Source organism: Microtetraspora sp. NBRC 16547 (genome assembly GCF_030268965.1).
Lineage (GTDB): Bacteria > Actinomycetota > Actinomycetes > Streptosporangiales > Streptosporangiaceae > Microtetraspora.
Genome location: NZ_BSSE01000004.1, coordinates 115344 through 173014, shown reverse-complemented (window position 1 = coordinate 173014; position 57671 = coordinate 115344). Strand labels below are relative to the sequence as shown.

The following is a 57671-nucleotide window of genomic DNA, read 5'->3' as shown; positions in this document are numbered from 1 at the left end:
CCTCCTCCGACAGCACGCTGTCGTCCGGCCGGAACCGCCTGAGCGCCTCCATCAACTGGTCATGCGACCCGCGGTCTCCCGCGTCCTTCAACGCCTTCGGATCGGCGAAACCGCGCTCGGCGCGGAGCCGCAGCAGCAGCTCGCCCGCCTCCGTCGCCAGCTCGCCCGCCAGGGTGTGGTCGTCCCGCATCGCCATTCAGTAAGCTCCCGCCCCGCGTATCACGGCCGACCACGTCTTCCACAGGATCTGCAGATCCAGCATGAGAGACCAGCTCTCGACGTAACGCAGGTCAAGCCGCACCGATTCCTCCCACGACAGGTCCGATCGCCCGTTCACCTGCCACAGGCCTGTCATGCCCGGGCGGACCACGAGCCGCCTGCGGACGTCGTCACGGTACCGCGCGACCTCCTCCGGCAACGGCGGACGCGGCCCCACGAGCGACATGTGCCCCTTCACAACGTTGATCAATTGGGGCAGCTCGTCAAGGGAGCGGCGGCGCAGCCAGCTTCCCATCGGCGTGACCCGCGGATCCTGGCGGATCTTGAACAGCACCCCTCCCGCGTCGCTGACGAGATCGACCTTCCGCGCCTCCGCGTCCTGCCACATCGTGCGGAACTTGAGGATGGTGAACTCCGCGCCGTCCTTGCCGACCCGCGTCTGCCGGAACAGCGCCGGCCCCGGGCTCGACACGCGTACGGCCACCGCCAGGACGGCGAGCAGCGGGGACAGCGCGATGAGCGCCACCCCCGCCACCACCCGGTCGAAGACGTTCTTGATGAGCTGGCGGATACCGGCCAGCTCCGGATGTTCCACGTGAAGCAACGGCAGCCCCGCCACCGGCCGGATCGTGGTCCGCGGCCCGGCCACCTCCATCAACGCGGGCGCGACGACCAGGTCCGTCCGGCTCCGCTCGAGCCGCCACGCCAGCCGCCGCAGCGCCGTGCCGTCCAGCTCGGGACACGCCAGCACCGCCACCGTGTCCGCCCCCGCCTGCTCGACCACCAGAGGGACATCGGTGAAGTCGCCGAGCACCGGCACGCCCTCCACCTCTCCCGACGCGTCGTACGGCAGGCAGGCGGCGACGATCTCCATGCCGTGGTAGCGCTCGCGCCGGAACCTCCGCGTCAGGTCCGTGATCGCGGCCCGGTGGCCGACCGCGACGACCCTGCGCATGCAGCCGCCCCGCGCCCAGCGCCGGTGCAGCCTGCGGCGCAGGCCGTACCTGCCGCAGAGGGTGAGCACCGTCATCACCGGGAGGGCGAGCACCACGTAACCGCGGGCCACATCGGTCTTCGTCACGTAGGCGGCGATCGCGACGGCGGCGGTCAGCGTGAAGCCGGACTGCGCGATCCGCCGGAACTCCTCCGAGCCCACCCCGATCAGGCGCGGCTCGTACGCCCGGTTGATCCCCACCGAGCACACCCACAGGAGCGGCAGCGTCGCGCTCAGCACGACATAGGGGGCGACGTACGGAGTAACCTCACCGAACCGGGCCGCGACCGCGGCGGTCCCAGCGAGGAGAGCGCAGGCGATGTCGACGACGGCCGCGTGGAACCGGTACCGCGAGGCCCATCTCGGCGGCCGGGCGACGGGTGACGCGGACACTCCCCCCGGCACGCCCACGGCCGCCGCCGCCAGCTCGCCCTCCTGCACGTCCCGCCTCCCCGCCTATGCCGATTTGTCATCGAACGCATACCGACAGTGACGGAATGCTAGCGGCCGTATGGCCACGCTTGAGGAGAATCCGTGAAAGCCGAAACGTACATATCCGTCGACATCGAAGCAGACGGGCCCATTCCCGGCCCTTATTCCATGGTGAGTTTCGGCATGGCGGTCGCCGGGCGGATGGAGGGGAGGACGTTCGAGAAACGCGATCCGGCGTCGGCGACCTTCTACGCCGAGCTGCGCCCGATCAGTGACGACTACGTGCCCGCCGCCCTCGCGGTCAGCGGCCTCGACCGCGACGTGCTACTCAGGGAGGGGCGGCACCCGGCCGAGGCCATGCGCGCCGCCGCGGCCTGGGTTGGCGAGGTCTGCGGGGAAACGCTGCCCGTCCTGGCCGCTTTCCCGCTTTCCTACGACTGGATGTGGATTTACTGGTATTTCATGAACTTCACCGGACAATCTCCGTTCGGACATTCCCGGTGCATCGATATAAAAACGCTCTACGCGGCGAAGGCCGGCGTCCCCGTGGCCTGGTCCACGAAACGGCAGATGCCACGCGAGGTGAAATCCACCCGCCGGCACACCCACCACGCCCTCGACGACGCCATCGAGCAGGCCGAGCTCTTCCAGAACCTCATGCTCTGGCGGAGCGGCGACCACCCCGCCATCGCGGAGACCGTCAACGAGGAGGCTTGACGGGGCTCAGATCGGCCGCGTGAAACGCGTTCTGCGTGGCCTCCAGCCCCGCCCTGATCAGCGACTCCACCATGTCCGCCGCCCGGTCCACCAGGAACGGCAGGTCCTTGCGCTCCACGGTGGCGAAGTCCTTCAGCACGAAGGCCGCCGCGTCCATCCGGCCGGGCGGCCGGCCGATCCCGAACCTGATCCGCAGGTAATCCCGCGTCGCCAGGGACTTCGTGATCGACTTCAGGCCGTTGTGCCCGTTGTCGCCGCCGCCCAGCTTCGCCCGCAGGGCGCCGTACGGGATGTCCAGCTCGTCATGGATCACGACGACGTTCGCCGGGGCCACCTTGTAGAAGTCCGCGAGCGCCTTCACCGGGCCGCCGGACAGGTTCATGAACGACAGCGGCTTCGCCAACACCGCCGGAGCGCCGGCCAGCCGCCCCTCGACGATCTCCGCCCGCGACCTGTGCACCTTGAACCGGCCGCCGACCCGCGCCGCCAGCTCATCCAGCACCATGAAACCCGCGTTGTGCCGGTTCCCGGCGTACTCCGGCCCGGGGTTGCCCAGACCGACCACCAGCCAGCGCTGATCCTCCATCACCGTCTCCTCATATGGAGAAGTCCTCCACAGGACATCCTGTGGAGGACCCTCTCTCGCGAAACGTTTCCTACTCGGCGGCCTCGGCGGGAGCCTCGCCCTCGGCGGCCTCCTCGCCCTCGGCCGGCAGCTCCGCCGCCTGGACCGGGACGACGTGCAGCACCAGCGCGTCCGAGGCGTCCACGAGGGTCGCGCCGGCCGGCAGCTCCAGGTCACCCGCGTTCACGACGAAACCGACGTCCTTGCCGTCGACGTCGACCTCGACGCCGGACGGGATGTTGGTCGCCTCGGCCTCCACAGCGAGCGTGACGAGCTGCTGGTCGACGAGGGCCCCGCCGATCACCTCGCCGGTGACCGTGATCGGGATCTCGACGGTGACCTTCTCGCCGCGCTTGACCAGCAGCAGGTCGACGTGCTCGACGAAGCCCCTGATCGGGTCACGCTGGACGCCCTTGGGCAGCGCCAGCTCGTCGACGCCGTCGCCCTGCACGTGGATCAGCACGTTGGCCGTGCGCAGCGCCAGCAGGAGCGCGTGGCCCGGCAGCGTCAGGTGGCGCGGGTCGGTGCCGTGGCCGTACAGGACGGCGGGAACCTTGTTGGCGCGGCGGATCTTGCGAGCGGCGCCCTTGCCGAACTCCGAACGGAGCTCAGCGGCGATGCGAACCTCAGACACGGCACATCTCCTAGGGATGATCGTCGATGGATGGCGCGCTCCCCCTCACCCGCCCTAGCGGAAGGCGTTACGAGCGCAACTTGAGCAGCCTACCCGAACCAGGGCCCCCGACACTCCACGTGGCGAGGGCCCGCAGGTCCCTAGCGATCAGCTTTCGCCCTCGAAGAGGCTGGTCACCGAACCGTCGGTGAAGACCTGCTCGATGGCCCGGGCGATCAGCGGCGCGATCGACAGCACGGTCAGGCTGTCGAACCGCTTGTCCTCCGCCAGCGGCAGCGTGTTCGTGACGACCACCTCGGAGATCCGCGAGTTCTTCAGCCGGTCCACCGCCGGGTCGGAGAACACCGCGTGCGTCGCCGCGACGATCACGTCGGTCGCGCCGTGCTCGTACAGCGCGTCGGCCGCCTTGCAGATCGAGCCGCCCGTGTCGATCATGTCGTCGATGAGCACGCAGGTGCGACCCTTGACCCGGCCGACCACCTCGTGCACCTTGACCTGGTTCGCCACGTCCAGGTCCCGCCGCTTGTGGATGAACGCCACCTGGGTGCCCAGCGCGTCCGACCACCGCTCGGCCAGGCGTACCCGGCCGGTGTCGGGCGAGACGATCGTCGTGGTCGCCGGGTCGAGCTTGTCCCGGAGGTAGTCGATCAGCACCGGCGACGCGAACAGGTGGTCCACCGGACCGTCAAAGAAGCCCTGGATCTGCGAGGTGTGCAGATCGATCGACATCAGCCGGTCGGCGCCCGCCTGCTTGAACAGGTCGGCCATCAGCCGGGCCGTGATCGGCTCGCGGCCGCGGCCCTTCTTGTCCTGCCGGGCGTACCCGAAGAACGGCATGATCACGGTGATCCGCTTGGCCGAGGCCCGCTTGAGGGCGTCGACCATGATCAGCTGCTCCATGATCCACTTGTTGATCGGGGCGGTGTGGCACTGCATCACGAACGCGTCGCAGCCCCGGACGGACTCCAGGTAGCGCACGTAGATCTCGCCGTTCGCGAAGTCACGCAGAGTCGTCGGAGTGATCTCCACGCCGAGATTCGACGCCACCTCCTCGGCCAGCTCGGGGAACGCCCGACCCGAGAAGAACATCAGGTTCCGCTCGCCCGCCGCCTTGATTCCACTCACGACGCACTCCTCGCCGAACACGCGGCCCTCATCCGGCAACTCGTCATCCCTACCCGCGGCACCTCGCTGTGCCCCCTTGCTCGCTCGCTGTGCACGCCCACGGCGGCTGTTTCCCCTCGGGAAGTTACGCGGTCTCCCGCGCCTCGATCTCTCCTTGCTGACTGCGTACGGCCTCGCGCCGCTGTATGTGGTCGCTATTCCTGGGCGGCCTCTTCCTGAGCCGCCAGAGCGAGCCGGGCGGCCTCGGCCGAGGAGGTCCCGGCACGACGGCGCGTGACCCACCCTTCAATGTTGCGCTGCCTGCCCCGGGCCACCGCCATCGCCCCTGGCGGAACATCATTGGTGATCACCGAGCCGGCCGCCGTGTATGCGCCGTCACCCACCCGCACCGGAGCGACCAGCATGTTGTCGCTGCCGATCTTGACGTGGTCGCCCACGACCGTGTGGTGCTTGTCGACGCCGTCGTAGTTCGCGAAGACGCAGGCCGCGCCGATGTTGGAGCCGATCCCGATGGTCGCGTCCCCGACATAGGTCAGATGCGGCACCTTGGAACCCTCGCCGATCGAGGCGTTCTTGGTCTCGACGTACGCCCCGATCCTCCCCTTGCGACCGAGACGGGTGCCGGAGCGCAGGTAGGCGTACGGGCCGACGGACGCCTCCGCGCAGATCTCGGCTCCTTCGCAGACCGCGTTGCGCACCACGGCGTCTTCGCCCACCACGGTGTCGGTCAGCGTGGACGCAGGGCCGACGCTCGCGCCGCTCGCCACCTTCGTCGCGCCGTGAAGCTGCGTGCCCGGGTGGATCACGACGTCGGGTTCCAGGACCACCCCGGCGTCGATCCACGTGCTGGACGGGTCGATGATCGTGACGCCGGCCCGCATGTGGGCCTTGAGAATGCGGTCGTTGAGCACCTGCCGGGCGAAGGCGAGCTGAACCCGGTCGTTGACGCCTTCGACCTCGACGTAGTCGGCCGCGACGTGCGCGCCCACGCGGTGACCGTCCTCGCGCAGGATGGACAGCACGTCGGTGAGGTACTCCTCGCCCTGGGCGTTGGCCGCCCCCACCCGCTTGACCGCGTCCGCGAGCAACAGCCCGTCGAACGCGTAGACGCCCGAGTTCATCTCGGCGATCGCCCGCTGCTCGGGCGTGGCGTCCTTCTCCTCGACGATCTCCAGGACGGCTCCGCCGTCGTCCCGGATGATCCGGCCGTACCCCGTCGGGTCGGGCACCACCGCGGTCAGCACGGTCACGGCGTTGCCGTCCTCGGCGTGCCGCTCCACCAAGGCGCGCAACGTCTCAGCGCGCAGCAGCGGCGTGTCGCCGTACGTGACGAGGACCGTGCCGTTGATCGTGCCGACCGCCTCGAGGGCGGTGCGCACGGCATGGCCGGTACCGCTCTGCCGGGTCTGGACGACGATCCGCGCGTCCGGCGCGCTCTCGGCCAGATGGGCCTCGAGCTGCTCGCGGGCGTGGCCGATCACGACGATCAGCCGCTCGGGCTCCAGCCCGCGCGCCGCGCCGAGCATGTGATCGACCAGGGCGCGACCGCAGAGCTCATGAAGGACTTTGGGGGTTCTCGACTTCATCCGGGTGCCCTCGCCTGCGGCGAGGACGATGACGGCGGCAGGGCGCGGCACACTCACTTGCGGGGGCTCCCTCGGATCCGCGATTGAAACGGTTCAGCTTGAGGATCACGTACGGCTACCGCCAAGGCGTCGCACGGTCACCCACTCGACAAGGTGAGCTTACCTGCCGCCCCCGAGGCGGAATCCAGCCCCCACCTGGAACGCCACCCTCACCAGGAGGTCACGCAATGTGACCGTGGCGCACCATCTTCCGCGGCCCGGAAGGCCGCGCGGCTCCACACGAACCCGCCATCTGGTGCACTCCGGAAGATGAGCCGCGCGGGGTGCTTGATCGGTCGAAGAAGCCGGCGGAAATCCGCGGGCGGGCGACGCACGGTCGACGACCGCCGCCAGGTCACACCCCAGCCCGCCACGGCACGACACCGCTGATAGGGGCCGTACAACGGCGAAGCCCGGCCGGTCTCACCACCCGACCAGGCTTCGAACCCGAACAGTTCCGGCGCCTGGACTCGAACCAGGACATACGGCATCCAAAGTGCCGGGGGCTGCCAATTACCCTACGCCGGAAAGACTGGCTCAAATCGGACAAATCAGGGATCTGCCGACACCAGTCGTCCTCTACCTTACCGGCGAAGGCGGTCGTGCGCCGATCGAGAAACCAGGCACGTCTCCCGATCATGTGAAGCCCCGCGCATCGCCTCCTCGACCATGCCTTTCATCCACCCCTCGATCTGCCGGTAGAGCGGGGCCGATTTCCGCACGTCTACGCGGAGGCAGCCGTGATAGTCGTCGCCCACATTGTGGCGAACCGTCTTGGGGTTGTGCCGCTTCAGCGTCGGCTTCCCGAACAACCGCGTATCAGCGCCGGAGACCTCCCTCCAGAACTCGTGAGCGGCCTCGACATCGGCGGTCTCGTGGATCATCACGCGGAAGATGAGATCTTCCTGTCTCACCCCCGCGACCTGCAGGAATCGCAGATAAAACTTGATCAGGCCAGGGTCGCTGTTGATGAAGGCGACGCGGTCGTAGCGATAGTGCGGCTTGTTCTTGGAGCCCTCGCACCAGTAGGCCATCGCCCCCAGCATCAGGATCTCCCGGTTGCTCAGCGCTTCGATCTCGCGAGCTGCCGCATCGATCTCGGCCTGCCGCCGAGCCTCTCGAATGGGCCGCTCACGCTCCCAGTAGCGGCGCCTGCCTTCGTCGTTCCTCTTCCGCGATTCTTCATAACTCAGCCTGCCCTCACGAGGAAGATCTCGGACCCACAGCGACACCGACGACTTGGACACGCCCAACTTCTGGGCGATCTCCAGATAGGTATGGCCTTGAGCCCGCAGTTCCCGAGCCTGCCGACGGACACCGTCCTTGGCGTTGGGCCGGTACAACGCGGCCGACGGAACCGTCCCTTGAAGCACCTCACTCAACAAGGCGTTGCTGCCGATGCCGAGGAGGTCCTTGATTTGGGAGCGGGACTTGCCGGCGGCGCGGAGGGCGACAGCCTCGGTGCGGAGCGCCTCAAAACGGGCGAGTTGCTGAGGAGTTCTCGTCATACATGGAACACTAGTTTGAATAACTTAGCGTAGCAATCAAATTACTCAATGCGCACAAGGCCAGCCCGTCGCCGGGAAGGGGAGACCGCCAGGGGGTGGCCAACGCGCGACAAAGGTTGTCCCGGCACCCTGGTTTCGCGGCCACCGAGAGACCAGGCTTTTAGCAGATCGAGTGACACTTCCACAAGGCATGGATGCGCCACGAGATGGGGTCGGAATGAGTCAGCTTCCCTACATTCGCCGCTTTGGAATTCCTAACTTACGATGGCGTAGGTTACGGTTCCGTAGCCGGACAATCTTCCCCACATCTTCGCGAGGTAGCCCATGACTGTCCTCACCGAACGTCCTGCACGGCAGCCCAAGCCGGAGTTCGAGCCGGAGCCGAAATCCAGAGGCGAACTGATCACCTTCGGCATCGTCGTCGGAGCTCCCATCCTCGCCGTAATCGCCGCCGTGCCGTTCGCCTGGGGATGGGGTCTGGGCTGGAGCGATGTCGTGATCTTCGCGCTCTTCTACATCGTGTCCGGCCTCGGGGTCACGGTGGGCTACCACCGCTACTTCACGCACGGCTCGTTCAAGGCCACGCGGCCGATGAAGCTCATCCTGGGGATCGCCGGCAGCCTCTCCCTCGAAATGTCCGTGCTCGACTGGGTCGCCACCCACCGCAAGCACCACAAGTTCTCCGACAAGGAGGGCGACCCGCACTCGCCGTGGCGGTTCGGCCCCGGCTTCAAGTCCATGTCCAAGGGACTGCTCTACGCGCACATGGGCTGGCTGTTCGAATCCGAGCGCACCAACCGCGAGAAGTACGCTCCGGACCTGACCAAGGACCCGGACATCATGAAGCTGCACCGCTGGTTCCCCGCGCTCGCCGCCGCGTCGATGCTGCTGCCGCCGCTGCTCGGCGGGCTGGTCACCTGGTCCTGGCAGGGGGCGGTCACCGCGTTCTTCTGGGGCACCGTGATCCGCATCGGCCTGCTCCACCACGTCACCTGGTCGATCAACTCGATCTGCCACGTCTTCGGCGACGAGGCCTTCGAGGTCCGCGACAAGTCGCGCAACGTGTGGTGGCTGGCGATCCCGTCGTTCGGCGAGTCGTGGCACAACCTGCACCACTCCGACCCGACCTGCGCCAGGCACGGGGTGCTCAAGGGCCAGATCGACCTCAGCGCGGGCCTGATCCGCTGGTTCGAGAAGGCAGGCTGGGCCCATGACGTGCGCTGGCCCAACGCCGAACGACTGGCGGCGAAGCGACTTGGGTGATCCCGCCGATACCTCTTCTCGGCGCCGACCGGCTGTCGTCGTGCCCCTCTCTTCCACGGGGGCACCGGCGACAGCCGTGCACACGCGTCTGGACCCGCCGAACGATCAGACGGCGGCGGCGCCGCAATCCGCCGACGCACCCAAACAGGCCATCATGGGACGTGTGAACGACTCCTCCCGATCACGACGACGTATGACGGGCGCGGAGCGACGCGAGCAGTTGATTCAGATCGGTCGCGCGCTCTTCGCCGAGAAGGGCTTCGACGGCACCTCTGTCGAGGAGATCGCGGCGAGCGCCAAGGTCTCCAAGCCTGTCGTCTACGAGCACTTCGGCGGCAAGGAGGGCATCTACGCGGTCGTCATCGACCGGGAGATGCAGCGGCTGCTGACCCTGGTCACGCAGGCGTTGTCGGCATCGCACGCGCTGGCGAAGCTGGAGCGCGCGGCTCTGGCCCTCCTCCAGTACATCGAGGAGAGCAGCGAGGGCTTCCGCATCCTGGTGCGTGACTCGCACGCCGCGTCCGGGACGGGCACGTTCGCGAGCCTGATCAGCGACATCGCCAGCCAGGTCGAGGACGTGCTGGCCGACGAGTTCAAGGAACGCGGCTACGACCCGAAGCTCGCGCCGATGTACGCGCAGATGCTGGTCGGGATGACGGCGCTGACCGGCCAGTGGTGGCTGGATGTGCGCAAGCCGCGGCGCGAGGAGGTGGCCGCGCATCTGGTCAACCTCTCGTGGAACGGCCTGACCGGTCTGGATCCGAACCCGCAGCTCACGGCGGCCACCCGCGGTCTGGTGCTGGCCCCGCCCGCGGACGCCCGTACGGCACGGCCGACGGAGCGTGAGCTCAAGGAGCACGAGAAGGCGCGGGAACGCGAACTCAAGGAGCACGAGAAGGCCCAGCGCGAACAGCAGAGGGCCCAGCGGGACCAGGAGAAAGCCCGCGATCGCGAGGTGAAAGAACAGGAAAAAGCACGCGAACGCGAACTCAAGGAACAGGAGAAGCTCCAGCGCGAACAGCAGAGGGCCCAGCGGGACCAGGAGAAAGCCCGCGAACGCGAGGTGAAAGAACAGGAAAAAACACGCGAACGCGAACTCAAGGAACAGGAGAAGGCCCAGCGCGAACAGCAGAAGGCGCTGGAGCGGCAGGCCCGCCGGGCGAGCAAGGCCGGTGCCGAGATGGACAAGACGAGCCCGTCCTGATTCTCGCGCAGCGCCCGCTTTCTCGCCGGCCCCTTGAACGGCCTGCCTCCGCACAACGTACTTATGCCTAGCACTCGCCGCTGTGCGAGCCGTCGCTACTGTGCGACATCCTTCTGCTTCCGCGCGACGACGAAGATCCGCCGGAACGGGAAAGCCGTGCCGTACGGGCGGCGCGGGTAGGCCTCGCCGAGCAGCCGCGCGCAGTCGGCCAGGAAGGCGGCCTGGCGGTCCGGGCCGAGCCGGGTGAGCATGGGCCGCAGTGCGGTGCCCCTGACCCAGTCGAGCACCGCGTCATCTCCGGGAAGCACGTGGATGTACGTGGTCTCCCAGGCGTCCACGACGCAGCCGAGGCCCGCGAGCAGGTCCAGATAGTCGACGGGCTCGCCGACCGGCGCGTCCCGCACCAGATCGCCCAGTTCGTCACGCCAGGTCGTACGGCACAGCCGGCGGATCAGAGCATGGCTGGGCGCGTCGAAGTTGCCGGGCACCTGGAACGCCAGCCAGCCGCCGCAGGACAGGTCCTCCACCCAGCGGGCGAGCAGCTCACGGTGCTCCGGCACCCACTGGAGCACCGCGTTGGACACGATGACGTCAACGGGCCGTCGCGGACGCCAGTCTCGTATGTCGGCGACCTCGAAGCCGAGACGCTCTCCGCGAGGAGCCTTCTCGATCATCGCCGCGGACGAGTCGACGCCGTGGACGGTCGCGGCCGGCCAGCGCCTGGCGAGTTCGGCGGTCAGCTCGCCGGTGCCGCAGCCGAGATCGACGACGTACTCGGGGTTGTCGGCGGTCACGCGGCTGATCAGGTCGAAGAAGGGCCGGGCTCGCTCGTCGGTGTACGTCCGGTAGACCGTAGGATCCCAGATGTCGGGAGCCATGAAGATCCTCCAATTAACCTTGATATCGAGATAGTCCACGACCTAGGTCTCTCGATGTCAAGAGAGCTAAAATCGGCACCATGTCGCATTCCAGGGCCACCGAAGACGAGGTGGATCGCCTCGTCGCGGCCTGGCAGCAGGAGCGCCCGGACCTGGACGTCACTCCCCTCGAAGTGCTCAGCCGAGTGTCACGGCTCAGCCGCCACCTGGATCGCGCGCGACGTGCGGCCTTCGCCGAACACGATCTCGAATCATGGGAGTTCGACGTGCTCACCGCGCTGCGGCGCTCCGGTCGGCCGTACGAGCTGAGCCCGGGCGCGCTGCTGCGCGCGACCCTCGTCACGTCGGGAACGATGACGAACCGCATCGACCGGCTGGCCGCCTCCGGACTGGTCACCCGGCACCCCGACCCGGAGGACCGGCGCGGCGTCCTCGTCCGCCTGACCGCCCAGGGAGTCGAGCGGGTGGACGCCGCCTTCGCCGGGCTCCTGCGCCGCGAGCGGGAACTACTCGCCGGCCTGGGCGAACGGGAGCAGCGGACGCTCGCCGCACTGCTCCACACCCTGCTCGCCCCGTTCGACGCCTCAAATGGCGGATCTCACTAGATTTGCGCGTCTTTTAAATCGTCATTTATTAGGACAAAGTGGACGAATCGCCCATTTGTCATGCGGTAAATGATGTCGATTTGTCCCGATGAAAATGTGATTTAGCTCACACGGCAGACGGGTCGGCCAGCCCTCGCCCGGGCATCGGAGACCGGAGAAACGACAAGTTGATCAGCGGAAATACCGCTCCTTTCACCTCTGACGGACCCAGCCGCCCATCCGGTTCCACCGTTTCGCGGGTTTTCTTACGACTTCCCCCACAGCAACCCCTTCGGTAATGTCCTCGTCATCCCTTTACTGACGGATGGGACGCAAATTGACGTCTCACGACAGACCAAGGAGTTCCCCCATGAAGCGCACTCTGGCTTTTGGTGGCCTCGTCGCCACCGCCGGCCTCCTGGCCGCTGGTCTGGCCGCTCCGGCCCAGGCCGCCCCTGACGTCGCCGCCGACCCGCTGGCCAAGAGCAACATGGCCGCTCAGCAGATCGCCAAGTTCTGGTACGGCGAGCGCGCCGCCAACCTGATCGGCGCCACGCCGTACGCCGTGGAGACCAAGCCGGTCACCGCCAAGCTCGTCTCCAAGGGCGGCCCGGCTCCGGACAGCAAGCCCGGCGTCGTTCCCGCGATCGGCGACGAGAAGAAGACGACCGGCAAGTCGAAGAACGTCAACCTGCCCAAGACCACGGGCAAGGTGTTCTTCATCGGCGCCGACGACAAGCCGCACTGGTGCTCCGCCACCTCCGTGCAGTCGGGCTACCGCAACCTGGTCGCCACGGCCGGCCACTGCGTGTACGACACCGGCAAGAACGCCCACACCCTCGACAAGTGGGTCTTCATCCCCGGCTACTACAAGGCCAAGGCCCCGTGGGGCATCTACGTGGGTAAGCAGGCCTTCACCCACTACGACTTCGACGTCTACGAGGACGCCGACCGCGACTACGCGTTCGTGACCGTCTACAACGGCGTCCTGCCCACGGTCGAGGGCACCTCGGCCAAGAAGGACTACGAGGAGACCTTCAAGACCAAGGCCGAGGCCGAGGCCAAGCTGAAGGACAAGACCACCGGTTACTACCGCGACGCCAAGATCGAGCGGGTCGTCACCGGCAAGATCGGCGCCGACCCGGTCGGCTCCGAGGTCGAGAAGACCGCCGTCAACCGCGCCACGATCATCGCCAACAGCGGTGTCGCGGACGCCAAGCTCGGCGACGCGAAGCCGACGGACTTCAAGGCCGACACCGGCTTCGACTCGGTGGACATCGACAGGGCCGCCTTCTACGTCGGCTACGACGCCAGCTCCGACAAGGACCCGAGCGTCGCCGAGAACGGCTGGGCGTGGGACGCCGACCAGAAGACCCTCTTCCTGAAGCGCGGCAAGGTCTACACCAAGCGCACCTTCTGGATCAACTACGACGTTGACTACAAGGTGACCGCCAAGGTCATGGTCTCCATCGGCCTCAAGGACGTCGGTCGCCTCGGTGACAACGTCGGTGGTCAGGGTCTGGCCTACAACCAGAAGGTCGGCAAGCCGGTCTTCGTGTTCGGTTACCCGAGCGGGTCGCACCCCGACGGCAACTACGCCTTCACCGGCCACACGCTCAAGTGGACCTACGGCAAGACCTTCGCGGTCCAGGCCCCGGCCATCAAGGGCGAGGAGCTCGTCGGCACCAAGTCGTCGTTCACCGGTGAGGGCGCCCTCGGCTCCTCCTGGCTGGTGAACTACAACAACAACCGTCGTCTGGGCTACCTGAACGGTGTGACCATCGGCGTCTCCGACACCGACGGCAACAACCGTTACGACACCAGCTACTCGCCGTACTTCGACGGTGAGCTGTTCGGCGTCTACTCCGCGGCCAAGGGCCTCTGGTCCGGCAAGATCGTCTGATCACCGATCAGCGATCTGAGCTGAGGTAACACTCAGCCCATCCGCGACGGAGAAGGGATCCGGCATCCAGCCGGGTCCCTTCTTCGCGTTTCCACCCGTTAGGTCGTGTCTGGCACTCCCTAGCGCGACGCGACCGGCCACGCGACCGAGGCCCTCGCTTAACCAGCGCCCGCAAAATGGGGCGCTATAGCCGTAATGGTGGCTTCTCTATAGAAACGCGGTTATTGGTGGGCAATGTGCCGATTAGACCGAAATTCCATGGGAACAGCCGACGCGAGGCGGAAACCGGAGCAGTCCGGTGCGAGCAGGGCCGCAGTGACGCACCCCACGCGATATATAGAGATATCGCGCCGGCGGACGAACCCTGAATTGGAGCGGGCGTCAGCAAGAGCCGTGGAAGAGCACGGAGCGGACAAAACCCGGCCAAAGCGCGGATCTCACATCGAAGGCCCCGCGCCATATACATAGACGCAGATGCCCGGGATGGCGGGCGTGAAGCGCGAGAGCGAACGCCCAGCGGGGATCGTGCGGCGTACGGCCCGAGGTGCCCACCCTGCGGCGCACGGCGCCAACTGGACCGTACGGCCAGGCGCTCAGCGGGCAGAACCGCAGTGCAAACCGACCCTGCGCGGCATTCTGGCCAACTTTCCATCGGATTTCATCGCATATCCGATTAAAACCGACGAATCGCTCATGCGAGATGATCTCGGACCCAGGGCATCTCGTTCAAACTGTGATTCATCTCACATCGAACCGTTGGACCGGTCCGCCACGTGGGCATACCGGCCGGCCGGCGACTCATGTCTTGATCAGGAAAAACAAGGCCGAATGACACGTCGGATATCTAGGACGTCACAACCGCCGCTATCGGTTCCATTGACTCGCGCCCTTTCATTCAGCTTCCCTCACAGCAACCCCTTAGGTAGCGTCATTACCAAGCCTTTACTGACGTATGGGATGCAGAAGACGTCCCACGACAGACCAAGGAGTATCCCTTGAAGCGAATTCTTGCGGTTGGTGGCGCCGCTGCGGGCCTGCTGGCCTCCGCCGTTGTCACCGCCCCGGCCAACGCCGCCCCCCGGGACTCCGTCCCCTCCGTCAACATGGCCAACACCGACCTGGCCGCCCAGGAGGTGGCCGCGTTCTGGTACGGCGAGGCCAAGGCCTACTTCCTCAACGCGACGCCGTACGGCGTGGAGACCAAGGTCGTCGCCAAGCACGTGTCGACCGGCGGTCCGGCGACTGACACGAAGCCCGGCCTCGTTCCCGCCATCGGCGACGAGAAGAAGTCGACCGCCAGGTCCAAGAACGTCAACCTGCCCAAGACCACGGGCAAGGTGTTCTTCATCGGCGCCGACAACGAGCCGCACTGGTGCACCGCCACCTCCGTGCAGTCGGGCTACCGCAACCTGGTCGCCACGGCCGGTCACTGCGTCTACGACACCGGGTCGAACAAGACCACCCTCGACAAGTGGGTCTTCGTCCCCGGCTACTACAAGGGCAGGACCCCGTGGGGCATCTACGTGGGTAAGCAGGCCTTCACCCACTACGACTACGACGTCTACGAGGACGGCGACCGCGACTACGCCTTCGTCACCGTCTACAACGGCGTGCTGCCCGCGCCTGTGACGTCCGACCGCACCTACGAGTCGAAGGTCTACGAGACCCGCAGGGAGGCCGAGTGGGCCAAGCGGAAGCTCGAGCGCAACACGGACTGGTCGGACCTCAAGATCATCGAGGTTAAGCGGCCGGTCGAGGAAGGCACCCCCGGCGCGCAGACCGGTGCCATCACGGTGTCCGAGTTCGAGAGCCTGAACAAGGGCAAGAACCTCACCGGCAACGGCCCCTGGGCCAAGGGCACCAGCGCCAGCGACCCGGTGGCGATCGACAAGGGCGACTACAAGCTCGACAAGGACGCCTACGTCAGCCTGGACGGGAAGACCCTGTACTGGCGCAAGCCGAAGCCCGCCAGCGACACGCCGACCGAGAGCACGCCGTCCGAGCCGGCCGGCACCACGCCGACGGACAGCACGTCGTCCGACCCGGCCGGCACCACGCCGACGGGCAGCACGCCCGGCAGCACCACGCCGACCGACAGCAAGCCCTCCAAGGACGACAAGGGTGGCAAGGACGGCAAGGAGCACGGCGGCGGCTACGGCGGCGGCCACCACGGCGGCGGCCACCACGGTGAGGGCAGGGAGTACACGTACTACAAGCGCACCTTCTCCGCGACCTACATCCGTGGGTACCAGGTCGTCGGCAAGCGTGTGTCGGTCGGACTGAAGGACGTCGGTCGCCTCGGCGACAACGTCGGCGGGCAGGGCCTGGCCTACAACCAGAAGATCGGCAAGCCGGTCTTCGTGTTCGGCTACCCGAGCGGCTCGCACCCCGACGGCAACTACGCCTTCACCGGCCACACGCTCAAGTGGAGCTACGGCAAGACCTTCGCCGCCTCCGCCAAGGAGATCAAGGCCGAGGAGCTCGTGGGCGTCAAGTCCCCCTTCACCGGTGAGGGCTCGATCGGCTCCTCCTGGCTGCTCAACTACCAGAGCAACCGTCGTATCGGCTACCTGAACGGTGTCACCATCGGCCTGGCCGACGTCGACAAGAACGGCCGCATCGACACCAGCGTCTCCCCGTACTTCGACGGTGAGCTGTACGGCGTCTACAAGGCCGCGGCCGGCCTCTGGTCCGGCAAGATCGTCTGATCACCGATCAGCGATCTGAGCTGAGGTAACACTCAGCCCCATCCGCGACGGAGAAGGGGCCCGGCATCCAGCCGGGTCCCTTTTTCGCGTCCCCGGAGCCGCGGCACGTGCACAACGGACGATCCGCGGCCTTCGTGGTTTGGGCGAGTGAGCGGAGCTGCCCTCACCTTGGGCTGCGCCCCTGTCAATCCCGGGCTGCATCCTGTCAGGCGTCGAGGCGGGCGGCGAGGTCGAGCCATTCGACCTCGATCGACTCCTTCTGTGCGGTGACCTCGCGGAGCTCGGCGTCCAGCGTGCCGAGACGTTCGAAGTCACTGGCGGCGTCGGCCATCTGCGCGTGCAGCTTCGCCTCGCGCTCCCCCAGCCGGTCGAGCTGCCGCTCCAGCCGGCTCAGCTCCTTCTGCAGCTCCCGCTGCTCCTTGGCCGACAGGCCGCTCGGTGCGCCCTGCCCCGCCTCCGTCCCCGTCTCAGGCCGTCCCGGTTGCGTGGCCTGCCCGTTCGAGCCGCTCTGCCCGGACGGTACGGCCCGGCCGTCGGCGGCGGAGGCCGCACCGGCGGATGCGGCCCGGGCGGACAGGGCGCCACCGGCCGCGCGGCGCGACAGGTACTCGTCGACGCCGCCGGGCAGCATGGAGAGCCTGCCGTCACCGAGGAGAGCGACGCAGCGGTCGGACACCCTTTCCAGGAAGTAGCGGTCGTGGCTGACCACGACCAGCGTGCCCGGCCACCCGTCGAGCAGATCCTCCAGCTCGGTGAGCGTCTCGATGTCGAGGTCGTTGGTCGGCTCGTCGAGGAGCAGCACGTTTGGCTCGTCCATGATCAGCCGCAGCAGCTGGAGCCGGCGGCGCTCGCCACCGGACAGATCGCCGATGACCTTCCACTGGGCCTCGCCCTTGAAGCCGAGACGCTCCAGGAGCTGGGAGGCCGACCACTCCTTCTTGCCGACCTGGATGTACTTGCGGACCTCTTCGATCGTCTCCAGCACCCGCCGGGACGGGTCGAGCTCGGCCAGCTCCTGGGAGAGGTGCGCGAGCCGTACCGTCCTGCCGCGCACCACACGACCGGAGTCGGGCGCGACGGTGCCGGACAGCAGGCGGAGCACCGACGACTTGCCCGAGCCGTTGACGCCGATCAGGCCGATCCGGTCGCCGGGACCGAACTGGAAGGTGGCGTGGTCGAGCACGACCGGGCCGGCGCCGGGTCCTCCGGCGTGCAGGGTCACGTCCTCCAGGTCGTAGACCGTCTTCCCGAGCCGCGCGGAGGCGAACTTCAGCAGCTCCACGGTCTCCCGGGCCGGCGGCTCGTTGGCGATCAGCGCCTCGGCGGCGTTGATGCGGAACTTGGGCTTGGAGGTCCGGGCGGGTGGCCCGCGCCGCAGCCAGGCGATCTCCTTGCGCATGAGGTTCTGCCGGCGTTCCTCGGCGACCTGGGCGATGCGCGCCCGCTCGGCCTTGGCCAGGACGTACGCGGCGTACCCGCCTTCGTAGCGCTCGACGGAGGAGTCCACGACCTCCCACGTCCGGGTGGAGACCGCGTCGAGGAACCACCGGTCGTGGGTGACCACGAGCAGGGCGGTCTTGCGCTGCGCGAGGTGCTCGGCGAGCCAGGCGATGGCCTCGATGTCCAGGTGGTTCGTCGGCTCGTCGAGGATGATCAGGTCGTGCTCGTCGATGAGCAGCCTGGCGAGCGCGGTGCGCCGCCGCTCGCCACCGGACAGCGCGCCCGCCTGGGCGGACAGGTCGATGTCGCCGATCAGGTTGGCGAGGATCTCCCTGATCGTCGCGTCGCCGGCCCACTCGTGCTCGGCCCGGCCCGACAGCACCAGGTCGCGTACGGCGGTCGCGGGGTCGAAGTCGTCTCGCTGGGACAGGAGGCCGACCCGCAGGCCGCGGTTGTGTGTGACGCGCCCGCTGTCGGGTTTCAGCTCTCCGGCGATGATCGAGATCAGCGTGGACTTGCCGCCGCCGTTGCGCCCGACGACGCCGATCCGGTCGCCCTGCTCGACCCCGAGGGAGACGCCGGTAAGCAACGGCTTGGGCCCGAAGGCGTGGGACACGGATTCAAGGTTGACCAGATTCATCGCCTGCCCAGCCTACCGACACCTGTAAAGGGTGGAGTACGCCTGAGCGGAGCGGGCGGGAGCGAGGACGCGTCGCCGATATTGAGCTCGCTATTCCTCATACTGGACGATCTCGGCGCCGGGGACGGGGCCCTGGGCCGTGACGGCGGTACGGCAGACGCCCGTAGCGGCCAGCGCGGCGGACAGCTCGCGGGCATGGTCGGCGGACGCGGCCAGGAAGGCGCACGTGGGGCCGGAGCCGGAGACGATCGCGCCGAGGGCCCCGGCGTCCCGGCCCGCGTCGAGCGTCCGCGCCAGCGAGGGGCGCAGCGCGAGCGCGGCGGGTTGCAGATCGTTGGCGAGGGCGGCGCCGAGCGCCGGGGCGTCGCCGTCGCGTAGGGCGGCCATCAGGGGCTCGCTCGCGGACGGCCAGGCGACCTCCTCGCCCGCGTCGGCGCGCAGGCGGTCGCACTCGCCGTACACCTGGGGGGTGGACAGGCCGCCGTCGGCGAGGGCGAACACCCAGTGGAAGGCGCCGGTGGCCGGGACCGGGGTCAGCCGCTCACCGCGGCCGGTGCCGACGGCTGTGCCGCCGAGGAGGGCGAACGGCACGTCGCTGCCGATGCCGGCGCCGATCTCCATGAGGTCCGCGCGGGACAGCCCGAGGCCCCAGAGCGCGTCGCAGGCGACGAGGGCAGCCGCCGCGTCGGCGCTGCCGCCGGCCATGCCGCCCGCGACCGGGATCGCCTTGCGGATCAGCAGATCCGCGCCGTACGGGTGTCCGGCCGGGCCGGTCTGCCCGGCGTGCTTGGCGAGGGCCTCGGCGGCGCGGACGGCGAGGTTGGTGCCGTCGGCGGGCACGTGATCGGCGGACTCGCCCTCGATCCGGACGGTGAACGTTCCGGGCGTGCCGGGCTCGGTCGCGGTGACCTCGTCGAAGAGGGAGACGGCGTGGAACACGTTCACCAGGTCGTGGTAACCGTCGTCGCGCAGCGGTCCGACGGCCAGTTGCAGGTTGACCTTTGCCGGGACGCGCACGGTCACGCGCCCGGAAACCTTTGGGGATGCGCTCACGACCCCCGAGCCTAATGCCCTTCCCGTCGGCCTTCACCGCTCACGGCACGTGCCCCTCCCGTCGACCTTGCCAGGCGATAAATGGCGAGAAAGCGGCTTAAGCGATGAATACCGGGAGATGTGGCAGCACTTTGTCGGCTGCGTCCACGATGGCGGCTGCCGCAGAGAGATCGTCCCGTACGGTGTCCTCATCGATCCAAGTCGTCGGAGTCGGATATTCGCCCTCGTGACGAGTCGTGCGGATCCGGTCAACCGGCCGGAGGATGGATCCCATGGTCGCGCCGAACTGCGCGCGCGCAGCATGCTGGACTGCCAGATGTCCGCCGGTCGTCGTCGCCCGCAGGCCCTGGACCTGGAGAAGCGCCGCCAGCGCCTTTCGAACCGCGTCATGTAAAGCCGCATAAGCGAGATACGGGTCCGTTCCGGCGAGCGTCTCGGCGCTGACCAGATGCTGCCGAGCAGTGGAGATCAACCGTCCGGCGAGCTCGGGATCCGCCACCACCTGGGTGAGTTCGCGACGCTGAAGCATGCCGACGATCTCGTCCCGCCCACGTGCCCAGCTCGTCACCCGACATCCCCACCATGAATCGGTACCGCAACCTGTGGGCGGGCGCGAAGCTCCCGGATGAATCCGTCCTCGTCCGCCTCCCACCGTAAGGGAGCGATTACCACGGTGTTGACCTCACGCCCCAGCCGCGAACCGGCACGTGCCGCGGCCTCATGGAGGTCGTCACGATCCGGACGGCCGATGACGAGAAGGTCGATGTCAATCGGCGCGGGGCCGGTCTCTCCGAGCATGCGTGCCGCCCAAGAGCCGAATACAGCGGCTTCCTCGACTCCCGCGAGATCGGCCAACTCTTCGGCGAGTACCTGGACAGGCCCGAGGGTGATCGTGATGAGATCGCGCAGCGGACCGTGAAAGGGGGCTCTGTCGTTGGCTCGAACCAACTTGGTACGCCCCACATTGCGACTGGCCAGGACCCCCGCCTGCTCCAGCCGAGCGACTTCACGGGCCATGGTGCCGCTGTCGGTACCGGCTGCCGTGGCAAGATCACCTACAGAGTACTCCCCGTTACCCACGTACGTCCGGGTCAAGACCGCGCACATGATCCGCGATCGGAAGACGGGGAAAATCGGGGGCGGCGGTTGCTGCATGCCGGAATCCTTCAACAGGGGCATGCGTGACATCGTGATCACGCTGCGTACACTACTGGCAAACGGCCAGATTATTCTGGCCGTTTGCCAGATTACCTCGCTCCCGGCGCAGCGGCTTGTCCACGTCCACGACCGGGCGGATCTGGCGGGACTTCGGCCGCAAACCCCGGCCGTTCGTGTGAAACAGGAGATCCTCGAACCCTCGCCCGATATTGCCGACGAATTCAGGCGCAGGACACTACCGGCCGGGGCGGTTCTCGGCGATGCGGGCGAAGTCGACGACGCCGAGTTGCTCACCCCTCGCGGACGGCTGGACGCCGGCCCGGAGCAGGGCCTCTTCGGCGGCGGCGGCCGTACCGGCCCAAGAGGCCAGGGCGGCGCGCAGGGTCTTGCGGCGCTGCGCGAAGGCGGCGTCCACGACCGCGAAGACCTCCTCGCGGGTCGCCGACGTCTCCGGGGGGTCGCGGCGGACGAGGGAGACCAAGCCGGAGTCGACGTTGGGCGCGGGCCAGAAGACGTTGCGGCCGACCGGTCCGGCGCGGCGCACGTCGGCATACCAGGCGGCCTTGACCGAGGGGATGCCGTAGATCCGCGATCCGGGGGTCGCGGCGAGCCGGTCGGCGACCTCGGACTGGACCATGACGAGCCCCCGGCGCAGGGACGGGAGGGTTTCCAGCAGGTGCAGCACCACGGGCACGGAGACGTTGTAGGGCAGGTTGGCCACGAGCGCGGTGGGCAGCGCGGGCAGGTCGTCCGCGCCCACCTTGAGCGCGTCGGCGTGGACGACGGACAGCCGGTCCGCGTGCTCGGGGTCCATGTCCGCGACGGTGGCGGGGAGTTGGTCCGCGAGCACTGGGTCGATCTCGACCGCCACGACCCGGGCGACCTCGGGGAGGAGGGCGAGGGTGAGCGATCCGAGCCCCGGCCCGATCTCGATGGCCACGTCGTCCGGGGTCACCTCGGCGACCCTGACGATGCGGCGGACGGTGCCGCCGTCGATCACGAAGTTCTGCCCGAGCTTCTTGGTCGGCCGGATGCCCAGCTTCTCCGCCAGCGCGCGTACTTCGACAGGCCCGAGCAAACTCATGGCATCCAGTGTCCGGCATCGGAGCATGTCCTCTTGCCGTCCGGCTCGCCCGCGCACGGGCTCATGGGATGGCGGAGCGGGCTCACCACGCGCCGAAGGCGGTCTCACCGTTGGTCATGATGGTCCCGGCGAGGTCGGCGACGTCCGTACCTCTGACCTCGGCCAGGCAGCGCAGGGTCAGCGGGATCAGGTAGGGCGCGTTCGGCTTGCCCCGGTGCGGGGTCGGCGGGAGGTAGGGCGCGTCGGTCTCCACGAGGATGAGCTCGGCGGGAGCCACCCGTGCCGCCTCGCGGAGATATCCGGCGTTCTTGTACGTCACCGGACCGGAAAAAGACATGAAATATCCGGCGTCGGAGCACTTCTTGGCCATCTCGCCGTCGCCGGAGAAGCTGTGGAAGACCACGATGTCCGGCGCCCCCTGGTCAGCGAGGACGCCGAGCACGTCGTCGTGGGCGTCACGGTCGTGGATGACCAGCGCCTTGCCGGTCCGCTTGGCGATCTCGATGTGCGCCCGGAAGCTCGCGTGCTGGTCGTCGCGGGAGGCCCAGTCGCGGAAGTAGTCGAGCCCGGTCTCCCCCACGGCCCGCACGTGCGGCAGCCGCGCCAGCTCCTCGATCTCGGCCAGCGCCTCCGGCGTGGCGGCGTGGGCCTCGTTGGGGTGGATGGCCACGCCCGCGTAGACGCCGTCGTGCTCCCGGGCGACCTCGGCGCCCCAGCGGGACGAGCGCAGGTCGTATCCGATCGTCACCAGTCGGGTCACGCCGACCTGGCGGGCGTCCGCCAGGATGGCCTCGACCGACGCGCCCGCGGCCTGCGCGGCGAGCGCGACCGGATCGCCGGAGGACGCCGTGCGGTCGCCCACCATGATGTCGAGGTGACAGTGGCTGTCGAACACCTCCGCGGCCAGCGGCTCGGGCATCGCGGGCGCTTCCCGGGACATCGGGCGTGGATCTCCTACCTGATCAGTCGCCAAGCCGGGCGAGCTCTTCATCGACGATCTTGGGGTCGAGCTTGGCGAACAACGGGGTCGGGGGCGCGAGCGGGACACCCGCCTGGATCGGCCTGTGCTCCCAGCGCGCGGCGCCCTCGTCGTACGCACCGGTGATCACGGGGTAGTCGGGGCCGCCGTCCTCGTTGACCTCGCGGATCTCCGGCATGCCGGTCCAGACGCCCTCGCCGCCGAGCATCTGGAAGATCTTGTTGGACGAGGTGGGCAGGAACGGCGTGAGCATCGTCTTGGCGTCGTCCACGACCTGGAGCGCGACGTGCAGGATCGATTTCTGCCGCTCCGGGTCGTCCTTGATCTTCCAGGGCTCCTGCTCAGCGAGGTACTTGTTGGCCTCGCGGACCACGTCGAACGCCTCGGTCACGGCGTTCTTGAACCGGGACCGGCCGAGCTCGGCGCCGACCTTGGGGAAGGCGTTCCTGGACAGCTCCAGCATGGCGCGGTCGGCGTCGGTGAGGTCGCCCGCCTCCGGGATCGCACCGAAGTTCTTCGCCGCCATCGAGATCGACCGGTTGACCAGGTTGCCCCAGGCCGCCACCAACTCGCCGTTGTTGCGGTTGACGAACTCGGACCAGGTGAAGTCGGTGTCCTGGTTCTCCGGGCCGGCGACCGCGATGTAGTAGCGCAGCGCGTCGGCGGAGTATCGGGCCAGGAAGTCGCGGACGTAGATCACGATCTGGCGGGAGGAGGAGAACTTGCGGCCCTCCATCGTCAGGAACTCGCTCGACACCACCTCGGACGGCAGGGAGAGCTTGCCGAGGGAGCCGACCGCGCCGCCCCGCGCGCCCTCGCCGTTGTAGCCGAGGAGCATCGCCGGCCAGATCTCGGAGTGGAAGACGATGTTGTCCTTGCCCATGAAGTAGTAACCGCGGGCGTCGGGGTTCTGCCACCACTGACGCCAGGCGTCCGGGTCGCCGCTGCGCTTGGCCCACTCGATGGAGGCGGAGAGATAGCCGATGACGGCGTCGAACCAGACGTAGAGCCGCTTGTCGCCCCGGTCGCGCCAGCCGTCCAGCGGGATCGGCACGCCCCAGTCGAGGTCGCGGCTGATCGCGCGCGGCTGGAGGTCGCCGAGGAGGTTGAGCGAGAACTTCAGCACGTTGGGCCGCCACTCGCCCTGCTTGGACTGCAGCCAGGTGCCGAGCGCCTCGGAGAACGCGGGCAGGTCGAGCATGAAGTGCTCGGTCTCGACGAACGCCGGGGACTCGCCGTTGATGCGGGACTTCGGGTTGATCAGGTCGATCGGGTCGAGCTGGTTGCCGCAGTTGTCACACTGGTCACCGCGTGCCCCGTCGTATCCGCAGATCGGGCAGGTGCCCTCGATATAGCGGTCGGGGAGGGTGCGCCCGGTGGACGGGGAGATGGCACCCATCGTGGTCTTGGGGAAGATGTAGCCGTTTTTGTACAGCCCGAGAAAGATCTCCTGCGCCACGGCGTAGTGATTGCCGGTGGTGGTCCGGGTGAACAGGTCGTACGAAAGGCCGAGGCCGGTCAGGTCCTCGGCGATCACCCGGTTGTAGCGGTCGGCGAGCTGGCGGGCGGTCAGCCCCTCCTTGTCGGCCTGGACCTGGATGGGCGTGCCGTGCTCGTCCGTCCCGGAGACCATCAGCACCTTGTTGCCCGCCATCCGCTGGTAGCGGCTGAAGACGTCGGACGGCACGCCGAACCCTGAGACGTGCCCGATGTGGCGAGGGCCGTTGGCGTAGGGCCACGCGACGGCGGTCAAGATGTGCTGGGACATGGCTCCAAGACTAGAGCCCTCGGCGCAGCGTCTCGAACCGATTACAGGGCCGCCGATCGCGGGCCCGGCCGATCCTGATCGGCCGGGCGGGGGGCGCGGTGGCTAGGCGCCGGGCCGGGCGGACTCGCGGGTGTCGATCTCGGCGGAGCCAGCGGCCTGCTCCGCGGCGGACGCGCGGGTGACGGCCTCGGCCGCCTCCTCGGCGGCGGAGGCGGCGATGTCGGCCGGGGTCTCCTTCGAACGGCGGATGCCGAGGATGCTGATGAACAGCGACGCGAAGATGGTCTGGAAGCTCATGACGAACGCGGTCGCCGACGGCACGACGAGGCGCAGCGACTCGGCCGGGATCAGCTCGCCGAAGCCCCTGCCTCCCCAGTGGGCCAGCGACGCGACCAGGCCGACGAGACCGCCGAGGGCGAGCAGGCCGCCCGCGACGAGGCCCTTCTCCAGGCTGACGATGTCCACCAGCTTGCGTACGCGTCTGTCCTCGGGGAGGAAGCCCTCCTCGGCGGCGTACACCTTGGTGAACAGGGCGAACAGCACCGCCTGGAAGCCGATCACCACCATGGCGGACGCCCCGACCAGGGTGTCGACGTCGAAGGCGAGCTTGCCGATGTAGACGGGGCCGAAAGTCAGCGCCGCGCCCATGATCAGGCCGATGGCCATGAGCGCCATGCCGGGGATGAAGAACAGCCACCGCGGGCTGTACAGCATGAGGAAGCGCAGGTGGCGCCAGCCGTCCCGCCAGGAGCGCAGGTGCGGCGGGCGGGAGCGGCCGTCGGGCGAGAGCGTCGTGGGCACCTCGCGGACGTCGAGCCCCTGCAGGGTGGCCTTGACCACCATCTCGGAGGCGAACTCCATGCCACCGGTCTGCAGGCCGAGCCGGAGGATCGAGTCCCGGCGGAAGCCGCGCAGCCCGCAGTGGAAGTCGCCGATGGCGCTGGGGAAGAACAGCCGGCCGATGAACGACAGGACCGGGTTGCCGAGGTAGCGGTGCAGCGGGGGCATCGCGCCGGGGGCGATCCCACCCCTGAACCGGTTGCCCATGACCAGCTCACCGCCGGCCCGCAACTCCTCAACAAACGGCATTAAATTGGTGAAATCGTACGAGTCGTCCGCGTCGCCCATGATCACGTACTTGCCGCGGGCGGCCCGGATGCCGCCTATGAGGGCGTTGCCGTACCCCTTGGCGTCGATGTGGACCACGCGCGCGCCCGCGTCGCGGGCGAGCTGCTGCGACCCGTCGGTGCTTCCGTTGTCGGCGATCACGACTTCACCGTCGATGCCGTTCTCACGCATGCAGGCAAGTGCTTTGCGGACACATGTCTCGACGGTCTCGGCCTCATTGAGGCAGGGCATGACTACGGTCAGTTCCATGTCGCAACCCTTCGTCTACATTTGTGATCGCCCTAAGTAGTCAACCATGATGCCCTCTGTCCGGAGGTGCCCGGGGCAAGTCACCGAAACGGCTGGCATTCTGTAACCATGGTCGCGGTTGCGGAGCCTTCGGCATTAGACGCCCCCCCTGCTGGCAGGTGGAAGCGCCTTCTGGCGGTGCTCGCCCGCCACCGGGTGTTCGCGGTGGCCTTGGGACTCGGGGCACTCCTGCGGGTCGTCACCATGCTCGGTTTCGGCCCCGCCATGTGGTTCAACGACTCCTACGACTACGTCTCCGTGGCGTTGCACCCGCGGCCGCATCCGATCCGCCCGGACGGCTACGGCTTCTGGCTCCTGCTGCTCAAGCCGGTGCACAGCTTCGCGTTCGTCGTGTTCACCCAGCACCTGATGGGCCTGGCCGCGGGCGTGCTGATCTACGTGTTGCTGACCAGGAAATTCGGTCTGCCCGGCTGGGGGGCGACCCTCGCGGCCGCGCCGGTGCTGTTCGACGCGTACCAGATCCAGCTCGAACAGCTCATCATGTCGGACTCGATGTTCACCCTGCTGGTCGTGGCCGTCATCACGCTCGTCCTGTGGCACAGGACGATGTCCTGGCGGATGGGAGCCGTCATCGGGGCGCTGCTCGCGCTGACGGCGCTGACGCGCAGCATCGGCCTGCCGATCCTCGCCCTGGTCGTGGTCTACCTGCTGGTCAAGCGGGCCGGGTGGAAGCCGATCTTCGCGATGATCGCAGCCTGTGCGCTGCCCGTCCTGGCGTACATGGGGTGGTTCAAGGCGGTCAACGGGCAGTTCGCGATGACCAACAGCGACGGCGTGATCCTCTACATGCGGACCGCGCTCTTCGCCGACTGCCACAAGATGAACCTCGACAAGCGCGAGGAGCTGGAGCTCGCCCTCCTGTGCATCAACACGCCGCCGGCCGAGCGGGGCCGTACGGCACAGGCGTACCTGTGGTGGGACGACCAGAACCAGCTCCACGTGTTCGGCTCGGGCATGAAGTTCACCCCGGAGATCAACGCCAACGCGAGCGCGTTCGCGAAGAAGGCGATCCTCTCGCAGCCCGGGGACTACCTCGCCGCCGTGGCCAAGGACTTCTTCCGCGCCTTCGGCTGGGGGCGCCCGCTGTTCCCGGACGCCAAGACGTACCTGCAGTACCAGTTCGGCAACTACTACACGCAGAAGCTGCCTTCCTGGACGTCCTATCTCGGCCAGACGGACCGGGACGCCGAGCGGTACGAGAACGGCCCGGCCGCCACGCGCGAGGTGAAGCCGTGGTCCGACATCATGATCGGTTACCAGAAGGTCGTGCGGCTGCCGGGCACCGTGCTCGGCCTGCTCCTGCTGGCCGGCCTCTACGGCGTGGCGGTCCGCTGGCGCAAGCTGGGCGGCCCGGTGCTGCTGCCCTGGCTCGGCGCGGTGGGACTCATCCTGGCCCCGGCGGCGACGGCGGAGTTCGACTACCGCTACCTGCTCCCCGCCGTCCCCCTCGCCTGCATCGCCGCCGCCATCTCCCTCAGGCACGTACGACTGCCGCGCGGGAAGTCCACGCCCGCCGCGTAGCCGGCGGGCGGAGGCCCGGCGATCAGGCGCCGTGGATGTGGTTGTAGAGGTCGCGCTTGGAGATCCCGGCGGATTTCGCGACGTCGACGATGGCCTGCTTGCGGGGAACGCCCGTGGCCTCGCGCCGGGCGACCTCGTCGGCGAGGTCGTCGAGGTCCGGCTCGACGGCTTCGGGGGCGTGTCCGGCGACGACGAGGGTGATCTCTCCCCTGACCTCGCCCGCGGCCCATTCGGTCAGCTCGGCCAGGGTGCCGCGCCGTACCTCCTCGTAGGTCTTGGTGAGCTCGCGGCAGACGGCGGCCTGGCGGTCGGCGCCGAACGCCTCGGCCATGGCGGACAGGCAGGAGTGCAGGCGGTGCGGCGCCTCGAAGAACACCATGGTGCGCTCCTCGCGGGCCAGGCCGGCCAGCCGCCGGGACCGCTCGCCGGGCTTGCGCGGCGGGAAGCCCTCGAAGCAGAACCGGTCGCTGGGCAGGCCCGAGATCGCCAGAGCGGTGGTGACGGCGGACGGGCCGGGCAGCGCGGTGACGCGGACGCCCGCGTCCACGGCGAGCCGGGTAAGCCGGTATCCCGGGTCGGAGACCCCCGGCATCCCGGCGTCGGTGATCACGAGCACGGTCTCACCCTGGAGCAGCTCCTCCAGGAGTTCCTTGGAGCGCGCGGCCTCGTTGGCGTCGTAGTAGGAGACCACCCGTCCGGTCACGGTCACGCCGAGATCGGAGGCGAGGCGTCTGAGCCGCCGCGTGTCCTCCGCCGCGATCACACCGGCCGTCTCCAACGCCTCCCGCAGTCGCGGAGAGGCGTCCCCCACCTGGCCGATCGGAGCTCCCGCCAGAATTAGCACGTATCCCACCATATGAAACGTTCATCATTGAAGACTTGGATGCCGCTAATCGACCTGAACTTCATGGTCGCGACAGAGACTCGACAGTAGTCTGTCCAGGTGGCCGTGACAGACTTCTCCCAGCAGGCGTTCGAGCATGCCGACGGGGCGCATGACGACGCTTCGCGGATGTCCTTGCGTGAACGGCTGGTGCCTCCGATGCCCGGCAGCGTCCTGTGGGGCTGGCTCGGCCCGCTGATCGTGACAGTGTTCGGCGCGTTCCTGCGCTTTTATCACCTGGCCACTCCCAAGGCGGTCGTCTTCGACGAGACGTACTACGCCAAGGACGCCTTCGCGACCATCAAGTACGGCGCGGAGCGGCAGTTCGTCGAGAACGCCGACAAGCTGATGATCTCCGGCAGCACCGACATCTTCAAGACATGTGAGCAGGTCAGCGATTGCGCCGCGTACGTGGTGCACCCGCCGCTCGGCAAGTGGATGATCGGGATCGGCGAGTCGCTCTTCGGGCTGAACCCCTTCGGCTGGCGGTTCGCCGCCGCGGTGATCGGGTCGCTGTCGATCCTCATCCTCGCCCGGGTGGCCCGCAGGATGACCCGCTCCACCCTGCTCGGCTGTCTCGCCGGCCTCCTTCTCTCCCTGGACGCGCTGCACTTCGTGCTGTCCCGATCGGCGCTGCTGGACATCTTCCTGATGTTCTGGGTCCTGGCCGGCTTCGCCTGCCTGGTCGTCGACCGGGACCGGACGCGGCAGGCCCTGGTCGAGTGGCGCGAGTCCGCCGCCTCGCTCGACGCCGGCCCCCGGCTCGGGTGGCGTCCGTGGCGGCTCGCGGCCGGGCTGTGCCTGGGCGCGGGCCTGGCGACCAAGTGGACGGCGATCTTCTTCATCGCCGCCTTCGCGATCATGTCGCTGGTCTGGGACGCGGGCGCCCGGCGTGCCACGGGCCTGCGCCGGCCGTACCGCGAGACCTTCCGGCTGGAGCTGCCGCTGGCGGCGGTGTGGATGGGCCTGGTGCCGCTCGTGACCTACGTGGTCTCGTTCGGCGGCTGGTTCTTCACCGACAAGGGGTGGGACCGGCACTGGGACCAGGCCACCTCGCAGGGGCCGGTCTTCTTCATCGTGGACTCGATGCGCTCCTGGGTGGGCTACCAGCTGCAGATGCTGGGCTCCCACACCAACCTGTCGACCCCGCACAACTACCAGTCGGAACCGTGGAGTTGGCCCCTGCTGCTGCGGCCGGTGGCGTTCTTCTACGAGACGCCCACGAGCTGCGGCGCCGCCAGCTGCTCGCAGGCGATTCTCGGCACCGGCACTCCGGTGATCTGGTACGGCGCCCTGGCCGCGCTGATCGGCATGATCGCGTGGTACGTGGCGACCCGTGACTGGCGAGCCGGCGCGGTGCTGCTGGCGTACGCCGCGGGCTGGCTGCCGTGGTTCTACTACGCGATCGTCGACAACCGGACGATGTTCCTGTACTACGCGATCCCGCTGCTGCCGTTCATGATCCTCGCGATCGTGCTGGCCTGCGGCCTGATCTTGGGGCCCGCGGACGCGCCGCAACGGCGGCGGCTGGCCGGGGCGGTGGGCGTCGGCGTCTTCGCGCTGCTCGCGCTGGCGAACTTCGCCTGGCTCTACCCCGTCATCGCCGCCGAAGTCATCCCGTACCCGGACTGGCTCGCCCGCATGCTCTTCGGCGGCGCGAAGGGCTGGATCTAGGCCCTCGTATGGTTGGTCCCAGGGGGTGGTGGCGCGTGACCATGGGTCGTCGCGGACGATGGGCGCAATACGGCAGACTGCGAGTCATGCCCGCACCTGACGTGGCCGCGCTTCTCGCCGAGCTGGAGCGCTCCGAGCCGCAGGCCGCAGAACCGGCCCGTGTCGCCGTCGAGTGGCTGACGGGCGGTGAGGCGCTGGAGACGATCAGCCAGCTCGACGTGTGCGAGTTCCTGTGGTACACGCTGCCGGTCAAGGTGACGGGCGACCGCCAGGTGATCGCGCGGGCGCTCGGGCAGTTGCTCCGGCTGGGCGGCATGGACCGCTACGCCGCGCTGTGCGACTCGCAGACGACCGCCCAGATCCTGCGGGCGTACGCCCGGGACGGCGAGGAGGCCGGGTCCGCGGCCTACCAGCAGGCGCTGGAGGCCACCGGCGTGCTGCCGCCGGACATCGCCGAGCTCGCCTGGAGCTCGATCATGGGGCCGGAGGAGCTGGGGGCGCACGTCGCGTGCGCCGCCGCGCTGGAGCTGGCGATCATGTCCGGCGAGCCGGGCGACCGTGAGGCGCTGACCCGGCGCTGGCTCACCTCTCCCCGGCCCGAGCTCGGCGGCGACTGCTGGCTGAACCGCGTCCACGGGGAGCGGCTGAACCGCTGGGTCCTCGGCCGCGGCAACGCCCGCCGGGAGCTGGCCCAGCCGTTCGAGGTGCGGCTGCACGCGCCCATCCCCGCCCCGGCGGAGCCGCACCTGGAGCCGCTGTGGTGGCTGCTCGGCATGGCCGTCGAGGGTGTGAAGCTGACCGAGAAGTTCAACGTCTCCCGCGCCATGGTGACGGAGTCCGTCGACCGGTTCGGGTGGGACGCCATGACGACCGGTTCCATCCGCGGCGAGGCCGACGTGCCCACGCTGACCACGCTCAGGGAGATCGCCGTCCACGATCTGCGGGCGCTGCGCCGTACGGGCCGGAAGCTGGTGCTGACCCCGGCCGGGCGCGGCCTGGCCCGGCAGCCGGAGAGCCTGTGGACGGCGGCGACGAACGCGCTGCTCGCGCCGGCCAAGGGCGAGCACGATTTCGAGATCTCCGTGCGCGAGGCGGCGCTGATGCTGCTCGCCGACGGCGCCGCCCTGCCGTACGAGGAGCTGCGGGACCGGATCCTGGAGGTCGTCAACGGCGAGGGCTGGCGGTCGGCGGCGGGGGCGCGGGTGGTGCCGCTCGACCTGTCCGCCCCGCTGGGCGAGCTCCAGCGCCGCCTGGACGCCCTCGACCTGCGCACCGGCTGCTCGTGGCGCTCACCGTGGCAGCTCACCGCCGTGGGGCGGGCCGCCGCGCTGGCCGCGCTGCGCGCCCAGGCGCTGCGGCCTCGCCAGTACGCCGGGATGGGCTGACAGCGGGACGCGGGTCCGGGCTGACCGCGTTTCCGACGAGTTTCACGGCGGCGGTATCTCTATGTACCGCCCGGCGCGTCCCGTTTAGTAGCACGTTGTCGGCTTCTCGGTCATCCGGTAGAGCCACTCGGGGCGTCCCACCCCTCCGTACTGCGGGACGCGCCGGACGATCCCGGTCTCGGTGAGATGCTCCAGATAGCGTCGGGCGGTCACCCTGGACACGCCGATCGCCTCGCCGACGGCGTTCGCCGACAGCCCCGCGCGCGCCTTCCTGAGCTCGCCCGCGACGGCCTCCAGGGTCGCGTGGGACATCCCCTTGGGGAGCGCGGATCGTGCGGTGCCCCGCAGCGTGGCCAGCGCCCGGTCGACCTCGCTCTGCGCGCTCACCTCGCCGCCTCCCTCGACGGACGAACGGAACAGCGCGTACTGCTGGAGCTTCTCGCGCAGCAGGGCGAACGTGAACGGCTTCAGGAGGTACTGCACCACGCCGATCGAGACGGCCGACCTGACCACGGACAGGTCCCTGGCCGAGGTCACGGCGATGACGTCACAGGAGACCCCGGCCGCGCGGAGCAGCCGGCAGACCTCCAGACCGTGCATGTCGGGCAGATGCAGATCGAGCAGCAGCAGGTCCACGCGCTCGCGGCGGAGGAACCGCAGCGCGTCCCCTCCCGAGCGGGCCACGCCCGCGACCCGGAACCCGGGCACCCGTTCCACGTAGAGGCGGTTCGCCTCCGCGGCGACCTCCTCGTCCTCGACGACCAGCACCGAGATCACGCTCCGCCCCCTTCCGGCAGCGGGATCCGTACGGTGAAGACGGCTCCGCCCTCGTGGGCGACGTCGATCGTGCCGCCGAGGCGGTGGACGGCCTGGCCCACCATGGCGAGGCCGAGGCCGAGGCCGCGCCCGTTCCCTTTGGTGGTCCATCCGCGCCGGAACGCGGCCGCCGCGTCCTCGGCTCCGAGGCCGGGACCGCTGTCGGCGACGCGCAGCACGCAGTCGCCGTCGTCCATGGTCAGGCTCACCCGTACGCGGGCGGGCGGGGCGCCGGTCATCGCGGCCTCCACCGCGTTGTCCATGAGGTTGCCGAGGATCGTCACCAGGTCGCGGCCGTCCAGGTCGACGTCGTCCAGCTCGCTGTCCGGGCTGATGGACAGCTCGACGCCGCGTTCGGCCGCCTCCGCGGTCTTGCCGAGGAGGAGTGCCGCGAGCACGGGCTCCCGTACGGACCCGACCACGCGGTCGGCGAGCTGCTGGGCGGCGCGCAGCTCCGCGGTGGCGAACTCGACGGCCTGCTCGGCCCGGCCCAGCTCGACGAGCGTGACCACGGTGTGCAGCCGGTTGGCCGACTCGTGCGCCGCCGAGCGCAGCGACTCGGCGAAGCCGCGGACGGCGTCGAGCTGGCCGCTGAGCGCCTGGAGCTCCGTGTGGTCCCGCAGGGTGACGACCATGCCGAGCGACTTCCGGCCGGACCGCACCGGCGCCGCGTTCACCACGAGCACCCGGTCCCGGGTCAGGTGGATCTCGTCGGTGCGGCGCTCCCCCGCCCGCAGCATCGCGGTGAAGGCCGGGTCGAGGCCGAGTTCGGTCACCTCGCGGCCCTCGGCATCGGCGGGAAGGTCGAGGAGCGTCCGCGCGCCGTCGTTGCAGAGGGTCAGCGTGCGGTCGTCGTCGACCAGCAGCAGGCCCTCGCGTACGGCGTGCAGGATCGCGGTGTGGTGCTCGTAGATGCGGCTCAGCTCGTCCGAGGCCAGTCCCCGGGTCTGCCTGCGCAGCCGGGCGCCCACCAGGGCCGTGCCCGCCCCTCCGACGGACATGCCGAGGAGGACGGTCAGTCCCGCCACGGTGACCTGGTCGCGGAACCGGTCGCTGATCTTGTCGAGCGTGATCCCGGCGCTGACCAGCGCCCGGACCTCGCCGTCGGCGTCCCGTACCGGCGTGACGGCGCGGACCGAGGGGCCGAGCGTGCCTGTGTAGGTCTCGGTGAAAGTCCGGCCGGCCAGCGCGGGGCCGATGGTGCCGAGGAAGGTGCCACCGATCCGGCTCGGGTTGGGGTGGGTGTACCGGCGGCCGGAGGTGTCCATGATCGTGATGAAGTCGACGCCGGCCTCCTGCCTGACCTGCTCGGCGTACGGCTGGAGCGCGCCGGAGGGATCCTGACCGCCGACGGCGGACAGGACTGACGGCGAGTCGGCGACGCTGATCGCGACCGAGCGGGCGACCCGCGTCGCCTCGTCGGTGAGCAGGTCGCGGGTGTGGGCGAAGACGAAGGCGGTGCCCGCCGCCACCGTGACGCCGACGACCACGGTCTGGAGCAGCAGCATCTGCCGGGCGAGGCTCCATCGTTTGCGGGGCGATGTCCTCGTCATCGGTCTCGTCTCACTCCTGCGAGGTCGTTTCGGTAATGAACGAAATGTACGCAATAGTGACCGACGTCACACCCCCGGCGCATAGTCACGCCACCGAAAGTCTTTTCTGGACCTCTTCCCGCACAAAGGGGGTCGCGTGGCCGCATCCACGCCGCAGGTGAGCCGGGACCGCACCCGGTACCTGTATGTCGCCGTCATCGTCGCCGTGCTGGCCGGGATCGCCGTAGGCCTTCTCGCGCCCGAGCTGGGCAAGGAGCTGAAACCGCTCGGCACGGCCTTCGTGGGCCTGATCAAGATGATGATCAGCCCCATCATCTTCTGCACGATCGTGCTCGGGGTCGGCTCCGTCACCCAGGCGGCCCGGGTCGGCAAGGTCGGCGGGCTCGCCGTCGGCTACTTCCTGGTGATGTCCACGGTCGCGTTGGCCATCGGCCTGCTCGTCGGCAACGTGCTGCATCCGGGTGAGGGCCTCGCGCTGACCGACGACCTGCGCAAGGCCGCCGAGACCGAGGCGGCCAAGGGCGGCGAGAGCGATACCACGTCGTTCCTCCTGGGGATCATCCCGACCACGCTCGTGTCGGCGTTCACCGAGGGGCAGGTGCTGCAGACGCTGCTCGTCGCGCTGCTCGCGGGCTTCGCGCTGCAGGCCATGGGCGGGCGGGCCGCGCCGATCCTGGCCGGGATCACGCACATCCAGCGGCTGGTCTTCCGCATCCTCGCCATGATCATGTGGGCCGCGCCGGTGGGCGCCTTCGGCGCGATGGCGGCGGTGGTCGGGGCGACCGGCGTGGACGCGCTGACGAGCCTCGCCGTCATCATGACCGGGTTCTACGCGACCTGCGTGCTGTTCGTCTTCATCGTGCTGGGGCCGCTGCTCTGGGTGGTCGCGCGGGTCAACGTCGTCGCGCTGCTGCGGTATCTCGGGCGGGAGTTCCTGCTCATCCTCTCGACGTCCTCCTCGGAGTCGGCCCTGCCCCGGCTGATCGCGAAGATGGAGCATCTGGGGGTGAGCCGCCCGGTGGTCGGCATCACCGTGCCCACGGGGTACTCGTTCAACCTCGACGGGACCGCCATCTACCTGACCATGGCCACGCTGTTCGTGGCCAGCGCCACCGGGGCGCCGCTGTCGCTGGGCGAGCAGATCTCGCTGCTGGTGTTCATGATCATCGCGTCGAAGGGCGCCGCGGGCGTCACCGGCGCGGGCCTGGCCACGCTGGCCGGCGGCCTCCAGTCGCACCGGCCCGACCTGGTGGACGGCGTCGGCCTGATCGTCGGCATCGACCGCTTCATGTCCGAGGCGCGCGCGCTGACGAACTTCGCGGGCAACGCGGTGGCCACCGTGCTGATCGGGACCTGGACCGGCGAGTTCGACCGCGAGCGGGCCGCGCGGGTCCTGGCCGGCCAGGTGCCGTTCGACGAGACGACCCTGCTGGACGAGGAGACCGGCACGGGCCCGGACCGCGACGGTGACGACGGCGGCGGCGGAGGGGACGGCGGCGACGCCCCGACCGGGACCCAGCCCTCAGGAGCGCTGACCCCCGCCTGAACATCCACCCGAACATCCACCTGAACACCCGCCCGACGGGTCACTCCCCGGCGACCGCTCCCGGGGAGATCGGGAAGTGACAGGCCACCTGGCGGCCCGCGACGGAGCGCAGAGCCGGACGTTCGGTACGGCAGCGCGCCTGGGCCGCCGGGCACCTCGGGTGGAACGAGCAGCCGTTCGGCCGATCGATGGGGCTCGGGACGTCCCCGGTGAGCACGACGCGCTCACGGCGGGGCGCTCCCGAGCCGTCGTCGATCTCCGGTACGGCCGACAGCAGGGCGTTCGTGTAGGGGTGGGCGGGCGCCGCGTAGAGCTCCTCCGCCTCGGCCACCTCCACGACCTCGCCCAGGTACATCACCGCGATCCGGTCGGACACGTGCCGGACCACGCCGAGGTCGTGCGCGATGAAGACGTAGGTGAGGCCCAGCTCCTCCTGAAGGTCGGCGAAGAGGTTGAGCACCTGCGCCTGCACCGAGACGTCCAGCGCGGAGACGGGCTCGTCGGCCACGACCAGTTTCGGGTTGAGCGCGATGGCGCGGGCGATGCCGATGCGCTGGCGCTGCCCGCCGGAGAACTCGTGGGGGTAGCGGTCCAGGTGCGCCCGTGTCAGACCCACCAGGTCGAACAGCTCGGCGACCCGGTTCCTGATCGCCGCCGCGTCGCCGTACTTGTGGATGCGCAGCGGCTCGGCGACCGCGTCGCCCGCCGTGCGGCGGGGGTTGAGCGAGGCGTAGGGGTCCTGGAAGACGAGCTGCATGGCCGGCCGCAGCGGGCGGAGCCCGCGGCGCGACAGGGTCGTGATGTCCTGCCCCTGGAACTCCACCGTGCCCGAGGTGAGGTCGGTCAGCCTGACCAGGCAGCGGCCGAGCGTGGACTTGCCGCACCCGGACTCGCCGACCACGCCGAGCGTCTCGCCGCTCATGACCTCCAAAGAGACCCCGTTGACGGCCTGTACGGCACGGCCGCCGCCCGCGCGGAAATGTTTGACCACGTCCGTGGCCGAAAGCAGAGTGCTCATCGCGACCTCTTCTCTTCTGGCAGCCAGCAGGCGTCGAGATGACCGGACTCCCCGGTCGAGGGCTCGGTCAGCGGCGGGACCTCGGCGCAGGCGTCGAAGCGGTGGACGCAGCGGTCGGCGAACGGGCAGCCCCGCTCCGCCGCCCCCGGGGTTCCGGGGATGGTGGGGAGGCGGCGCGCGCGGGGACCGCCGACGCGGGGTACGGAGTCGAGCAGGCCCCAGGTGTAGGGATGGCGGGGGGCGTGGAAGACCTGACGGCGGGTGCCGCGTTCGACGGCCCGCCCGCCGTACATGACCAGGACCTCGTCGGCGATCTCCGACACCACTCCCATGTCATGGGTGATCATCACGACGGCGGAGCCGTACTCGGTGCGCAGACGGCGCATGAGGTCGAGGATCTGCGCCTGCGTGGTGACGTCCAGCGCGGTCGTCGGCTCGTCCGCGATGAGGAGGGCGGGGTTGCAGGACAGGGCCATCGCGATGACGGCCCGCTGGCGCATGCCGCCGGAGAACTCGTGCGGGTAGGCGTCGACCCGCTGCTCGGGGGCCGGGATGCCGACCTCGCCCAGGAGTGTGATCGCGCGGTCGCGCGCCGCGCGTTTGGAGACCTTCTCGTGGGCGCGGATCTGCTCGGCGATCTGCCAGCCGATCGTGTACACGGGGGTGAGCGCGGTCATCGGGTCCTGGAAGATCATGGCGATCTCCCGTCCCCGGATGGCGCGCATCTCGGCGTCCTTCACCGTGAGCAGGTCCCGGCCGCGGAAGACGACGTTTCCGGTGATCCGCGCACCCGGGGTGCGGATCAGGCCGAGCACGCCGAGCATCGACACGCTCTTGCCCGAACCCGACTCCCCCACGACGCCCAGTACCTCGCCGGGCCGCACGGAGAAGGACAGTCCGTCGACGGCCGTGAAGTCGCCGAAGCGGATCCTCAGGTCACTGACTTCAAGCAGTGGTTCAGGCACGGCGCACCCTCGGGTCGAGCCGGGCGTACAGGACGTCCACCACGGCGTTGGCCAGCACGACGAAGAAGGCGGCGTACAGGACGGTGCCCATGATCACGGGCAGATCGAGGTTCTGCAGCGCCTGGTAGGTGAGCTTGCCGACCCCGGGCAGGCCGAAGACCACCTCGGTCAGCAGCGCCGCCCCGCCGACCAGCGCCCCGAAGTCGAGGCCGAACAGCGACACGATCGGGATCAGCGAGCAGCGCAGCGCATGCTTGATCAGGACCCGTCGCTCCGACAGGCCCTTGGCCCGGGCCGTACGGACGTAGTCCTCGTTCAGCGCGTTGATCAGCTCGCCGCGCAGCAGCCTGGCGTAGATCCCGGCGTACAGCAGAGCCAGCGTGAGCCAGGGGAAGAGCAGGTGCAGCGCCCACTGGCCGACGCCCTCGGACAGCGGCACGTAGCCCAGCGGCGGCACCCAGGAGAAGACCGAGTCGTGCAGCTGCTTCTGGGTGATCAGGTTGACGACCTCACCCAGCCAGTAGACTGGGAGGGAGACGCCGAAGACGCCCAGCAGCATGACCAGCGGGTCGACCAGGGTGCCGCGCATGGCGCCGGCGAGGGTGCCCATGGCCACGCCCAGGACCATCCAGATCACGGCCGCGCCCACGACGAGCGAGAGCGTGACCGGGATCGCCTCGATGATCTGCGGGATCACGAGCGTGCCGCGGTTCACGAACGAGGTCAGGTCGTGGGAGATGAACAGGTGCTTCATCATCAGCGCGTACTGCACGGGCAGCGGCCGGTCGAACCCGAAGGACGCCCGCACCTGCGCCAGCGTGGCGGGGTCGGCGTTCTTGCCCGCGATGCGGGCGGCGGGGTCCACGCCGGGGGTGGCGAAGAAGATGAGGAAGACCAGCACGCTGATCGCGAACAGGACGAGCACGGCGGCGCCGAAGCGGCGCAGGATGTAGCCGACCATCAGGCGCCTCCTCGCAGCCGGGCGTTCGGGTCGAGAGCGTCGCGCACGCCGTCGCCGAGAACGTTGAGGGCGACGGCGGTCAGGCCGACGCACAGGCCGGCCGCGATCGTGATCGTGGGCCGGGTGTAGAGCAGGGCGAGGCCGTCGTTGATGATCGTCCCCCAGCTCGCGTCCGGGGACTGCACGCCCACCGACAGGAACGACAGGGCCGACTCCGTCAGCATGTTGAGCGCGGTCATCAGCGGCAGGAACACCACGACCGTGGGCAGCACGTTCGGCAGCACCTCGCGGCGCATGACGCGCAGGTCGGACGCGCCGAGGCCGACCGCCGCGTGCAGGAACTCCTTGTTCCGCAGCGCCATCACCTGGCCGCGTAGCGGCCTGGCCACGTACGGCACGTAGATCAGCGCGATGATGACGACGGGGAGCGCGAGGCTGCCCGCGTCGATGTGGATCGGGCCCAGGTGCAGCCCGCTGGTGAGCAGCACCACCGACAGGCAGATCGCCAGCAGGTAGACCGGGAAGGCCCAGATCACGTCGAAGAAGCGGGAGAGCACCGCGTCGATCCAGCCGCCGAAGTATCCGGCGAGCACGCCGAGCACCGTGGCGAGCCCGCAGCACAGCACCGCCGAGGAGACGCCGATGAGCAGGCTGTTGCGGCCGCCGTACAGGAGCCTGGCCATGACGTCGCGGCCCTGGTTGTCCGCGCCGAGCAGGTAGTTGCCCGGGTCCCAGGTGGGGCCGATCGGGGTGACGCCCAGGCCGAGGCCCTCCGTGCTCTGGGCGAGTACCGGCACCCGCTGTCCGTTCACGATCGCGGTGCCCGAGGCGTTGGACGTGAAGGGGTCGGTGTGCGCGATCACGTTCGCGTAGACGGGGGCGAGCAGGCAGGCCAGCACGATGAGCAGCAGACCGGCTCCGGCGATCATCGCGGACCGGTTGTGCCTCAGCCGGCCGAGGGCCCGCCGCCACGGCCCGGCGGACGGCCGGGCCGGCTGCACGGCCGGCTGGGGGGCGGCGGCCGGAGCGGTGGTGGGGGCGGCGCTGGTCACTTGACCCACATCTGGTCGAGCAGCGCGTGGAACTGCGCGTGGAACTGGTAGTTACCGACGTTCTTGGAGACGAAGTCGATCTGCTTGGGGTTGAAGAGCGGGACGATCGGGCCCTGCTTCATGAGCTCCCTGTCGAGCTCGCCCCAGAGCTTGCCCGCGGCGGCGGGGTCGGTCTGGTCCAGCTTCATCGCTTCGGCGATCTTGGCGTCGACGTCCTTGTCGCAGAAGCCGGAGATGTTGATGCTGGCGTCGCTGCCCTCGCGGAACGAGGCGCAGGAGAGCAGGACGTTGATGAAGTTCGAGGCCGCCGGGTAGTCGGCGTACCACTGGGAGACGCTGAGCTGGACCTTGTTCTTGGTGTTCTGGATGTAGGTGAAGTGGATGTTGGTGGAGATGACCTTCAGCTTGGCGTTGTAGCCGATCTGCTCGAGCGTGCTCCGGACGTACTCGCCGATCTGCTTGCTCACGTCGTCGTCGGAGACCACGACGGAGACCTCCTGGCCCGCCGTGCCCGACTTCTGGACCAGCTCGGTGGCCTTGGCCAGGTCCTGCTGGGGGAAGTCGCAGAAGTCGGCGTGGCCGGGGAAGGCCGGCGGCAGGATCGTGCAGGCCGGCTGCGCCACGTTCGCGCCGCCGAACATCTTCACCAGGGCGTTCTTGTCGAACGCCCACTGGAGCGCCTCCCTGGCCTCCGGCTTGTCGAAGGGCGCGATGTTGACGTTGAGCGGGATGTACCAGAAGGCGGCGAGCGGGTTGACGTGCGCCTGCTGCGCGTACTGGGTGCCGATCTCGGTGAGCCGGTCCGCGGGCAGCGGGTCGAAGATCCAGTCGGCCTGGCCGTTCTGGACCGCGGTGACCGCGCCCTCCGGGGTGAGGCCGTAGTTGTAGTCGATCTCGTCGGGGTAGCCCTGCGGCTGCGCGTCACGCGACCACTCGGTGAAGTGAGGGTTGCGGACCAGCTTCATCATCTTGTTCGGGTTGTAGGACTCCACCTTGTACGGCCCGGTGCCCGGGATCGGAGTCGTGCCCTGGTCCTTGTCGGGGGTGCCCTTCGGCAGCACGGCGGCGTGCGGGAGGGCCAGCTTCTGCAGGAACTCCGAGTCCGCCTCGACGAGGTTGATCGTGATCGTGTTCGCCGCCTCGTCGGCCACGACGCCCTTGTCGAGGGTGCAGCCCGCGGGCTTCTTCACGCAGTCGGCGCCCCCGGCGATCCCGGAGTAGAACGTGCCGGACGTCGGGCCGGAGACGCGGAAGATCCGCTGGAACGACGCCACGACGTCGTCGACCGTGACCGGGTCGCCGGTGGCGAACTTGACGCCCTGACGCAGCTTGAAGGTGTACGTCTTGCCGTCCGCGCTGACCTGCGGCATCTCCTCGGCGAGGTCGGGGACGATGTCGTACGACGACTTCCCGCCGACCTTCCGGAAGGAGACCAGGCCGTCGTAGACCGCCTGGAAGACCTGCCAGTTGCCGTTGCTGTAGTTGATGTGCGGGTCGAGCGTGCCGTCACCCGACTTGGCCAGCAGGCGGAGCGTGCCTCCCTTGTGCTGCTCCTGGAATCCGGCGGCGGCCTGGGCCGGCTGCGACGCCGTGTCCGGACCCGCGGCTGTGTCCGTGCCCGGGGCGGCGCCGCCTCCCGAGCAGGCGGCGACGCCGACGGCCAGCAGTGCGGCTCCGGCGATGGCGGTGATGCGCTTCATACGGGGATCCCTCACGATCAGTCGGTGGAGTCGAGGAAGTCGCCGACGATCTGGAGGTAGAGCTCTTCCTCTTCGATGTGCGGCATGTGACTGGAGTGCTCGAACAGCTCCCAGCGGACGTCGGGGATGTGGTCCGCGAAGGGCTGGACGGTGCGAGGGGTCGCCTCGTCGTGCCGACCGGAGACGAGCAGGGTGGGAACGGCGATCCTGTCGAGCCGGTCGATGACCGACCAGTCCTTCAGGGTGCCGACGACGTGGAACTCGCTGGGCCCGTTCATGGTGTGGTACACCGTCGGGTCGGCGAGGGTCTTGGCGTCGCTGGCGAGGACCTCCGGCGGGTTGGGCACGATCGTGCAGACGTGCCGCGCGTTGAAGACCTTCTCGGCCCCCCGGTACTCGGGGCTGTCCGTGGTGCCGGCCGCCTCGTGCTCGCGCAGCGCGCGCTCCACGTCGGCGGGCAGCTCGGAGCGCAGCCGGTCGCACTCCTCGCGCCACAGCCCCATCGAGGCCGGCGAGTTGGCGATGACCAGGCTCCGCAGCCCGGACGGCACGCGCACCGCGTGCTCCGCCGCCAGCATGCCGCCCCAGGACTGGCCGAGCACGTGGTACCGCCCGGCGATGCCCAGGTGGGCCAGCAGGTTGTCCAGCTCGTCGAGGAAGAGCTGGACGGTCCAGAAGTCGGCGCCCTTCTCCGGCAGGTGGGTGGAGAGGCCCACGCCGATCTGGTCGTAGTGGACGACGGCCCGATCCCGCTCGGCCAGGCGCGCGATCCGGAGGGTGTAGTCGTGGGCCGCGCCCGGTCCTCCGTGCAGCACCACGAGGGGCGCCTTCGGGGAGGCGAGGTCGCCGGTCACGCGGTACCAGGTCTGCCACTCGCCGAAGGGAGCCAGCCCGTGAGCGGTCGGTTCGGGAATGGCCAACGCACAACCTCCAGGGGGATACGGGGGAGACGAGATGTCGCCAGATGAGACAGATGTCCGTTGTCTGGACAGCATATGGATAAATGGCCTGGACACAAGACCTTTTTTGAAATCGGCCGCTTGGGTAAGGTGCGGTTCACGTCACACTCCCAGAGAGGACCTTTCCCTGAGCTCCCGGACCCCGGCCGAGGAACCACCGCCGACGCACCAGCAGCAGCCGCAGCAGCTCACCCGGCCGGCGCCGGGCACCGCTCCCCCGGCGGACGATCTGACCCGTGTCCTCGGCCAGGTGCTCGACGGCGGCCGGCCGACGGGCGTGCTCGGCCCGGTCCGGGTGCCGTCCGTGGCGACCGAGGTGGCCGACCGCCTCATGACCGCCATCGCGATCGGCGACTACCTTCCGGGCCATCGGCTACCCGGCGAGCGGGAGCTGGCGACCCTGCTCGACGTCAGCCGCGCCACGATCCGCGAGGCGATCGGACGGCTGCAGGCCGTCGGCATCGTCGAGATCAGGCGCGGCCGCACCGGCGGCGCCTACGTCCGCACGAGCTGGACCGAGGCGACCGCCGCGGCCGTCCGGCGCACGCTGGTGCCGCGCTGGCCGGAGCTGGAGCAGCTCTTCGACCTGCGCGGGCTCGTCGAGGGCATGGCGGCCAGGGCCGCGGCGCTCCGCCGTACGGACAAGGACCTGAGCGCGATGCGGAGCGCGCTCGACGCCTACGCGGGGGCGTCCAGCCTCCGCGAGGAGCAGGAGGCCGACGCGGCCTTCCACGCGGCCGTGGTCACGGCCGCGGGCAACCCCCAGATCAACGCGCTCACCCGCGACCTGCTGATGCGGGTCAGCCTCGGCTTCCCGACCGAGCCGTACGGCGAGGACGACCCGGAGACCTACCGGCAGGCGCTGAGCGAGCACCGCGCCATGTACGAGGCGATCTCCGCGAGGGACGCCGAACGGGCCGGGTCCATCGCGGAGCGCCACTTCACGCTGACCGCCGACATGATGCGGGCGATGCTGGAGCGCGGACTCAACGACTCTCGAGATAGCCGATCAGGGTCCTGACCATCGCCCCGGTGGCTCCCGCCGGGCCGAGGTCGGTGGCCTTGTCGAGGTAGGCCGTGGTCGCGAAGTCCAGGTGCGCCCACGGGACGCCGCCGGTGAAGTTCTCCAGGAACAGGGCGGCCAGGATCACGTCGGCGTGCGCGCCTCCGTCGTTCTTGAAGTCGGCCACGTCCGACTTGATCCGCTCCAGGTAGGGACGCCACATCGGCATCTCCCAGAGCGGCTCTCCGGCCGCCTCTCCCGCCTCCGTCAGCGCGCCGAGCAGCGCGCGGTCGTTGCCGAGGATGCCGGTGATGTCCTCGCCGAGCGCGTGCATGACCGAGTAGGTGAGGGTGGCCGCGTCGATGATCGCGTCGGGCCGGCGCTCGGCCAGGTAGGCCAGAGCGTCGGCCAGGACCAGCCGCCCCTCGGCGTCGGTGTCGACGACCTCCGTGGTGACGCCGTTGCGGTGCCGCAGGACGTCGCCGGGACGCGTGGCCGACCCGCTGACCATGTTCTCGGCCGCGGGGACCACCGCGACGACGCCGGTGCGCAGGCCGAGCCTGGCCGCGGCCCGGACGACCGCCAGCATCGTGGCGCCGCCCGCCATGTCGCTCTTCATCGTCGCCATGGCCTTCTGGCTCTTGATCCCGAGGCCGCCCGCGTCGAAGGTGATGCCCTTGCCCGCCAGGCCGACGACCCCGCTCTTCCCGTCGCCGGGGTAGCTCACCTCGATCAGGCACGGCGGGTTCGCGCTGGCCGCGCCGACGCCGAGGATGCCGCCGAAGCCGCCCTCGCGCAGCTCATCGGCGGCGAGGACGCGTACCTCCAGCCCCGACTCCTCGGCCATCTCCACGGCCCGCCGGGCGAGCGTCATCGGGACCAGGTCGCCGGCGGGGGTGTTCACCAGATCGCGGGTGAACGTCACCGCGTCGGCCACCGCCTCGGCCCGCGCGACCGCGTCCAGGTCCTCGGGGGCCAGCAGGATCAGGCGTTCGACGGCCCGGCCCTCGGGGGCGCTCTTGTATCCGTCGAACCGGTAGCCGCCGAGGCGGACGCCCTCGACGACCGCTCCGGGGTGCGGCAGCGCGACCGCGACCGTGGCGAACCCGGCCATCCTGGGCGCCGCGTGCCCCACCGCCCGCCGTACGGCCCGCTCGTCGGCGTCGGGCTCCAGGCCCACCAGCAGGACCGCTCCCGCCTGGAACGGGTCACCCGCCCGGCGCGGCACCAGGAGCTCCTCGCCCGGCCGTCCGGCGAACCCGGCGCGATCGAGCTCGAAACCCAGGTCCGCGCCGGCGGACGCGGGCAGCACGAGGAGGTCGGCGTCGACCTCGGTGGGCGCGTGCGGGGAGAAGGACACCTCCACGAGGCACTCCTAACAGGGGAAGTTCCGGAAAGGGAAAATGGTCCGTTGAGTGAACCATAAAGACTCCCCTGTTGACCAGAGTGCCTCTCACCATGCGATACGGCCCTGACACTCCGACGACCACGACCGAGGTCGACGCGGGGCCCGGGATACCGCCACTGGCCGTTCCGATGCGGCCGGGTCAGGGTGTGGGTTCGGTGACGAGTTCGATCTCAATAGCCAGGACGCCGAGAGCTTGGGGCGGGTCAGGCCTGGTGGGCGCCGGCGGTCTTGGGTAGGGCGAGCATCAGCAGGGCCGCGGCCAGGTAGGCGACGACCTGCCAGGGCATGACGGTGGCGAGGGCGCTCCCGAATACGTCCACTGCGGAAGGGGCGGGGGCGAGCGCGGTGAAGAAGACGGTGCCCAGGACGGCGACCCCGACAGCGCCGCCGATCTGATTGACCGTGGACAGGACTCCGCCGGCGGCACCGGCGTGTCGGCCGGGGACGCCGGCGAGGACGACGTTCACCAGGATCGGCGCGGCCAGCCCGAGGCCGAGCCCACCGAGGAACAACGCGGCCGCCAGCGGCCAGTAACCCGGCTGTCCCCCGTCGCGGACCAGAACCCAGATCACGGCCTGAGAGACGGCGAGAACCAGCGAGCCGGTCACGAGCAGGACTCGTCCGGCCTTGGCAGCGAGCTGGACGCCGAGCCCGGAGGTGACCATCGACCCGATCGCGTAGGGCAAGATCACCAGCCCGGTGCCCCACGCGGACCGCCCAGTGCCCGCCTGCAGGTACAACGACAGCATGAGGAAGAACGACCCGAGAGCGCCGAAGAAAAGCACCGACGCGGCCAGGCCTGCGGCGAAGGTCTTGATGCGCAGCAGCCCGGGGTCCAGCACCGGCTGACCGCCGCGGGACGCGAGCCCACGCTCATAGGTGACGAACACGCCCAACAGGCCCACGCCGGCGGCGAGCAGGACCCAGCCCCACCAAGGCCCGCCCCAGTCCCGGCCCTGCACCAGCGGCAGGAGGATCAGCGCGATCGCCAGGGCGGACAGCATGGCCCCGGCCACGTCGAGGCGGGCACGCCGTTCGGCGGTGGACTCCGGCAGTACCCGCACCCCGAGAACCAGTGCGACGACGGCGACGGGCACGTTGACCCAGAAGATCGTGCGCCAGGCCAGGCCCCACAGGTCGGTGTCCACCAGTGCCCCACCCAGCAGCGGCCCCGCGACGGAGGCAAGGCCCTGGACGGCGCCGTACGCACCGAAGGCCTTCGCCATCGAGGCCGGGTCGAACGAGGAACGGATGATCCCGAACACCTGCGGGACCATGAACCCGCCCGCGAGGCCTTGCAGGACCCGCATCGCGATCAACACGCCCGCAGACGGTGCGAGCGCGCACGCCGCAGACGCGATCGCGAACCCGGCCAGGCTGGCGAGGAAGACCTTGCGGCGGCCGTACTCGTCGCCGATCCGGCCGCCGGTGATCAGCCCTGACCCCAGGGCCAGGGTGTACGCGGCGAGCATCCACTGCAGTTGGGCCTGGGTGGCGTGTAAATCCTCGGCGATGGACGGCGCCGCGACGGTGACGATCGTGACGTCCAGCAGATCCATGAACGAGGCGAACAGGACCACGAGCAGCGGCAGGGCGGCGCGCCCGCCGGCCACGGTCGACGGCGACGCATGGGACGGCGCCACAGAGGAGTTCTCAGTGCTCATGGCCGCACCGTGACACCAGTGGCGGTCACCGAGTGACCGCTATTGGTGTCAGTCTGCCGGCATGGCTGACACGTCCGCACGGATCCTGCGACTGCTGTCCTTGCTCGAGGCGCGAACCGAGTGGCTCGGTGCCGAACTCGCCACGCGACTGGGCGTGAGCGCCCGCACCTTGCGGAGGGATGTCCACACTCTGCGCGAGCTTGGTTATCCCGTCGAAGCGGCCAAGGGGCCTGGCGGTGGCTACCGGCTCGGGGGTGGCGGGAAGCTGCCGCCCCTGGTCCTCGACGACGACCAGGCGATCGCCATCGCGATCGCCCTGCAGACCGCACCCGCGACCGTCGCCGGCATCGACGACGCCGTCACCCGGGCATTGACAACGCTGCGGCAAGTGATGCCCTCTCGACTGCGGGCCGCGTCCGAGGCGTTCGAGCTCACGGCCCTACGCAACTACTGGGAGTTCGCCGCCCCACCCGTTGGCATCGCGACGCTGCAGGCCGTGGGGGCAGCGATCCGCACCCACCGCACGCTGCGCTTCGACTACCGCTCACCCGACGGACTGATCCCGAACCCCGGTGAACCGGACTTCACGCCGCCACGGGAGGTCGAGCCCCACCATCTCGTCGTGTGGGCCGGCCGCTGGTACCTCATCGCCCGCGACCGACGGACCGGTGAATGGGGCACCTATCGCGTCGACAGGATCGCCCCACGCAACCCTGCCGGCGCGCTGTTCACGCCCCTGCCCCTGACCGACGAGGACCTCACCCAACTCGTGATTCAGAACCCCGACCGCGGCGACACCGCCGCGCAGTGGCCGTGCCGTGGCAGCGCGACCATCGATCTGCCCGCCAGCGTCGTCGCCCGCTGGGCACCTGGCGGCTCCGTGGTCGAACACATCGACGAGCGACGTTGCACGCTCACCATCGGCGGCTGGTCTTGGATGGGAGTCGCCGGCCTGTTCGTCACCTTCGACTCCGACCTGTACGACATCGAGCCCGACGAGCTCCGTGACGCACTTCGCCAACTGGCCATCAGGCTTCGCCAGGCCCAATCTCTCACACAGCGAGAGGCCTCCGAGCGACACTCAACGGCTGCCCCGCGTACCGCCCGTACGCAGCCGCCTCGTCACATAAATGCCCACCAAACGGAATGCCATCCATGATGCTCACAAATAGTGCATGTGTGATTACTTAAAGTTGTTCATCGAACGTGTGAACGATATCCTCGCAGAGGGTCAACCATCAGAGCGGGAGGGGAGGCGCGAAGAGATGATGCTTTCGGGTGGCGTGCTGCTGTCACGCCGACCGGAGGACATACCTCCGTCCCGCTCATCCGACGCGCCTGCCGCATCACCGCGACGGCGCGGGTCCAGGCGGCGCACGCGGTTCATCGCGTCCGATCGCTTCTCCGGTGACTCCTACGGCGCGGTGCTCCTCGACCGCGCTCGCAGTTCCGACGGTCGTGGGGGAGCCCCTGATCCCGCCCCGCACGACACAACCCGCCCCGAGGGGCGAGCTGCACGACGCGAGCCGGGCGACACGGCGTGCTCTGACGGGCGAGGTGAGCGAGGTGGCGGGCCGGATGAGACGCTGTCTTGGGCTCGGCGGCTGCTCGGCCTTCCGTACGCGGCAGTAGACCAGAAGCCTGACGGCGGTGGACGGCCTTCGGGTCCGGCACGATCGCCGATCGCGTCCGCTTTTACAGGGCCCGCCTGCCCTGGCGAGCGGACGGCCGAGCCAAGGGAAGAGGCCGACGGTGGGGGCGGGCCGCAGCGCCTCGGCAGCGATGGCGGTGCTCTTTTCGGTCGGGACGAGCCGCGGCCCGGGTACAACCGTGACGACCTGTCGGCCTGGGATGGGATCTGGCAAGGCCGCCGCCCCGCCCTCGGCGAGCCGTTCGTGAACCGTCCCCTGCGGGCCGGTCGGGATGATCGGCAGCAGGACGGGCACCGGGACGGTGAGGGCCGCCAGGGCTTCGAAGGTGATGGCCCGGCTGCTGGTGGTGATTGCCGGGTAGGGGACTGGCCCGATCTGAACCTGGCCGGACGCGACGTCATGGACCTGCTGGCTCGTGCCGAGCGGCTGGCTGCGGCTGCGGGGAAGGTGCAGGGCGAGACCAAGGCCGGGGCTGGAGCCGAGGCTGAGACTCAGACTGGCGCTGGGGCCGGTGTTGGCACTGGGGCCGGTGCCGAGGTCGAGGTGGCGATGGCGGAGATCGTCGCGTTGGCCCGGGCGATCGATCTGGCCGAAGCCGCGATCGCCGCTCGCCTCCAGATAGCCGAGGCCGGGAAGGGCCACCAGTTGTTCGGGCGGCGGTCGATCGGAGCATGGCTGGCAGCGGCCACCGGCTCACGCACGGCCCGCGCCGGAGAACGCGTCACACTCGCGCGGCAACTGCCGCGCCTGCCGCACACCGCCTGTCTGCTCGCCTCCGGCCGGCTGTCGTTCGGGTATGCGGCGACGATCGCGTCCACCACCCGGCATCTGGATGACGCCGAGACCGAGCTGGCCGAGCCGATCCTGCTGCAGCTCGCGCGGGCGTCGGCGTCCACGGTCGAGGACGTGGCCCGCGCCGGTCAGACCATCATCGAGACGATCGACCCGGAGGGGAGGCTGGCGCGGGCGGCGGCCAAGACCGAACGCCAGCACCTGACCATCGCCGAGACCGCGGATGGGATGGGCCGTCTCAGCGGGCTGCTCGACCCGGAGTTGAAGATGCAGTTGAAGACGTGGCTGGAGCCTCTGGCCGTCAAGACCGACGGCACTGACATGCGCAGCCACGCCCGCCGCATGGCCGACGCCCTGGCCATCCGCCTATCAGAGGGCGGGCGGCGCACCGTGATGCACGTATCAGTCACCGAGCAAACCCTGACCGGCCAATCGGAAGAGCCGGCCTTCCTGGAGGACGGCACCGCTATCCCGGCCGAGGACGCGCGCCGGATGGCCTACACCGCTGAACTCCGGCGGGTGCTCCGCGACGCTGACGGGATCGTGAGGGATTTCGGGCGGGCGCGCCGGCTGGCTTCGGCTGATCAGCGGGAAGCGATCCTGGCCAGATACCGGACCTGCTGCCGCGAAGGCTGCGACGTCCCCGCCTACCTGGCCGAGATCGACCACATCGAGCCGTGGTACCCGACCGGCCGCACGGATTTGGACAACCTCGCGCCGTTGTGCGCGGCGGACAACAAGTGGAAGTCCCGCCACCCGGACCGGGTAGAGGTGATCGATCAGGGGGACGGGACGGTGTCGATGCGGTTCCACCGGTATTCCAAACTCCGCCCCCGACGCTGGACCGACAGGCGGTGACCAACGACCGCAAACCGCGACCCGCAAGCGGCGCACGGCGAGCAGCGAGCCGCATCCGCGAATCGGCGAGCGGATCGCGGATCGGCGCGCGGCGAGCGGCGAGGTTGATCGCGGCGCCCACCCGACGATCCGGCCCCGCCCACGGACCTGGGCCTGCCGGAGCGCACGGGAGGACCCCGCCTTTTCCTGTTGAAAGGGCGGGGGCAGAGGTGGACGTGGACCTGCCATCCGTCTTCCGTGCGCGGAGCTTGGGCCGCAGGTCGCTGAAGTCTGGCCTGGCCCTGCTCACGCCGGCGGTCGGCCCATACGGATAGTGCGGCCGCTCAGCCGGCGGGCCGGTCGAGCGACAGGTCCAGGTCGTCGAGGCCGAACCACTGGCCGGACGGCGGTTGATCGATCATGGGGTCGGCCCAGCGGAGCCGGACGCGGTCGGGGGCGGCCTCGACGATCCTGGCCTCCCGCCAGGCGGGGTCGTCGCCGACGCGGGCCCACCAGGGCTCGGCCAGGCAGGCCAGCCCGCGGGCACGCACGTCGGCGACGGCCTCGTCGCGATCAGTGGGGTCGCCGAGCGGCGCCCCGAAGATCGTCATGGCCTGCCAGCCTCCGGACGTCGGCACCACCCGGCCCACCGGCTCGCCGTCGTCGCGCCGCACCTCCTGGGGCGCGGGGAAGCCCGGCCACATCTCCCCGATCGCCGTGACGATCTTCTGTGCCGAGTCCCTCTGCCAGCGCACGCCCACGCGCTCGGCCTCGCTGCCGGCGTACGCGCCGGGATCGACGCGCCGGCCGAGCACCCACACTTCACGGATCCGCTGGGTCGCGGCGATGTCGGCCGTCGGGTCACCCGCGACGAGCACGAGGTCGGCCCGGCGCCCCACGGCGATCTCGCCGCGGTCGGCCAGGCCGAAGACCGCGGCCGGCGTCGAGGTCGCGGCGGCCAGAGCCTCACCCGGGGTGAACCCGGCATCGACCAGGTGCTGCAGCTCCCGGTGCAGGCTGGCTCCGAACACGAGCCCGGGGTTGGGGGCGTCAGTACCGGCGAGCACCCGCAGGCCCGACTCCAGAAACGCCACGGTGTTGTACCGCTGCGCGGCGCCGTCCGGCGGCTCGGGCGGCATCCACCGCAGGGCCTGGCGCTCGATCAGGCGCCGCCACCGAGCGCCCAGCCGCCCGGCCAGGTGCGGCTGGGCCAGCAGCGGCATGACGCCGTCCTGGCCTGGGAATCCGTCGACGACGCTCAGCGTCGCGATGACCGCCACACCGCACCGGGCCACGTCACGGATCTGCGCGTCCGTCATCCGGTCGAACGGCGCGTGGGCCAGGACGTCGACCCCGCACCGGGCCACCGTCACCGCCCCGGCCGCGGAGGACGCGTGCGCCACGACCGGCAGGGCATTGTCGTGGGCGGCGGCGACCAGCGCCTCGATCGTCGGGATGTCCAGAGCGGGGATGTCGAGCATCGCGCCCGAGCCGTCGTCGTAGATCACCTTGAGGTGTGTCGCCCCTTCGGCCACCCTGGCGGCGACGAAGGACACCGCGTCCCGCGGTCCGGCGACGTACGGGAAGGGCGCGTACGCGATGGTCGGGTGCCCGCCGGGAGCGGTCGCGCCGACACTCGACGTCCGCATGTCGGCCTGGACGGGTCCCGCGCCGCGCGCCGACGCGGCGACGGCGGACCGCTCGGGGACGATGGTCTCCGGCTTGCTGAACATGTCGAGGACCGTCGTCACCCCGAACACGGCCGCCAACCGTGTACAACCCGGAAGCAGGTGGACGTGCGCGTCGACGAGGCCGGGCAGGAGGGTCGCGCCGGAACCGTCGACGACGGCGTCGCCCGCCTGGGTCACGGACGCGTCCCCGACGGCGGCGATCCGGCCGGCGCTGACACGGACGTGCGTGACACCGGGGATCAGGCCGCCGCCGCCGAAAACGCGGACGTCTGTGATGGTGAAGGGCGGGTGCGTGCTCATGCCCCCGACGCTAGAAGTTGACGTAACGAGAAGGTCCAGCCGTTTAGGGTGCGAGTGTGGAGCACTCGATCAGCGAGGTCGCCCGCATGTCCGGCCTCACCTCTCGCACGCTGCGGCACTACGACGACATCGGGCTGCTGTGCCCCGTACGGACGGCGAGCAACGGCTACCGCTGGTACGGGCGCCGGGAGCTGCTGCGCCTGCAGCGGATCCTGTTCCTCAGGGAGCTGGGCGTCCCGCTCGGCCAGATCGGCCGGATCCTCGACGGCGACCGGGACGGGGTCGCCGCGCTGCGGCGGCACCGCGCGGACCTCGTCGCCCACCGCGACCGGCTTGAGGAGATCATCGCGACCGTCGACCGCACCATCGCCGATCTCACCGGCCAGGCGCACCTCAGCGAGGAGGAGTTCTTCACCGGCCTGTCGGCGCGGCGGGACGATCTCCGGCGGGACATCGAGGCCCGGTACGGGGCCGGCGCCGGGGAGCACTTCGCCAGCGCGGACGCGGTCACCGGCCGGTGGACCCGCGAGGAGCACGAGCAGGCCGCGGCGCAGGGCCGCCGGCTGCTGCGGCGGCTCTCGGACGCGCGTTCCAGCGGCACGGCCCCCGACAGCGCCGCCGTCCTCGACCTCATGACCGCGCACTACCAGGGGGTCCGGCTGCTGTGGCCGGCCGACGCGGCGGCCTACCACGCGCTGGCGGACCTCGTGACCGGTAATCCCGACCAGCGCGCCATGATCGAGGAGATCGACCCGCTTCTTCCTCCCTGGCTCGCCGACGCGATCCGCGCCTACGCCGTCCGGCGGCTCGGTTACGTCCCGGCGCGAGGCGGCGGATGAGCCACCCCGACACGCGTACGGCTCCCGCCCAATGCGGGGCGGGAGCCGTACGTACGGAGTCGGGGCGGGGATCAGACCTGGCCGGCCTTCTCCAGGGCGGAGCAGCAGGTGTCCACCATCAGGCGGGTGACCACGTAGGGGTCGACGTTCGCGTTCGGGCGGCGGTCCTCGATGTAGCCCTTGCGCTCGATCTCGACCTGCCACGGGATGCGGACCGAGGCGCCGCGGTCGGAGACGCCGTAGCTGAACTTGTCCCACGGCGAGGTCTCGTGGTGGCCGGTGAGGCGGTCCTCGATGCCGTGGCCGTAGTTCTGGACGTGCTCCATGGCGTTCTCGGCCAGGGCCTCGCAGGCGGTGATGATCGGCTCGTACGCCTCGCGCATCGCCTTGGTGGAGAAGTTGGTGTGCGCGCCGGCGCCGTTCCAGTCGCCCTTCACCGGCTTGGGGTCGAGCGTGGCGGCGACGTCGAAGTCCTCGGCGACGCGGTACAGCAGCCAGCGGGCGATCCACATGTGGTCGGCCACCTCGACCGGGCCCAGCGGGCCGATCTGGAACTCCCACTGACCGGGCATGACCTCGGCGTTGATGCCGGAGATCCCCAGTCCGGCGGCCAGGCAGAGGTCGAGGTGCTTCTCGACGACGTCGCGCCCGAAGACCTCGTCGGCGCCGACACCGCAGTAGTAGCCGCCCTGCGGGGCCGGGAAGCCGCCGATCGGGAAGCCGAGCGGACGGCCGTCCTGGAAGAAGGTGTACTCCTGCTCGATGCCGAACCACGACTCCTGGTCGGCGAACCGCTCGGCCACCTCGGTGAGGAGCGCGCGGGTGTTGCTGGAGTGCGGCGACATGTCCGGGTTGAGCACCTCGCACAGCACCAGCACGTTGTCACCGCCGCGAATCGGGTCGGGGCAGGTGAACGCGGGCTTGAGCACGCGGTCGGAGGAGTGGCCGCCGGCCTGGTTGGTGCTGGATCCGTCGAAGCCCCAGTTCGGAATGGGTGCGCCGTCCGCGAGGATCCTGGTCTTGGACCTGAGCTTCGCCGTGGGCTCCGTGCCGTCGATCCAGATGTACTCAGCCTTGTAGCTCACATCGATCCCCTTCACGAGCGTGCGTGCTTTTCATCGGCACGCCCGAGAATGCCAACGGACCGTTTCGGACCTTTTGCCCGAATGTGAACAGTATGTTAATCCGATTCCGGATTACGGAATCCGACCACCAGCTCGCCCCCGGACACCCCGACCATGATCGTCGCGCCGTCCTCGACGTCTCCCGCGAGCAGCGCGCGGCCGATCCGCGTCTCCACCTCGCGCGAGATGAACCGCCGCAGCGGCCGCGCGCCGTACACCGGGTCGTAACCCTCCTCCGCGATCAGGCGGCGGGCCTCCTCGGTGACCTCCAGCGTCATCCGCCGGTCGGCCAGCCTGGCCCTGATCTCGCCGAACATCAGGTCGACGATCCGCTCGGTCTCCGCCTCGGTCAACGGCTTGAACAGCACGATGTCGTCGACCCGGTTGAGGAACTCCGGCCGGAAGTGGCGCCGCAGCGCCCCCATGACCTGCTCCCGGCTCTCGGGCTTGATCTCCCCGTTGGGGGTGACGCCTTCGAGGAGGTACTCCGACCCGATGTTCGAGGTCATGATGATGACGGTGTTCCTGAAGTCGACCGTACGGCCCTGCGCGTCGGTCAGCCGCCCGTCGTCGAGCACCTGGAGCAGCGTGTTGAACACGTCCGCGTGCGCCTTCTCGACCTCGTCGAACAGCACCACCGAGTACGGCTTGCGCCGTACGGCCTCGGTGAGCTGGCCGCCCTCCTCGTAACCGACGTAACCGGGAGGTGCGCCGACGAGCCGGCTCACGGTGTGCCGCTCCTGGTACTCGCTCATGTCGAGCCGGACCATGTTGTCCTCGGTGTCGAACAGCGCCGCGGCCAGCGCCTTGGCCAGCTCGGTCTTGCCGACGCCGGTGGGGCCGAGGAAGATGAACGACCCGATCGGCCGGCGCGGATCCTTGATGCCCGATCTGGCGCGGATGACGGCGTCGGCGACCAACTGGACGGCCTCGTCCTGGCCGACGACCCGCTCGTGCAGGATGTCGTCCAGGCGGAGCAGTTTCTCCCGCTCGCCCTCCTGGAGCCGGCTGACCGGGATGCCCGTCCAGCGCGACACGATCGCCGCGATCTCGTCCTCGGTCACGACCTCCCGCAGCAGGCGGCTCCGGCCCTGCTTGGCCTCCAACTGCTTCTCCTCCGCGGCGAGCCGCCTGGCCAGGTCCGGCATCCGGCCGTGGCGCAGCTCGGCGGCGCGGTTGAGGTCGTAGCTCCGCTCGGCGATCTCGGCCTCGTGGCGCACCGTCTCCATCTCCTCACGCAGGGCCTGCACCTTGCGCAGGGCGTGCCGCTCGGCCTCCCATTGCGCCCGCATCGCGTCGGTCTCGGCGCGCAGGTCGGTCAGCTCCTTGCGCAGGTCCTCCAGCCGGGAGCGGCTCGCCGGGTCCGTCTCCTTGGCGAGCGCCGCCTCCTCGATCTCCAGCCGCATCACCCTGCGGGTCAGCTCGTCCAGCTCGGCCGGCATCGAGTCGATCTCGGTACGGAGCATCGCGCACGCCTCGTCCACGAGGTCGATGGCCTTGTCCGGCAGAAACCGGTCGGAGATGTAGCGGTGGCTGAGGACGACCGCGGCGACCAGCGCGTTGTCCTGGATCTTCACGCCGTGGAACACCTCAAGACGCTCGCGCAGCCCGCGCAGGATGGAGACGGCGTCCTCGACCGACGGCTCGTCCACGAGCACCGGCTGGAACCTGCGCTCCAGGGCCGCGTCCTTCTCGATGTGCTTGCGGTACTCCTGCAGGGTCGTCGCGCCGATCATGTGCAGCTCACCGCGGGCGAGCATCGGCTTGAGCATGTTGCCCGCGTCCATGGCGCCCTCGGTCGCGCCCGCGCCCACGACGGTGTGCAGCTCGTCGACGAACAGGAGGATCCGGCCTTCGGCCGCCTTCACCTCGCCGAGCACGGCCTTGAGCCGCTCCTCGAACTCGCCGCGGTACTTGGCTCCGGCGATCAGCGCGCCCATGTCCAGGCTGAAGATCGTCTTGTCGCGCAGGCCCTCGGGCACGTCGCCGCGAACGATCCGCTGCGCCAGCCCCTCGACGATCGCCGTCTTGCCGACGCCGGGATCGCCGACGAGGACCGGGTTGTTCTTCGTCTTCCTGGAGAGGATCTGGACCACCCTGCGGATCTCGCTGTCCCTGCCGATCACCGGGTCCAGCTTGTCCGCCGCCGCGTCCGCGACCAGGTCCCTGCCGTACTTCTCCAGGGCCTCGTACGCGACCTCGGGCGTGGCGGAGGTGACCCGCTGGTGGCCCCGGATCTCGGTGAGGGCCCGCAGGAACCTGTCCCGGGTGAGGCCCTGCTCGCGCAGCAGGCGGCCCGCCGGCGTCTCCGCGCCCTCGTCGATCAGCGCGAGCACCAGGTGCTCGACCGACACGTAGTCGTCCTTGAGCCGCCTGGCCTCCCGGTCGGCGGCGTCGAGCACGCGGGACAGCCGCTGGGTCACGAAGACCTGCCCGGGGGTCGCGCCCGGCCCGCTCACCTGGGGGCGTCGGCTCAGGCTCTCCTCAAGTTCGGAGCGCAACTTGCCGGTATCGGCTCCGGCCCGGGACAGCAGGCTCGGGATGAGCCCCTCGGGCTGCGCGAGCAGCGCGAAGAGCAGGTGCTCACCGTCGACCTCGGTCTGCCCGAGGCTCATCGCCAGTGCCTGGGCGTCGTTCAGGGCCTCCTGGGACTTCTGGGTCATGCGGTTCGGGTCCATGATCAACCTCCGGTCGTACGCGAGCGGGCCCGCAGGGCGGCCTCCAGCTCGGTCACGCGATCGAGCAGGTCGATCACCAGGCCGACCGAGGCGTAGTTGACGGCGAAACCGGCGCGCAGCCGCTGGATCCTGGCGACCACGGCGAGCTGGGACGGCGCGAGGCAGGGCCGGCCCGCGGCGTCGGGTACGGCGTCGAGCAGGCCGAGCGCGACCAGCCGCCGCACAAGCTCGGGATGCAGGTTCGCGGCCCGCGCGAACGTGTCCAGATCCATCCGCAGCCGGTCCGTCCGGACGAGGGCGTAGGTCATCGTCGGCTCCTCGGGTCGAAGCCGGAGACCGCGGACAGCTCCTCGAACAGCCGCCGCTCCTCATCGGTGAGGTGCGGCGGCACCATGATCCGGGCCTCCGCGAGCAGATCCCCCGGCGTGCCACGCGGGTTGGGCAGTCCTCGGCCGCGCAGCCGCAGGTGACGGCCGCTGGACGTGCCGGCCGGCACGCGCACCTTGGCCTCGCCGCCCGGTGTGTCGATCGCGACCGTCGCGCCGAGCGCCGCCTCCCACGGGGCCAGCAGGAAGGTGACGTGGATGTTCCGGCCACGGACCTCGTAGCGGGGATGAGGGGCGATCCGGACGATGAGGTAGAGATCGCCCGGGGGCGCGCCCTCGCCGCCGCGGCCGCCCTGGCCGGCCAGCCTGATCCGCTGCCCCTCGGTCACCCCGGCAGGGATGGACACGTCGACCTTCCGCCCGCTGGGCAGCGTGAGCGAGCGGCGGGCGCCCCGGTAGGCGTCCTCGACCGTGACCGTGAGCTCGGCCTCCTGGTCGGCGCCGGGAACGGGCCCCCAGCGGCGGCCGCCACGGCGCCCCCCGAAGATCCCGCCCAGGAGGTCCTCGAAGTCCGCGCCCCCGAGGTCGCCGCCGACGGACTCCCACGCGGGCGCGGCACGCCCTCTGGTCCGGGCGCCGGCTCCGGCGCGGGCGCGGGCCCACGTCTCCGGGTCCACGTCAGGAGGCACCTGGCGGAAGTCCGGGCCGAACGCGTCGTACCGCTTGCGCGTCTCAGGGTCGGACAGCACCTGGTTCGCCTCCGAGATCTCCTTGAACCGGTCCTCGGCGCCCGGGTCCTTGTTCACGTCGGGGTGGTAGGACCGGGCGAGCTTGCGGTAGGCGCGCTGGATCTCCGCCTGGCTCGCGGTCCGCGCCACCCCCAGTACCTCGTAGAAGTCAGCCGCCATCCGCCCTCAGTCCGCCTTCCGGGAGACGACCACGGACGCGGGCCGGAGCAGGTGCTCCGCGTCGCCGTAGCCTGGCCGTACGACCTCGATGATCGTCCCGGGCGGCGCGTCGGGGTCGGGCACGGCGCCGACCGCCTCGTGCAAGGCCGGGTCGAACTTCTGCCCGATGCTGTCCTGGCGCGGGAATCCGAGCCGGGCCAGCACCGCGACCGCCTGGTCCCGTACGGCCCGCACTCCCTCGATCACCGCCTCGGCGTGGCCGCCCGCAGTGCCACCCGCAGTGCCGCCCGCAGTGCCGCCCCCGGTGCCGCCCGCCGTGCTCACGGCGCCGGGAGTGCCCGGGGAGCCGGCCATGCCGTCCCCGGCGTGACGCAGGGCGAGTTCGAGGTTGTCGAGCACGGGAAGCCATTCCGCGGCCACCCTGGTCCGTTCCTCCAG

At 69.7% G+C, this 57671-nt stretch carries 47 protein-coding genes and 1 tRNA gene (2 of these 48 cut by a window edge); 14 read left to right on the top strand and 34 right to left on the bottom strand.

Annotated elements, in window-relative coordinates; all coding sequences use genetic code 11:
• On the bottom strand, nt 1-196 hold the 5' portion of the coding sequence (locus tag QSK17_RS08200) for a 3'(2'),5'-bisphosphate nucleotidase CysQ (RefSeq protein WP_285703915.1). 566 nt of this gene lie to the left of the window's left edge; the window shows 196 of its 762 coding nt (coding positions 1-196); the start codon lies at nt 194-196; the stop codon falls past the left edge of the window.
• Nucleotides 197-1654 (bottom strand): sugar transferase, encoded by a 1458-nt coding sequence (locus tag QSK17_RS08195; RefSeq protein ID WP_502889164.1) that lies wholly within the window; start codon nt 1652-1654, stop codon nt 197-199.
• Nucleotides 1655-1747: 93 nt separating this feature from the next.
• Here QSK17_RS08195 and QSK17_RS08190 point away from each other — a divergent pair, with 93 nt between their 5' ends.
• Nucleotides 1748-2362 (top strand): exonuclease, encoded by a 615-nt coding sequence (locus QSK17_RS08190; protein WP_285703914.1) that lies wholly within the window; start codon nt 1748-1750, stop codon nt 2360-2362.
• On the opposite strand, the gene pth is transcribed toward QSK17_RS08190, so the two are convergent.
• The 6 genes from pth to QSK17_RS08160 form a co-directional block, all read right to left on the bottom strand.
• Nucleotides 2346-2948, bottom strand: coding sequence for an aminoacyl-tRNA hydrolase (gene pth / locus QSK17_RS08185; protein ID WP_285703913.1), 603 nt, complete (start codon nt 2946-2948; stop codon nt 2346-2348). The two genes, QSK17_RS08190 and pth, sit on opposite strands and share 17 nt — an antisense overlap.
• A gap of 70 nt (nt 2949-3018) precedes the next feature.
• The gene (locus tag QSK17_RS08180; RefSeq protein WP_285703912.1) at nt 3019-3621 is read right to left on the bottom strand and encodes a 50S ribosomal protein L25/general stress protein Ctc; all 603 of its coding nucleotides are present in this window, start codon (nt 3619-3621) and stop codon (nt 3019-3021) included.
• A 147-nt stretch (nt 3622-3768) separates the two neighbouring features.
• A complete protein-coding gene (locus QSK17_RS08175) occupies nt 3769-4746 on the bottom strand; it encodes a ribose-phosphate diphosphokinase (RefSeq protein WP_285703911.1) in 978 nt (325 codons plus the stop codon).
• 194 nt (nt 4747-4940) lie between these two features.
• Nucleotides 4941-6389: a bifunctional UDP-N-acetylglucosamine diphosphorylase/glucosamine-1-phosphate N-acetyltransferase GlmU gene (gene glmU / locus QSK17_RS08170; protein WP_285703910.1), complete on the bottom strand. Its 1449-nt coding sequence runs from the start codon at nt 6387-6389 to the stop codon at nt 4941-4943.
• A gap of 437 nt (nt 6390-6826) precedes the next feature.
• Nucleotides 6827-6899: transfer RNA gene (locus QSK17_RS08165), tRNA-Gln, on the bottom strand.
• A gap of 56 nt (nt 6900-6955) precedes the next feature.
• The gene (locus QSK17_RS08160) at nt 6956-7879 is read right to left on the bottom strand and encodes a helix-turn-helix domain-containing protein (protein WP_285703909.1); all 924 of its coding nucleotides are present in this window, start codon (nt 7877-7879) and stop codon (nt 6956-6958) included.
• A gap of 324 nt (nt 7880-8203) precedes the next feature.
• Here QSK17_RS08160 and QSK17_RS08155 point away from each other — a divergent pair, with 324 nt between their 5' ends.
• Nucleotides 8204-9142 (top strand): acyl-CoA desaturase, encoded by a 939-nt coding sequence (locus QSK17_RS08155; RefSeq protein ID WP_285703908.1) that lies wholly within the window; start codon nt 8204-8206, stop codon nt 9140-9142.
• A 154-nt stretch (nt 9143-9296) separates the two neighbouring features.
• Nucleotides 9297-10346, top strand: a complete 1050-nt coding sequence (locus tag QSK17_RS36395) for a TetR family transcriptional regulator (protein WP_285703907.1) — start codon at nt 9297-9299, stop codon at nt 10344-10346.
• A gap of 95 nt (nt 10347-10441) precedes the next feature.
• On the opposite strand, the gene QSK17_RS08145 is transcribed toward QSK17_RS36395, so the two are convergent.
• Complete coding sequence (locus tag QSK17_RS08145) at nt 10442-11224, bottom strand: trans-aconitate 2-methyltransferase (protein WP_285703906.1); 783 nt, start codon at nt 11222-11224, stop codon at nt 10442-10444.
• 80 nt (nt 11225-11304) lie between these two features.
• On the opposite strand from QSK17_RS08145, the gene QSK17_RS08140 reads away from it, so the two are divergent.
• From QSK17_RS08140 to QSK17_RS08130, 3 genes are all read left to right on the top strand, one after another.
• Nucleotides 11305-11829, top strand: a complete 525-nt coding sequence (locus tag QSK17_RS08140; RefSeq protein WP_285703905.1) for a MarR family winged helix-turn-helix transcriptional regulator — start codon at nt 11305-11307, stop codon at nt 11827-11829.
• A 349-nt stretch (nt 11830-12178) separates the two neighbouring features.
• Nucleotides 12179-13711 (top strand): trypsin-like serine peptidase, encoded by a 1533-nt coding sequence (locus tag QSK17_RS08135; protein ID WP_285703904.1) that lies wholly within the window; start codon nt 12179-12181, stop codon nt 13709-13711.
• A 995-nt stretch (nt 13712-14706) separates the two neighbouring features.
• On the top strand, nt 14707-16419 hold the full coding sequence (locus tag QSK17_RS08130) for a trypsin-like serine peptidase (protein ID WP_285703903.1): 1713 nt from the start codon (nt 14707-14709) through the stop codon (nt 16417-16419).
• A gap of 205 nt (nt 16420-16624) precedes the next feature.
• On the opposite strand, the gene QSK17_RS08125 is transcribed toward QSK17_RS08130, so the two are convergent.
• From QSK17_RS08125 to QSK17_RS08090, 8 genes are all read right to left on the bottom strand, one after another.
• Entirely contained in the window at nt 16625-18499 is a 1875-nt protein-coding gene (locus QSK17_RS08125) for an ABC-F family ATP-binding cassette domain-containing protein (RefSeq protein WP_285703902.1), read from the bottom strand.
• A 90-nt stretch (nt 18500-18589) separates the two neighbouring features.
• Nucleotides 18590-19522, bottom strand: a complete 933-nt coding sequence (locus QSK17_RS08120) for a 4-(cytidine 5'-diphospho)-2-C-methyl-D-erythritol kinase (protein ID WP_285703901.1) — start codon at nt 19520-19522, stop codon at nt 18590-18592.
• Between the two features lie 127 nt (nt 19523-19649).
• The gene (locus QSK17_RS08115) at nt 19650-20120 is read right to left on the bottom strand and encodes a hypothetical protein (RefSeq protein ID WP_285703900.1); all 471 of its coding nucleotides are present in this window, start codon (nt 20118-20120) and stop codon (nt 19650-19652) included.
• Nucleotides 20117-20731, bottom strand: coding sequence for an ArsR family transcriptional regulator (locus QSK17_RS08110; protein ID WP_285703899.1), 615 nt, complete (start codon nt 20729-20731; stop codon nt 20117-20119). Before QSK17_RS08110 ends, QSK17_RS08115 begins: the two co-directional genes overlap by 4 nt.
• Nucleotides 20732-20945: 214 nt before the next feature.
• Nucleotides 20946-21794 carry a 16S rRNA (adenine(1518)-N(6)/adenine(1519)-N(6))-dimethyltransferase RsmA gene (gene rsmA / locus QSK17_RS08105; protein WP_285703898.1) on the bottom strand — a complete coding sequence of 283 codons (849 nt, stop codon included), beginning with the start codon at nt 21792-21794 and terminating at the stop codon, nt 20946-20948.
• An 82-nt stretch (nt 21795-21876) separates the two neighbouring features.
• On the bottom strand, nt 21877-22734 hold the full coding sequence (locus QSK17_RS08100) for a TatD family hydrolase (protein ID WP_285703897.1): 858 nt from the start codon (nt 22732-22734) through the stop codon (nt 21877-21879).
• A 22-nt stretch (nt 22735-22756) separates the two neighbouring features.
• On the bottom strand, nt 22757-24541 hold the full coding sequence (metG, locus tag QSK17_RS08095; RefSeq protein WP_285703896.1) for a methionine--tRNA ligase: 1785 nt from the start codon (nt 24539-24541) through the stop codon (nt 22757-22759).
• 102 nt (nt 24542-24643) lie between these two features.
• Entirely contained in the window at nt 24644-25918 is a 1275-nt protein-coding gene (locus tag QSK17_RS08090; RefSeq protein WP_285703895.1) for a glycosyltransferase family 2 protein, read from the bottom strand.
• A 108-nt stretch (nt 25919-26026) separates the two neighbouring features.
• Here QSK17_RS08090 and QSK17_RS08085 point away from each other — a divergent pair, with 108 nt between their 5' ends.
• Nucleotides 26027-27499 (top strand): hypothetical protein, encoded by a 1473-nt coding sequence (locus QSK17_RS08085; protein WP_285703894.1) that lies wholly within the window; start codon nt 26027-26029, stop codon nt 27497-27499.
• 22 nt (nt 27500-27521) lie between these two features.
• On the opposite strand, the gene rsmI is transcribed toward QSK17_RS08085, so the two are convergent.
• Nucleotides 27522-28355, bottom strand: coding sequence for a 16S rRNA (cytidine(1402)-2'-O)-methyltransferase (gene rsmI, locus QSK17_RS08080; protein ID WP_502889163.1), 834 nt, complete (start codon nt 28353-28355; stop codon nt 27522-27524).
• Between the two features lie 87 nt (nt 28356-28442).
• On the opposite strand from rsmI, the gene QSK17_RS08075 reads away from it, so the two are divergent.
• Nucleotides 28443-30056: a dolichyl-phosphate-mannose--protein mannosyltransferase gene (locus QSK17_RS08075; protein WP_352231779.1), complete on the top strand. Its 1614-nt coding sequence runs from the start codon at nt 28443-28445 to the stop codon at nt 30054-30056.
• 86 nt (nt 30057-30142) lie between these two features.
• A complete protein-coding gene (locus QSK17_RS08070; protein WP_285703892.1) occupies nt 30143-31441 on the top strand; it encodes a hypothetical protein in 1299 nt (432 codons plus the stop codon).
• Between the two features lie 84 nt (nt 31442-31525).
• Here the strand turns inward: QSK17_RS08070 and QSK17_RS08065 are convergent, their stop codons facing one another.
• Together QSK17_RS08065 and QSK17_RS08060 are read right to left on the bottom strand one after the other, a co-directional pair.
• Nucleotides 31526-32218, bottom strand: a complete 693-nt coding sequence (locus tag QSK17_RS08065; protein ID WP_285703891.1) for a response regulator — start codon at nt 32216-32218, stop codon at nt 31526-31528.
• Nucleotides 32215-33810, bottom strand: a complete 1596-nt coding sequence (locus tag QSK17_RS08060; RefSeq protein ID WP_285703890.1) for a sensor histidine kinase — start codon at nt 33808-33810, stop codon at nt 32215-32217. The genes QSK17_RS08065 and QSK17_RS08060 overlap by 4 nt, the downstream gene beginning before the upstream one ends.
• Nucleotides 33811-33946: 136 nt before the next feature.
• Here QSK17_RS08060 and QSK17_RS08055 point away from each other — a divergent pair, with 136 nt between their 5' ends.
• On the top strand, nt 33947-35356 hold the full coding sequence (locus QSK17_RS08055) for a cation:dicarboxylate symporter family transporter (RefSeq protein WP_285703889.1): 1410 nt from the start codon (nt 33947-33949) through the stop codon (nt 35354-35356).
• 40 nt (nt 35357-35396) lie between these two features.
• On the opposite strand, the gene QSK17_RS08050 is transcribed toward QSK17_RS08055, so the two are convergent.
• From QSK17_RS08050 to QSK17_RS08025, 6 genes are read right to left on the bottom strand one after another with little or no spacing between them, the layout of a single operon-like run.
• Nucleotides 35397-36374, bottom strand: coding sequence for an ABC transporter ATP-binding protein (locus tag QSK17_RS08050; RefSeq protein WP_285703888.1), 978 nt, complete (start codon nt 36372-36374; stop codon nt 35397-35399).
• Nucleotides 36371-37339, bottom strand: a complete 969-nt coding sequence (locus tag QSK17_RS08045) for an ABC transporter ATP-binding protein (RefSeq protein ID WP_285703887.1) — start codon at nt 37337-37339, stop codon at nt 36371-36373. Before QSK17_RS08045 ends, QSK17_RS08050 begins: the two co-directional genes overlap by 4 nt.
• Nucleotides 37332-38300: an ABC transporter permease gene (locus QSK17_RS08040; protein WP_285703886.1), complete on the bottom strand. Its 969-nt coding sequence runs from the start codon at nt 38298-38300 to the stop codon at nt 37332-37334. The genes QSK17_RS08045 and QSK17_RS08040 overlap by 8 nt, the downstream gene beginning before the upstream one ends.
• The gene (locus tag QSK17_RS08035; protein WP_285703885.1) at nt 38300-39352 is read right to left on the bottom strand and encodes an ABC transporter permease; all 1053 of its coding nucleotides are present in this window, start codon (nt 39350-39352) and stop codon (nt 38300-38302) included. Before QSK17_RS08035 ends, QSK17_RS08040 begins: the two co-directional genes overlap by 1 nt.
• The gene (locus tag QSK17_RS08030; protein ID WP_285703884.1) at nt 39349-41052 is read right to left on the bottom strand and encodes an ABC transporter substrate-binding protein; all 1704 of its coding nucleotides are present in this window, start codon (nt 41050-41052) and stop codon (nt 39349-39351) included. The genes QSK17_RS08035 and QSK17_RS08030 overlap by 4 nt, the downstream gene beginning before the upstream one ends.
• A 17-nt stretch (nt 41053-41069) precedes the next feature.
• On the bottom strand, nt 41070-41972 hold the full coding sequence (locus tag QSK17_RS08025; RefSeq protein WP_285703883.1) for a proline iminopeptidase-family hydrolase: 903 nt from the start codon (nt 41970-41972) through the stop codon (nt 41070-41072).
• Nucleotides 41973-42261: 289 nt separating this feature from the next.
• Here QSK17_RS08025 and QSK17_RS08020 point away from each other — a divergent pair, with 289 nt between their 5' ends.
• A complete protein-coding gene (locus tag QSK17_RS08020; RefSeq protein WP_285703882.1) occupies nt 42262-43032 on the top strand; it encodes a FadR/GntR family transcriptional regulator in 771 nt (256 codons plus the stop codon).
• Here the strand turns inward: QSK17_RS08020 and QSK17_RS08015 are convergent.
• Nucleotides 42998-44380 carry a leucyl aminopeptidase gene (locus QSK17_RS08015; protein WP_285703880.1) on the bottom strand — a complete coding sequence of 461 codons (1383 nt, stop codon included), beginning with the start codon at nt 44378-44380 and terminating at the stop codon, nt 42998-43000. The two genes, QSK17_RS08020 and QSK17_RS08015, sit on opposite strands and share 35 nt — an antisense overlap.
• Nucleotides 44381-44625: 245 nt before the next feature.
• On the bottom strand, nt 44626-46086 hold the full coding sequence (locus tag QSK17_RS08010) for an MFS transporter (RefSeq protein ID WP_285703879.1): 1461 nt from the start codon (nt 46084-46086) through the stop codon (nt 44626-44628).
• 61 nt (nt 46087-46147) lie between these two features.
• Here QSK17_RS08010 and QSK17_RS08005 point away from each other — a divergent pair, with 61 nt between their 5' ends.
• Together QSK17_RS08005 and QSK17_RS08000 are read left to right on the top strand one after the other, a co-directional pair.
• Entirely contained in the window at nt 46148-47245 is a 1098-nt protein-coding gene (locus QSK17_RS08005; RefSeq protein WP_285703878.1) for a helix-turn-helix transcriptional regulator, read from the top strand.
• A 736-nt stretch (nt 47246-47981) separates the two neighbouring features.
• Nucleotides 47982-49388, top strand: coding sequence for an HNH endonuclease signature motif containing protein (locus tag QSK17_RS08000; protein WP_285703876.1), 1407 nt, complete (start codon nt 47982-47984; stop codon nt 49386-49388).
• Between the two features lie 323 nt (nt 49389-49711).
• Here QSK17_RS08000 and QSK17_RS07995 read toward each other — a convergent pair whose 3' ends face one another.
• Nucleotides 49712-51358, bottom strand: coding sequence for an amidohydrolase family protein (locus QSK17_RS07995; RefSeq protein WP_285703875.1), 1647 nt, complete (start codon nt 51356-51358; stop codon nt 49712-49714).
• Nucleotides 51359-51414: 56 nt separating this feature from the next.
• On the opposite strand from QSK17_RS07995, the gene QSK17_RS07990 reads away from it, so the two are divergent.
• Nucleotides 51415-52197 carry a MerR family transcriptional regulator gene (locus QSK17_RS07990; RefSeq protein ID WP_285703874.1) on the top strand — a complete coding sequence of 261 codons (783 nt, stop codon included), beginning with the start codon at nt 51415-51417 and terminating at the stop codon, nt 52195-52197.
• A 71-nt stretch (nt 52198-52268) separates the two neighbouring features.
• On the opposite strand, the gene glnII is transcribed toward QSK17_RS07990, so the two are convergent.
• From glnII to QSK17_RS07965, 5 genes are all read right to left on the bottom strand, one after another.
• The gene (gene glnII / locus QSK17_RS07985) at nt 52269-53282 is read right to left on the bottom strand and encodes a glutamine synthetase (protein WP_285703873.1); all 1014 of its coding nucleotides are present in this window, start codon (nt 53280-53282) and stop codon (nt 52269-52271) included.
• A 95-nt stretch (nt 53283-53377) separates the two neighbouring features.
• A complete protein-coding gene (gene clpB / locus QSK17_RS07980) occupies nt 53378-55999 on the bottom strand; it encodes an ATP-dependent chaperone ClpB (protein ID WP_285703872.1) in 2622 nt (873 codons plus the stop codon).
• A gap of 2 nt (nt 56000-56001) precedes the next feature.
• The gene (locus QSK17_RS07975; RefSeq protein ID WP_285703870.1) at nt 56002-56307 is read right to left on the bottom strand and encodes a chaperone modulator CbpM; all 306 of its coding nucleotides are present in this window, start codon (nt 56305-56307) and stop codon (nt 56002-56004) included.
• A complete protein-coding gene (locus tag QSK17_RS07970; RefSeq protein ID WP_285703869.1) occupies nt 56304-57233 on the bottom strand; it encodes a DnaJ C-terminal domain-containing protein in 930 nt (309 codons plus the stop codon). Before QSK17_RS07970 ends, QSK17_RS07975 begins: the two co-directional genes overlap by 4 nt.
• 6 nt (nt 57234-57239) lie before the next feature.
• Nucleotides 57240-57671: the 3' portion of a nucleotide exchange factor GrpE gene (locus QSK17_RS07965; RefSeq protein ID WP_285703868.1), read on the bottom strand. Its footprint extends 213 nt past the window's final position; only the last 432 of its 645 coding nucleotides appear in the window; its start codon lies beyond the right edge, outside the window — the gene reads right to left on this strand; its stop codon occupies nt 57240-57242.

Bases quoted from the DNA above. Each gene is read 5' to 3' on its own strand.
- pth (WP_285703913.1), bottom strand. From the start codon at position 2,948: ATGGAGGATCAGCGCTGGCTGGTGGTCGGTCTGGGCAACCCCGGGCCG.
- QSK17_RS08160 (WP_285703909.1), bottom strand. From the start codon at position 7,879: ATGACGAGAACTCCTCAGCAACTCGCCCGTTTTGAGGCGCTCCGCACC.
- QSK17_RS08155 (WP_285703908.1), top strand. From the start codon at position 8,204: ATGACTGTCCTCACCGAACGTCCTGCACGGCAGCCCAAGCCGGAGTTC.
- QSK17_RS36395 (WP_285703907.1), top strand. From the start codon at position 9,297: ATGGGACGTGTGAACGACTCCTCCCGATCACGACGACGTATGACGGGC.
- QSK17_RS08145 (WP_285703906.1), bottom strand. From the start codon at position 11,224: ATGGCTCCCGACATCTGGGATCCTACGGTCTACCGGACGTACACCGAC.
- QSK17_RS08140 (WP_285703905.1), top strand. From the start codon at position 11,305: ATGTCGCATTCCAGGGCCACCGAAGACGAGGTGGATCGCCTCGTCGCG.
- QSK17_RS08135 (WP_285703904.1), top strand. From the start codon at position 12,179: ATGAAGCGCACTCTGGCTTTTGGTGGCCTCGTCGCCACCGCCGGCCTC.
- QSK17_RS08125 (WP_285703902.1), bottom strand. From the start codon at position 18,499: ATGAATCTGGTCAACCTTGAATCCGTGTCCCACGCCTTCGGGCCCAAG.
- QSK17_RS08110 (WP_285703899.1), bottom strand. From the start codon at position 20,731: ATGCCCCTGTTGAAGGATTCCGGCATGCAGCAACCGCCGCCCCCGATT.
- rsmA (WP_285703898.1), bottom strand. From the start codon at position 21,794: ATGAGTTTGCTCGGGCCTGTCGAAGTACGCGCGCTGGCGGAGAAGCTG.
- QSK17_RS08100 (WP_285703897.1), bottom strand. From the start codon at position 22,734: ATGTCCCGGGAAGCGCCCGCGATGCCCGAGCCGCTGGCCGCGGAGGTG.
- metG (WP_285703896.1), bottom strand. From the start codon at position 24,541: ATGTCCCAGCACATCTTGACCGCCGTCGCGTGGCCCTACGCCAACGGC.
- QSK17_RS08090 (WP_285703895.1), bottom strand. From the start codon at position 25,918: ATGGAACTGACCGTAGTCATGCCCTGCCTCAATGAGGCCGAGACCGTC.
- QSK17_RS08085 (WP_285703894.1), top strand. From the start codon at position 26,027: ATGGTCGCGGTTGCGGAGCCTTCGGCATTAGACGCCCCCCCTGCTGGC.
- rsmI (WP_502889163.1), bottom strand. From the start codon at position 28,355: ATGGTGGGATACGTGCTAATTCTGGCGGGAGCTCCGATCGGCCAGGTG.
- QSK17_RS08070 (WP_285703892.1), top strand. From the start codon at position 30,143: ATGCCCGCACCTGACGTGGCCGCGCTTCTCGCCGAGCTGGAGCGCTCC.
- QSK17_RS08060 (WP_285703890.1), bottom strand. From the start codon at position 33,810: ATGACGAGGACATCGCCCCGCAAACGATGGAGCCTCGCCCGGCAGATG.
- QSK17_RS08050 (WP_285703888.1), bottom strand. From the start codon at position 36,374: ATGAGCACTCTGCTTTCGGCCACGGACGTGGTCAAACATTTCCGCGCG.
- QSK17_RS08040 (WP_285703886.1), bottom strand. From the start codon at position 38,300: ATGGTCGGCTACATCCTGCGCCGCTTCGGCGCCGCCGTGCTCGTCCTG.
- QSK17_RS08030 (WP_285703884.1), bottom strand. From the start codon at position 41,052: ATGAAGCGCATCACCGCCATCGCCGGAGCCGCACTGCTGGCCGTCGGC.
- QSK17_RS08010 (WP_285703879.1), bottom strand. From the start codon at position 46,086: ATGAGCACTGAGAACTCCTCTGTGGCGCCGTCCCATGCGTCGCCGTCG.
- QSK17_RS08005 (WP_285703878.1), top strand. From the start codon at position 46,148: ATGGCTGACACGTCCGCACGGATCCTGCGACTGCTGTCCTTGCTCGAG.
- QSK17_RS07995 (WP_285703875.1), bottom strand. From the start codon at position 51,358: ATGAGCACGCACCCGCCCTTCACCATCACAGACGTCCGCGTTTTCGGC.
- clpB (WP_285703872.1), bottom strand. From the start codon at position 55,999: ATGGACCCGAACCGCATGACCCAGAAGTCCCAGGAGGCCCTGAACGAC.
- QSK17_RS07975 (WP_285703870.1), bottom strand. From the start codon at position 56,307: ATGACCTACGCCCTCGTCCGGACGGACCGGCTGCGGATGGATCTGGAC.
- QSK17_RS07970 (WP_285703869.1), bottom strand. From the start codon at position 57,233: ATGGCGGCTGACTTCTACGAGGTACTGGGGGTGGCGCGGACCGCGAGC.